The 57,671-nt window shown below is 68.6% G+C and carries 39 protein-coding genes and 5 pseudogenes (1 of these 44 running past the window's edge); 25 read left to right on the top strand and 19 right to left on the bottom strand.

Going from position 1 to position 57,671, the window contains the following annotated elements; translation table 11 throughout:
• Window positions 1–254, bottom strand: partial view of a hypothetical protein gene (locus OG390_RS00220; RefSeq protein ID WP_406164424.1) — the 5' portion only. Its footprint begins 139 nt before the window's first position; the window shows 254 of its 393 coding nt (coding positions 1–254); the start codon lies at window positions 252–254; its stop codon lies beyond the left edge, outside the window.
• A gap of 104 nt (window positions 255–358) precedes the next feature.
• Here OG390_RS00220 and OG390_RS00215 point away from each other — a divergent pair, with 104 nt between their 5' ends.
• From OG390_RS00215 to OG390_RS00205, 3 genes are all read left to right on the top strand, one after another.
• On the top strand, window positions 359–547 hold the full coding sequence (locus OG390_RS00215; protein WP_406164423.1) for a hypothetical protein: 189 nt from the start codon (window positions 359–361) through the stop codon (window positions 545–547).
• A 410-nt stretch (window positions 548–957) separates the two neighbouring features.
• On the top strand, window positions 958–1,194 hold the full coding sequence (locus tag OG390_RS00210) for a transposase (RefSeq protein ID WP_406164422.1): 237 nt from the start codon (window positions 958–960) through the stop codon (window positions 1,192–1,194).
• Window positions 1,175–1,780: an IS5 family transposase gene (locus OG390_RS00205; RefSeq protein WP_406177427.1), complete on the top strand. Its 606-nt coding sequence runs from the start codon at window positions 1,175–1,177 to the stop codon at window positions 1,778–1,780. The genes OG390_RS00210 and OG390_RS00205 overlap by 20 nt, the downstream gene beginning before the upstream one ends.
• Here the strand turns inward: OG390_RS00205 and OG390_RS00200 are convergent.
• The gene (locus OG390_RS00200) at window positions 1,707–2,252 is read right to left on the bottom strand and encodes a hypothetical protein (RefSeq protein ID WP_406177425.1); all 546 of its coding nucleotides are present in this window, start codon (window positions 2,250–2,252) and stop codon (window positions 1,707–1,709) included. The two genes, OG390_RS00205 and OG390_RS00200, sit on opposite strands and share 74 nt — an antisense overlap.
• A 199-nt stretch (window positions 2,253–2,451) precedes the next feature.
• Here OG390_RS00200 and OG390_RS00195 point away from each other — a divergent pair.
• The 4 genes and pseudogenes from OG390_RS00195 to tpg (OG390_RS00180) all read left to right on the top strand — a co-directional run.
• Window positions 2,452–2,568 (top strand): annotated as a pseudogene (locus tag OG390_RS00195) (hypothetical protein); the annotation flags it as partial.
• A 67-nt stretch (window positions 2,569–2,635) separates the two neighbouring features.
• The gene (locus OG390_RS00190) at window positions 2,636–2,773 is read left to right on the top strand and encodes a hypothetical protein (protein ID WP_406177423.1); all 138 of its coding nucleotides are present in this window, start codon (window positions 2,636–2,638) and stop codon (window positions 2,771–2,773) included.
• Between the two features lie 94 nt (window positions 2,774–2,867).
• Window positions 2,868–4,730, top strand: coding sequence for a telomere-associated protein Tap (tap, locus tag OG390_RS00185; protein WP_406164421.1), 1,863 nt, complete (start codon window positions 2,868–2,870; stop codon window positions 4,728–4,730).
• Between the two features lie 10 nt (window positions 4,731–4,740).
• A pseudogene (gene tpg / locus OG390_RS00180) lies at window positions 4,741–5,295 on the top strand (telomere-protecting terminal protein Tpg).
• Between the two features lie 211 nt (window positions 5,296–5,506).
• On the opposite strand, the gene OG390_RS00175 reads toward tpg (OG390_RS00180), so the two are convergent.
• The gene (locus OG390_RS00175) at window positions 5,507–6,241 is read right to left on the bottom strand and encodes a flavodoxin family protein (RefSeq protein WP_406164420.1); all 735 of its coding nucleotides are present in this window, start codon (window positions 6,239–6,241) and stop codon (window positions 5,507–5,509) included.
• A 140-nt stretch (window positions 6,242–6,381) separates the two neighbouring features.
• Here OG390_RS00175 and OG390_RS00170 point away from each other — a divergent pair, with 140 nt between their 5' ends.
• On the top strand, window positions 6,382–7,308 hold the full coding sequence (locus OG390_RS00170) for a LysR family transcriptional regulator (protein ID WP_406164419.1): 927 nt from the start codon (window positions 6,382–6,384) through the stop codon (window positions 7,306–7,308).
• Window positions 7,309–7,428: 120 nt separating this feature from the next.
• Window positions 7,429–7,965, top strand: coding sequence for a hypothetical protein (locus tag OG390_RS00165; protein WP_406164418.1), 537 nt, complete (start codon window positions 7,429–7,431; stop codon window positions 7,963–7,965).
• On the opposite strand, the gene OG390_RS00160 is transcribed toward OG390_RS00165, so the two are convergent.
• Entirely contained in the window at window positions 7,922–8,839 is a 918-nt protein-coding gene (locus OG390_RS00160) for an IS5 family transposase (RefSeq protein WP_406164417.1), read from the bottom strand. The two genes, OG390_RS00165 and OG390_RS00160, sit on opposite strands and share 44 nt — an antisense overlap.
• A 499-nt stretch (window positions 8,840–9,338) precedes the next feature.
• On the opposite strand from OG390_RS00160, the gene OG390_RS00155 reads away from it, so the two are divergent.
• Entirely contained in the window at window positions 9,339–10,457 is a 1,119-nt protein-coding gene (locus OG390_RS00155; protein ID WP_406164416.1) for a hypothetical protein, read from the top strand.
• A 130-nt stretch (window positions 10,458–10,587) separates the two neighbouring features.
• Window positions 10,588–11,013, top strand: a complete 426-nt coding sequence (locus tag OG390_RS00150; protein WP_406164415.1) for a hypothetical protein — start codon at window positions 10,588–10,590, stop codon at window positions 11,011–11,013.
• 55 nt (window positions 11,014–11,068) lie between these two features.
• On the opposite strand, the gene OG390_RS00145 is transcribed toward OG390_RS00150, so the two are convergent.
• The 5 genes from OG390_RS00145 to OG390_RS00125 form a co-directional block, all read right to left on the bottom strand.
• Window positions 11,069–15,328 carry a tetratricopeptide repeat protein gene (locus tag OG390_RS00145; protein WP_406164414.1) on the bottom strand — a complete coding sequence of 1,420 codons (4,260 nt, stop codon included), beginning with the start codon at window positions 15,326–15,328 and terminating at the stop codon, window positions 11,069–11,071.
• Window positions 15,250–16,251: a hypothetical protein gene (locus OG390_RS00140; RefSeq protein WP_406164413.1), complete on the bottom strand. Its 1,002-nt coding sequence runs from the start codon at window positions 16,249–16,251 to the stop codon at window positions 15,250–15,252. Before OG390_RS00140 ends, OG390_RS00145 begins: the two co-directional genes overlap by 79 nt.
• A 3-nt stretch (window positions 16,252–16,254) precedes the next feature.
• Window positions 16,255–17,262, bottom strand: coding sequence for an AAA family ATPase (locus OG390_RS00135; protein WP_406164412.1), 1,008 nt, complete (start codon window positions 17,260–17,262; stop codon window positions 16,255–16,257).
• Window positions 17,263–17,288: 26 nt separating this feature from the next.
• Window positions 17,289–18,593, bottom strand: coding sequence for a toll/interleukin-1 receptor domain-containing protein (locus tag OG390_RS00130; RefSeq protein WP_406177421.1), 1,305 nt, complete (start codon window positions 18,591–18,593; stop codon window positions 17,289–17,291).
• 284 nt (window positions 18,594–18,877) lie between these two features.
• On the bottom strand, window positions 18,878–19,426 hold the full coding sequence (locus tag OG390_RS00125) for a hypothetical protein (RefSeq protein ID WP_406164411.1): 549 nt from the start codon (window positions 19,424–19,426) through the stop codon (window positions 18,878–18,880).
• 102 nt (window positions 19,427–19,528) lie between these two features.
• Here OG390_RS00125 and OG390_RS00120 point away from each other — a divergent pair, with 102 nt between their 5' ends.
• From OG390_RS00120 to OG390_RS00110, 3 genes are all read left to right on the top strand, one after another.
• A complete protein-coding gene (locus tag OG390_RS00120; RefSeq protein ID WP_406164410.1) occupies window positions 19,529–22,270 on the top strand; it encodes a P-loop NTPase fold protein in 2,742 nt (913 codons plus the stop codon).
• 185 nt (window positions 22,271–22,455) lie between these two features.
• The gene (locus tag OG390_RS00115; protein WP_406164409.1) at window positions 22,456–23,130 is read left to right on the top strand and encodes a hypothetical protein; all 675 of its coding nucleotides are present in this window, start codon (window positions 22,456–22,458) and stop codon (window positions 23,128–23,130) included.
• Between the two features lie 152 nt (window positions 23,131–23,282).
• Window positions 23,283–23,903 (top strand): hypothetical protein, encoded by a 621-nt coding sequence (locus OG390_RS00110; protein ID WP_406164408.1) that lies wholly within the window; start codon window positions 23,283–23,285, stop codon window positions 23,901–23,903.
• On the opposite strand, the gene OG390_RS00105 is transcribed toward OG390_RS00110, so the two are convergent.
• Both OG390_RS00105 and OG390_RS00100 read right to left on the bottom strand, forming a co-directional pair.
• Window positions 23,904–25,130 (bottom strand): hypothetical protein, encoded by a 1,227-nt coding sequence (locus tag OG390_RS00105; RefSeq protein ID WP_406164407.1) that lies wholly within the window; start codon window positions 25,128–25,130, stop codon window positions 23,904–23,906. It abuts the gene before it with no gap.
• Window positions 25,127–26,206, bottom strand: a complete 1,080-nt coding sequence (locus OG390_RS00100; protein WP_406164406.1) for an ImmA/IrrE family metallo-endopeptidase — start codon at window positions 26,204–26,206, stop codon at window positions 25,127–25,129. The genes OG390_RS00105 and OG390_RS00100 overlap by 4 nt, the downstream gene beginning before the upstream one ends.
• Before the next feature lie 580 nt (window positions 26,207–26,786).
• Between OG390_RS00100 and OG390_RS00095 the strand changes: the two genes are divergently transcribed.
• The 5 genes from OG390_RS00095 to OG390_RS00075 all read left to right on the top strand — a co-directional run bounded on the left by OG390_RS00095 (window position 26,787) and on the right by OG390_RS00075 (window position 34,769).
• Window positions 26,787–28,613 (top strand): ATP-dependent nuclease, encoded by a 1,827-nt coding sequence (locus OG390_RS00095; RefSeq protein WP_406164405.1) that lies wholly within the window; start codon window positions 26,787–26,789, stop codon window positions 28,611–28,613.
• 378 nt (window positions 28,614–28,991) lie between these two features.
• Window positions 28,992–30,146: an exonuclease SbcCD subunit D gene (locus tag OG390_RS00090; RefSeq protein WP_406164404.1), complete on the top strand. Its 1,155-nt coding sequence runs from the start codon at window positions 28,992–28,994 to the stop codon at window positions 30,144–30,146.
• Window positions 30,146–30,955: an AAA family ATPase gene (locus tag OG390_RS00085; protein WP_406164403.1), complete on the top strand. Its 810-nt coding sequence runs from the start codon at window positions 30,146–30,148 to the stop codon at window positions 30,953–30,955. Before OG390_RS00090 ends, OG390_RS00085 begins: the two co-directional genes overlap by 1 nt.
• Window positions 30,956–31,353: 398 nt before the next feature.
• Window positions 31,354–33,174, top strand: a complete 1,821-nt coding sequence (locus OG390_RS00080) for an SbcC/MukB-like Walker B domain-containing protein (RefSeq protein WP_406177419.1) — start codon at window positions 31,354–31,356, stop codon at window positions 33,172–33,174.
• A 254-nt stretch (window positions 33,175–33,428) separates the two neighbouring features.
• A complete protein-coding gene (locus OG390_RS00075; RefSeq protein ID WP_406164402.1) occupies window positions 33,429–34,769 on the top strand; it encodes a DEAD/DEAH box helicase family protein in 1,341 nt (446 codons plus the stop codon).
• A gap of 190 nt (window positions 34,770–34,959) precedes the next feature.
• On the opposite strand, the gene OG390_RS00070 is transcribed toward OG390_RS00075, so the two are convergent.
• The 6 genes from OG390_RS00070 to OG390_RS00045 all read right to left on the bottom strand — a co-directional run bounded on the left by OG390_RS00070 (window position 34,960) and on the right by OG390_RS00045 (window position 46,214).
• Window positions 34,960–37,110, bottom strand: coding sequence for a P-loop NTPase fold protein (locus OG390_RS00070; RefSeq protein WP_406164401.1), 2,151 nt, complete (start codon window positions 37,108–37,110; stop codon window positions 34,960–34,962).
• Between the two features lie 52 nt (window positions 37,111–37,162).
• A complete protein-coding gene (locus OG390_RS00065; RefSeq protein WP_406164400.1) occupies window positions 37,163–40,390 on the bottom strand; it encodes a Helicase associated domain protein in 3,228 nt (1,075 codons plus the stop codon).
• A gap of 99 nt (window positions 40,391–40,489) precedes the next feature.
• On the bottom strand, window positions 40,490–41,524 hold the full coding sequence (locus OG390_RS00060; RefSeq protein WP_406164399.1) for a TniB family NTP-binding protein: 1,035 nt from the start codon (window positions 41,522–41,524) through the stop codon (window positions 40,490–40,492).
• Window positions 41,518–43,764, bottom strand: coding sequence for a transposase (locus tag OG390_RS00055; protein WP_406164398.1), 2,247 nt, complete (start codon window positions 43,762–43,764; stop codon window positions 41,518–41,520). The genes OG390_RS00060 and OG390_RS00055 overlap by 7 nt, the downstream gene beginning before the upstream one ends.
• Window positions 43,761–44,471 (bottom strand): TnsA-like heteromeric transposase endonuclease subunit, encoded by a 711-nt coding sequence (locus OG390_RS00050; RefSeq protein WP_406164397.1) that lies wholly within the window; start codon window positions 44,469–44,471, stop codon window positions 43,761–43,763. The genes OG390_RS00055 and OG390_RS00050 overlap by 4 nt, the downstream gene beginning before the upstream one ends.
• 366 nt (window positions 44,472–44,837) lie before the next feature.
• Entirely contained in the window at window positions 44,838–46,214 is a 1,377-nt protein-coding gene (locus OG390_RS00045; RefSeq protein WP_406164396.1) for a DNA-binding protein, read from the bottom strand.
• Window positions 46,215–46,613: 399 nt separating this feature from the next.
• Here OG390_RS00045 and tap (OG390_RS00040) point away from each other — a divergent pair, with 399 nt between their 5' ends.
• From tap (OG390_RS00040) to OG390_RS00025, 4 genes and pseudogenes are all read left to right on the top strand, one after another.
• Window positions 46,614–48,821, top strand: a complete 2,208-nt coding sequence (gene tap, locus OG390_RS00040; RefSeq protein ID WP_406164395.1) for a telomere-associated protein Tap — start codon at window positions 46,614–46,616, stop codon at window positions 48,819–48,821.
• Between the two features lie 3 nt (window positions 48,822–48,824).
• Window positions 48,825–49,415, top strand: a complete 591-nt coding sequence (tpg, locus tag OG390_RS00035; protein ID WP_406164394.1) for a telomere-protecting terminal protein Tpg — start codon at window positions 48,825–48,827, stop codon at window positions 49,413–49,415.
• 662 nt (window positions 49,416–50,077) lie between these two features.
• Window positions 50,078–51,055, top strand: coding sequence for a hypothetical protein (locus OG390_RS00030; protein ID WP_406164393.1), 978 nt, complete (start codon window positions 50,078–50,080; stop codon window positions 51,053–51,055).
• A 65-nt stretch (window positions 51,056–51,120) separates the two neighbouring features.
• Window positions 51,121–51,707 (top strand): annotated as a pseudogene (locus OG390_RS00025) (ATP-dependent DNA helicase); the annotation flags it as partial.
• A 138-nt stretch (window positions 51,708–51,845) separates the two neighbouring features.
• Here OG390_RS00025 and OG390_RS00020 read toward each other — a convergent pair.
• A pseudogene (locus tag OG390_RS00020) lies at window positions 51,846–52,282 on the bottom strand (LexA family protein); the annotation flags it as partial.
• Here OG390_RS00020 and OG390_RS00015 point away from each other — a divergent pair.
• Window positions 52,266–52,694: an ATP cone domain-containing protein gene (locus OG390_RS00015; protein ID WP_406164392.1), complete on the top strand. Its 429-nt coding sequence runs from the start codon at window positions 52,266–52,268 to the stop codon at window positions 52,692–52,694. The pseudogene OG390_RS00020 and the gene OG390_RS00015 sit on opposite strands and share 17 nt — an antisense overlap.
• Window positions 52,691–53,236 (top strand): annotated as a pseudogene (locus tag OG390_RS00010) (hypothetical protein); the annotation flags it as partial. The gene OG390_RS00015 and the pseudogene OG390_RS00010, both read left to right, overlap by 4 nt.
• Window positions 53,237–54,707: 1,471 nt before the next feature.
• On the opposite strand, the gene OG390_RS00005 reads toward OG390_RS00010, so the two are convergent.
• Window positions 54,708–57,095 (bottom strand): Helicase associated domain protein, encoded by a 2,388-nt coding sequence (locus OG390_RS00005; RefSeq protein ID WP_406164391.1) that lies wholly within the window; start codon window positions 57,093–57,095, stop codon window positions 54,708–54,710.
• Window positions 57,096–57,671: the final 576 nt, after the last annotated feature.

Here is a 57,671-nt window from a genome sequence, read left to right as displayed (position 1 = left end):
GCCTTCTTCGGCCGCACCGCCGAGGTCCGCCGGTCGACAAGGGCATCCAGGGCGCCGGCCTCGCGGGCCTGGCGCCACTCGATGATGTGCGAGTGGTACAGCCGCTCACGGCGCAGGATCGCGCCCTTCTCCCCGGCCGGGGCGGCGTCGTACTCGGCGACCATGCGCAGTTTGTACTCGGCGGAGAATGTGCGCCGTTTCGGACGCGGCGCCGGATCCGGTCCGGAGCTGCTGGGGGTGGTGGTGCTGGCCATGCCGGGGTGTACTCCTGTCTCGCCCATCCAGGCTAACCCGACAAGACGGGTGCCTCAGCCGAGGCTGTCAGAGAGGGGTGGAGGTGGCGTGCTGGAGGTGTGTGATGGCGTCGGTGCTGGGGCGGCTGGAGGAGCGGGAGCGTGCGGCCCGGAGGCGGGTGGAGGAGTTGCAGGCCGAGCTGGAGGCGGCGCAGTCGGAGTGGGACGAGTGGCTGATCGCCCGCAGGCGGGTCGGCGAGGTGTGTGACAAATCCGTTGCCGATCACTCCATGAGCGAAGCGCTGACCTGGTGATCTGGTGATCATTTCCGGATTTTGGCTGTGGTGTGGCGCGGCTCTGGGCTGGGGGTTTGTGGAGCTGCAGAAGCTGGAGAGGTCCTGAAGTGCGAGTTCAGTGATCGTCTCGGAATGTAGTGATCGGCGTGGGATTTGCTTAGAAGCCGTATTCCTATCGATCACGAGGGCGGTTCTGATCGAACAGGGTCCCTGGTCGGGTGATCTTGACTGGGTGGGTGCATGGGAGCAGGGCCTCTTGGTAGCTCGGGGTTGCGAAGCCACTCGAGTACCAGGAGGCCCTGTTGTTTCAGTCTTGCGTGATCGTGGCTGCCACGTCCAACTCCCGCGTGTCGTCGTGCGATTGCCTCGCGCATCGGTTCGGGAACGCGGCCGACCGTCCGGAGCGGGTACGGCGGTATCCGTCGGACATGACGGATGCGGAGTGGGCGGTGGTGCGTGACGCGCTGCCGGTGCCGGCCTGGCTGGAGGGCCGGGGCGGACAGCCGGAAGGTTACTGCCACCGGCAGATGCTCGATGCGATCTTCTATGTCACCGACAACGGGATCAAGTGGCGTTCGATGCCGGTCGACTTCCCGTCATGGGACCGCGTCTACGCGTTCTTTCGCAGGTGGCGGGACAGGGGGCCTGGCCAGGGAGTTCCATGACCGTCTGCGCGGCCGGGTCCGTACCGCGGAGGGGCGCGAGGTGGAGCCGACCGCGGCGGTCATCGACTCGCAGTCGGTCAAGGGGGCGGCCTCGGTGCCCGCCGCCACCCGGGGTTACGACGGCGGGAAGAAGATCAATGGAAGGCGCCGGCACGTCATCACGGACTGCCTCGGCCTGATTCTGATGGTGCTGGTCACCGCCGGCGATGTCACCGACCGCCGGGCTGCCCGCGCCATGCTGCCCCACCTGCGGGCACGGTTCAGGAAGATCAGCCTGGTGTGGGCGGACGGCGGCTACACCGGCCGCCTTGTCGCCTGGGCGAAGGAGAAACTCCAGCTCACGCTGGAAATCGTCAAGCGCAGTGACGACATGACGGGGTTCGTGGTGCTGCCGAGACGGTGGGTGGTCGAGCGCACGCTGGGATGGCTGTTGCGCTCGCGCCGCCTGGTGCGGGACTTCGAGACGCTGCCCGCGTCCAGCGAGGCGTTCATCTATTTCTCGCAGGCCATGCTCATGAGCCGCCGCCTCGCCCGCCCGATTCACCAGACGCGACCCGAGCGTCACCGGTGGGCTGCCGCGGCGTGAACCGCCCCGAGGACATGGCCGTCAGCCAGCCCCGCTCGGCCAGGCGTTTCGCCTTGGACCGCACCCCCTCGATCTTCGCCGGTACCAGCGGAAGTCCCATCCTGGCCGCCAGGTCTTTCGCCAGCACACCCTCGCCACCGCCCGGCTCCGACTCCAGCAGCTCAACGATTCGCCGGTAGTCGGGCGCGAGCACCTGAAGCGTCATGCCCTCGGCGAACCGCGGCACGATCGACCCGGCCACCGGGACCTTCACCGCCGTGGCCACAGGCATCGCCTCCGGCACCACCTGCACAGCAACGTCCGTCACAACGCCGCCAGCTGACAGCGCCTCGGCGAGCTCCGCACCGGCGATCACCCGACGTTCCAACACGGCCTCGGCCACGGCGAGTTCCGCCAAGATTCGATCCGCCTCCGCCTGGAGTTCCTCCACCCGCACCCGAGCAGCGGCCTCCCGCTCCTCCAGCAACCCCATCACCGATGCCACCGGCCGCCTCCACGTCGTCCCGGACGAACAGAACGGCCCAAGCCTCCCTCGACGACACCGAAACCATGCCTGAACAGCGGAAACTCAGTCACCGCATACGGAAAGACAACGGCTTCTTATGTCTGCGTGGCTGGACTGGGGCGGCGACGGCCGGTGACGGCCTGCCACTCGGTCGGGTGAAGACTCACTGCGGCGGAACACCCGGCGTAGTGCCGTACATGAACGAAGTGCACGTAAGCCGGCTGGCCTGGTCGACGTCGCGGCCGCCGCCGACGCCACCCCGCTCGCCTTCCAGCAGCTGCTCGCCGACCGGTGGGCGACGGCAAGCAGCGGAGCACACGACCCGGGACGCGGGCGAGCCCGGCGTTCGGCTGCGCTGCTACCTGGACCTGCGCCAGCTCCATTTCCTCGACCTCCTCGGCCTGGAACCGACGCATCCCGCTGGCCAGAGACCTGAACGAGCTACCCGTGGCGCGCCATGGGCCCTCCTGGGAGCGTTGACGGCATAGCCCACAACCAGGGGCGCGCCGCCCGTGCAGGTGCGCGTCCTTCCCTCAGCGTCGGTGGGCGTACGGAGGATGACCAAGTGGCCGCCGGAGGCACGTGACCTGTGGCAAGCTCCTCGCCCTGGCGGCCTCTGCGAAGAAGGCGGCCTCTGCGAAGAAGGCGGCCTCTGCGAAGAAGGCGGTCTCTGCGAAGAAGGCGGTCTCGGACACCCCGGCGGCGGGCGTTGACCCGCGGTTCGCGAACGGGCCGCTCGCCGTCATCGACGCTGGCCCGGATCGCGAGGTCGTGGCGTATTGCGTGGGCGGCCTGCTCTTGGACGTGCCCGCCAAGTCCCTTGCCGCGCTGGTGGAGTGGGCGCTGAAGGAGGCGCAGCTCGGGGCTTGGAGGCTGCACGGTTCCGGCAGGGACTCCGACCCGCTGCTGGTGCTCACCGAGTCCGCATGCGAGCGGTACGGGCTGCCGGTACAGCTGTCGGAGTCCGCTCGGCTCGTCGGCCGTCTCCCGGAGGGCCACAAGGTCCTGGGGCAGCTCGACCGGGCGGATTGGCAGCTGACCAAGCGGGGGTTGGGGCCGTGGGCGCGGATCTACCGCCCTGCCCAGGGCCGTCAGCGGCAGTGCGTGCAGCTGTGCATCCCGTCCTGGAACGCGCTCGACACCCGCAGCTGGGGCCATGCCGCGCAGCTTGAGCCGGCGGAACTCGCCCGGCTGCTGGGCACCTACGCGCAGCGGGTGATGACGCCGCGCGGCTCCACCGCGGTGACCGGTCTGGAGCTGATGACTGCCCTCAATCCTGCGACCCGCGCGAGCGAGCCGGACGAGACGGGTAAGCGGCACAGGGAGCACCGTCCCGGCTCACTGGGCGAGCACCCGATCGACTGCGCGCCGTGCGAGGCTCCCGACGGGCACCCGCTGCTCGCCGGCCTGCCCCGCTTCCACCAGCGGGGTCCGGCACAGATGCTGTTGGAGGAGGCGTACGACTGGGCGCGGGAGCTCACCGACGCCGAGTGCATGCAGCGCTACCTGGTTGGCCTCGACGTCAACCTTGCCTTCGGCGCGGCCGCGAACGGCGCGGTCGTCGGCCTCTCACAGCCGCCGATCCACGTGACCAACCCGGTCTTCGACCCGGCACTGCCCGGAGCATGGCTGGTCGACCTCTGTCACGTCGACCTCTCCCGCGTCCTGGTCGCCAAGCAGTGGCGCCGGCTCGAAGGCGGCCTGCTGCCCAGCCCGTTCACCCCGACCGGCGAGCGCCCGACGGGTCCGGCCTGGTACGCGACACCGACCGTGGCCTATGCCGTGGAGCTCGGCTACGACGTCGCCCCGGCCGAGGCCTGGGTGCGCCAGGAGAGCGGCAGGTTCCTGGACGGCTGGTACAAGCGGCTGAGGGACGCCTACGTCGCCACCATGGCGGATCTGGGTGTGGGCGAGAAGCTGCCGCCGCGGGAGTTCCTGCAGGCGATGGACGGCTGCAAACAACGCGACCCTGAGATGGGAATCGTCCTGGACGCGGTCAAGTCCACGGTGAAGGGCGGCATCGGCAAGCTCAGGGAGCGGGCGCGCGGTGGCGGCTGGAAGCCCGGGCAGGCGTGGCCGGCCCTCTCCCGGCCGACATGGCGCCCCGACATCCGCGCCGCCGTCATCTCCCGGGCCCGCATCAACATGCACCGCAAGATGGTCGCGCTCGCCGCGGCCACCGGCCGCTACCCGGTGGCGGTCCTGTCGGACTGCGCCGTGTACGCCGCCGACGGACCCTCCCCGCTGGACGTCCTGCCCTACGACGCCGACGGCAAGACGGTCCCCGGCAGCTTCCGCCTCGGGGTGTCGCCGGGCATGGTCAAGCACGAGGGCACCCAGAGCACTTTGTGGGCCGAGGAAGTGCGCGAGAAGCACGGCCAGGTCCTCAACCTCGCCCGCTACGTCAAGACGGGCGAGGTCACCGCCAAGGACACCGGAGAGTAGGAGAGGCCCGATGGCCACGATCGGGGAAGGACTCGACAAGGCGGTGCAGAGCGCGTTCACACGCCCCATCCCCAAGAGTGCCGGCGCCCAGATGCGCTACCTGGTCAAGTAGTTGAAGGGCACCAAGGCCGTCGCCCAGATGCTGCGGATCTCCCAGCGCACCGTCGAGCGATACGTGAAAGACCAGATCAAAAAGCCCCGCAAGGACCTCGCGGAGCGCCTGCAGCGCGAAGTACGCAAACGGTGGCAGCCACAGATCCGGGCCAAGGCCAAGCAGACCGCGGCCACCACCGGCGGCATCGTCATCGACACCCGCGCACGCTTCGGATTCACCGCCGCACCCGGCACCACCGACGACGCACGGCTGCGCCACCTCACCCTGGCCCTGCCCCCACGGCACGCCGCCCGCCTCTTCGAGGCCCAGGAGACCGGCGCCAGCGAGCAGCAGCTGCGCGACATCGCTGCCGAGGCCCTGGGCGAGGTCTACTTCCGCGACAACGGCCGCCGCGCCCACGGCCTGGAAGTGGAGTTCACCGACCTGGAACACCTCGAGTTCGACCTCTGACCCGGCCGGGACAGCGCGCCCGACCGTCAGCGCTGTGACTGAGCGCTTCAGTTGGCGCATGAGCGTTGTGGTTGGCGGACTGATTGGCGGGTGTCACTCCGGCGTCGACGTCCGCGGGTAGGCCTCGACAGCAGGCGTGCCTTATTCCTGATGCGGCTCTCCCGGCTTCCCTGCCCAGGACGCCGACGCCGACCCGGGTCGAGTTGCGCGGTCAGGCGCAGGTCGGCGCCTTCGGCGCGGCGTCCGTCTCCCTGAGAGATGCTGACAGGGCGCGGGCCTCGTGTTCGGTCATCCGGGAGGTTTCGTACGGGGTGGCGTTGACCCAGCGCTGAGTCAACCGGGCGATCCGTTCGCCGTACCGCTCCGCGGTGAGCAGATCGCCGCGCGATCCGGCCTGCTCCGCCCCCAGATCGGCGTGGCTCTGGCTCATCAGACCCAGCCACGAGCCCAGCCGGTTCACATCGTCGCGGCTGCCACCGCTCCAGTTGTTGCCCGGCATGTCGCCCACACCGATCCACTGCATGCCCAGCTGCGCGCCGAAGATCGCCAGCTGTTCCAGGACCGCCAGCTTGTCGCCGCTCTGCGTGGCGGACATGGTGAACCCGCCGGCCAGCTTGTCCTTCCACCCTTGCGTGACGAACGGCGTGAATGCCGCCTCCATAAATGCCTTGAAGACCGCCGACACGCTGCCCATCAGTGTCGGAGAGCCGAAGACGATTGCATCGGAGCGGTTGAGCAGCTCCATCACGTCCGCGTCGTGCCAGCGGCCCGCGATGACGTCCTCTGGCCGGATCCCGACGAGATGCACTTGGGTGCCTGGCACCTGCCGGGCCCCGTCAGCCAGGTGTTCGGCCAGGACCTGGGTGTGCCCGTGCACCGAGTGATAGACCACGGTCACCGTGACCGTAGGTGCATCGTGCTCGCGGTCGCCGTCGTCGACCGCCATGTTGTGCTCTTTCCTGCCTGCGATCGTGGGGGAGATCCCCCGCTTGCTCAGCCATCCCACCCTGAGTGCGGCACGGCATCAACGCCGAACTTCGGCATGCAGCGATCGGTCACGCCGATTGATCGGGCTAGCCTGGCCTGATGGACAGGATGGAACTCGAAGCCTTCGTCGCGGTCGCGGACGAGCTTCACTTCGGCTGCGCAGCCGCGCGTCTGCACCGGGGACAACCCACCGTCAGCGACGCCGTCAGACGACTGGAGACCACTCTGGGCGGGCGGCTGTTCGACCGCACCAGCCGCCGGGTGTCGCTGACTGTGCTCGGCGAAGAACTGCTGCCCGACGCCCACGCCACCCTGGCCCAGCTGCGCCGCTTCGAACAGCGCGGACGGTCACTGGCCGCCGGCGGCCGGGGCCGCACCACCCTCGTCGTCGGGCACGCCGAGTACACCGACTACCAGTTGCTGCTGCGCTGCCTACCGCGGCTGCGCGAGCGTTTCCCCGACGTGATGATCGTGCCGGAGGCCATGCCGACCACGGCACAGGTCACCGCGTTGCGGGCGGGGACGATCAATCTTGGCATCGGCTGGGCAACCGGCGATGTCACCGGCGCACGCGCGACACCGCTGTCCACCGAGCGGTTCATGGCGCTCGTACCCGCATCTCACCCGCTGGCCGGTCACGACCACCTGAGCGCGTCGGAACTTTCCACCACCGGCCTGCTCACGTGGCCTCACCAAATCAACAGCGGCCTCTGCGACCGCCTCTTGTCGGCTTTCCGGATCGGCGGAGCGGATCTGCGCATCATCAGGACCGCGGACAGCGTGCAGGCTATCGCCGCCCATGTCGCCGCCGGAACGGGTATCGGCATCACCGTCGAATCCGCCATGGACCACGAGCCCCCCGGCCTGCGCATCATCCCCCTGACCGGCCCGTCGACCACCGCCGATCAGGTCGTCCTCACGCCGGCCGAGCCATCGGACGCCGCCACCGCGCTGCGTAACCTGCTGCTCCATTCCTCGGCAGAGCCGCCCCGAGCACTCATCAGCCAAGCCCCTGCCGCCACCTGAAACGCTCAGAAGCTGTTGTCTTTCCGGACGTGATGGACGCGTTTGCGCTGGTCGGGGATAGGAGTGGTGGTTCCGTGGGAGTGGTGGCCTGTCGGGTCGTCGTTCCCCGGGAGGTCGCGGATGCCGTCGGTTGTTGGACTGCTGGAACAGCACGAACTCGCCGCTCGGCGTCGAGTCGACGGGCTGCGGGAGGAGGCCGACCGCATCCAGGCCGAGCTGGCTGCGGCCGAGCTGGAATGGCAGGAGTGGGCGATCGCTCGCAGGCGGGTCGATACGGTGCTGGCTCCGGACGACGGCGCCACCGCCGAGGCGGAGGTCACCCCGGGTCCGCGGGATGCGCAGGTGCAGTCGGCGCCTGGGGATGCGGCGAAGCCGAAGTCGCAGGTGCCGGTGTGGCGCCAGGGGCTGGCCTGGTCGGCGCTGTCGGTGGACTACCAGCGCATCCTCAGGACACTCGCGGACCGGGCCCGGCTCCATCAAGGACCGCTGACCTGCCAGGAGATGGCCGTCTTGTTCGGCATGGACGTGGTGCCGGCGCGGGTGGAGGCTCTGCGGTCGAAGGCGAAACGGCTGGTGGCCCGCGGCTGGCTGGCCGAGCAGCAGCCGGGCCGGTTCACCCTCGCGGCAGGCGTGACCGGACCAGGCGACGGGTCATGAGCAGGGTCATCGACCAGTAGACCATCGCCTCCGCGCTGGTGGTGCGCCGCTCGAAGTCGCGCACCAGGCGGCGGCTTCGCATCAGGTGGGCGAAGAGGCGCTCGACGATCCACCGCTTGGGCAGCACCACGAACCCCTTCTGGTCGTCGCTGCGTTTGACGATCGCCAGGACCAGGGCGAACGTGGCCAGGCAGTACTCGACGAGGCTGCCGGTGTAGCCGCCGTCGGCCCAGACAAGAGCCAGGCGATGGTGTGACTCGGCCACCTGCTCAAGCAGGACCTGGGCAGCGGTGCGGTCGCCGACATCCGCGGCGGTGACCATCACGCCCAGCAGCAGGCCGAGGGTGTCGACCACGACGTGCCGCTTGCGGCCGTTGACGAGCTTGCCGCCGTCGAAGCCGCGGCTGTCCGCGCCGACGACGGCGTCCGCCTTGACGGACTGCGAGTCGATCACACCGGCCGTCGGCTGCGCGTCCCGCCCCAACTCCTCGCGGACCCTCGCGCGCAACCGGTCGTGGAACTCCTTGACCAGGGCGTTGTCACGCCAGCGGCGGAAGAATGCGTAGATGCGGTCCCACGGCGGGAAGTCGACGGGCATCGCCCGCCACTTGATCCCGTTGTCCACGAGATACCGGATCGCATCGAGCATGGCCCGGTGGCAATACGCCTCCGGCCGGCCGCCCCGGCCACGCATCCAGCCCGGCACCGGCAGCAGTGGCAGGACCCGGGCCCACTCCGCGTCCGTCATGTCCGTCGGATACCGCCGCTCACGCATCGGGGTGTCGGCGGCGTTCCCGAACCGGTGAGCCAGACAGTCACACGCGAGAGTGACCGAAGTGGACTCCGTCTCCGCGGTGGCATACAACTGCAACAACAGGGCCTCCTGGCAGGCGAGTTGGCGTAGACACCCTCCGAGCTACCAAGAGGCCCTGTTCCCATGCCCGGCACCGGCCGCAATCACCCGATCGAGACTCCCGTTCGACGGACACCACTCAAGATCGAAAAGACAACAGCTTCTCAGACGGGGGATCGGCGACAGAGCCCAGGGGCTTGAAGGCGACGATCACCGCTGGGTCCAGGCCGCACTCTGGGCAGCGCTCCTTGTCGCAGATCCCTCCATTGGGCCGCAGGCTCTTGTGGATCCGGAGCGCCCCGATGACGTGTCCGCAGTACAAGCGCATCCGCCACCGATGCAGTTCCCACGGCGGAATTGGGGGCCCGAGGAGCTGCAACATCTGCTCCCGGCGCTCTTTTGACCAGGGAGGGTGCTTTTTCGCCGGGTGTGGTCCGCAGGCATCGCCAAATGGTGGGCGTGGGCGGTCAGTTCACGTAAGTGGGCATCGGTGGAGGGATCTTCCTGGCTAGACTGCGCCATGTCCTCGACGCAAGGTTTACGGCCTCTCATTGCGGTCATCGGCAGTGTCGATGCCAGCCGTGAGTTTGCGCCGCCCCTGAAGGCTGTGGATCAGGCCCGCGATGCATGTCGCCTGTTGGGCGCAGGCCTGGCCCGGGGCGGATGTGATCTTGCCGTCTTCTCGAGCAAGGCCACTTACGCCGAGTGGGATGTGGTCCACGGTTACGCCGGGGCCTGCACTGCGGACGCGCCGGGCCGAGTGGCCGCCTTTCCGCCGCGCCACCGCGACGTGGATTTCGCCCTGCCGCAAGGCAGTTGTGTCACGTTGGAAACCGTTCGCGACACGAGCAGCGAATGGGAGGTGGCCTATTACCGGCGGCTGCTGGAGGCGGACGGCGTAGTGCTGATCGGGGGAGGCCAGTCGACGCGCATCGCCGGGATCATTGCCTTGTCCCAGCGCATTCCCGTGTTGCCGGTGGCCGCGTTCGGTGGCGGCGCCGGTGAGGTGTGGGTGAACCTCGACAAGGTCCGCAATGACACGGACGACGACGACATCGCCCTGATGGGGGACAACTGGCAGTCCGATTCTGCGGCCCGGCTGGTGGCCTGCCTGCTTCTGCAGCGAACGCGTCGGCGGCAGGCGGAGCAGGAGGCACGACGGGCGGCCCGTTCGGGCAAGTGGCGGGCCAGTACCGGACTTGCTGCAGCGGTGCTGACTCTGCTCGGTGCCCTGGCCTTGCTGGTCACCGCGGGATCTCCCGGGCCGGCCACGGCGCACCGGATGACGGTATTGGTGGCCGCTCCGCTGCTGGCCTCGGTGGCCGGGGCGCTGATCCGGCATACGTTCGAGACGGAGTCCGGCTGGCTGCGGGCAGCGGTGCGGGGACTGGGTGCCGGGCTCGTGTCCGTGCTGCTGTACTGCGCATCCCAGTTGCTGACGGTGCCGGCACTGCTGGAGGACCTGGATGTGCGCCGACTGCTGTTCTTCACAGTGCCGCTTGGCTTCAGCGCCGGTTTCACTTTCGATCTGGTTTTCGAGCGGCTGCGTACGGGGGGAGGAAGCGTGACACCGGGGGGAGGGGATCCGTTGGCACAGGGGACGCAAGGGCCTTCGGGTGCCCCCGGGCCGCCGCCGTGACCCGTCCTGAACGGGAGGCTTCCCGATGCCGTATTACGGGTATGTAACGACGGCGCGGGCTGGGGGCGAAGTTGGGCATTTTCGCCCATTATTGTCATGGAATGTGGGTCAGTGGTGAAGGGGGAATGCCGTGGACTCATTGTCACCTGCACTGCTGGTCAAGGCTGCGCTCACTGCGGCCGGACACACGATGGATGAGCCGGAGCGCCACGTGTGGAGCCGGCTTGCTGCATTAGTCGCACGGCCGCCGGACGAACTGGCCGGGGCTGTTCCTGCGCCTGGGCAGCTGGAGCTGGAAGCTCTGTTCGCGGCGCCCACCAGCGAAACCAGAGCCGAAGCTCTTGCCGATACGCTGACACGGCGGGCGAGGCGTGATCCCTCGTTCCGGCGGGAGCTGGAGGCGTGGGGGCAGGAAGCCCGTCAGCGGTCGCACCGGGACGAGACGCCACTGGATGCCCGGGCCGCAGCTGTGCAGGGCTCGCTGGTGCAGGCCGGAGCGGTAACCGGCGTCAGGTTCGTCACCTACGGGCCAGGCAGCCGCCACAGCGCTACCTGAAGACTTCTCGAGCCGGCTGCCTAACAGAGCCGGCTCTCCCTCTGGCCCGGCTCGCCTACGGCAATGCGCGTGACTCGGCAGCCGACTCGTCCCTGAAGTGCAGCGCCTCCCGCAAAACCCTGCTGGCTTCACCTTTCTGCCCTGTGGTGGCAAACAAGTCACTCAGAAGCAGTAGCGCTTCCCTCATCCCCTCTGTGGAACGCCCATGGCGGAATGCCTCAGTGGCCAACCGCAGGTACTGCACCGCCTGCGGATCGCCGTTGCTCATCGCGGCACGGCTCAGTCCCAGCAGAGCATGCGCACGCCCGGTGATGTTCCCCAACGACGCGTGCGCCTCGGCGCTGGCGGTGAGCGTTGCCTGCGCCTGGGGTGCATGCCCCTCAGCCAGCTGGGCCAGCCCCAGATTGAGCAGCGCCTCGGCCGCCCCGGCCTCGTCTCCCGCGCCTTGGAGGTCCGCCACCGTCTGGCTGAGCACCTCGACAGCCGTACTGTGCTCGCCGAGGCGACGCAGTGCCTTGCCCAGGTTGTTGCTGCACTGTGCGGCCGACAGGGCGTCGCCGCTGCCGCGGTAGAGATGGAGCGCGTCTTCCAGTTGCCGCACCGCTTCACCCCCCCGGTTGGTGTCCAGCAGGGCCAGCCCGAGGTTATTGCGCGCCTGCGCCTCGTTGCGGGTGTCCGCCAACTCCCCGTAGGCGGACACCGCGTCATCCAAGCAGCGGACAGCCTCGGCGAAGAGGCCAGCTTCCATCATGGCCCGACCGAGTCGTTCCCTCATGTCCGCCTGTCCGCGCCGGCTGCCGCCGTCATCATCCAGCGCGGTGGCCTCCAGCAGCACGGCCACCGCCTCCTCCCGCTGGCCAGTGCGCAACAAAGCCGTGCCCAGGTTGGCCAGGAGCATTGCCCGGTCCTGCGTCGGCGCCTGAACATGAGTCAGCAGTTCGCCGGCCTGCAGCAACGGATCAATCGCCTGAACGGGTTCTCCCGACTCCAGCAACGCGAGACCAAGATGGCTGAGCACCTGGGCGCGCATCGGCTCGCCGGAAGCGTCCGCGTAGTACCCGGCGGCATCACGCAGAACCTGCGCGGCATGCCGGGGGCGGTTGCCGACCAGCAGCGTCGCCCCCAGATTCCGCAGCATCACCGCATAGGCGGCACGGCGGTCCCCCAGACGGCCGTGCAGTTCGGCCGCACGCTTGAGCGCGTCCAGGGCCTCTTCGAAGTTGCCTGTCCTGGCCATGGCCAGGGCGAAATTGTTCAGCGCCGCCGCCCGCGTGTACTGATCGTCCTCGTTGCTTCCGGGGGAGTCGAGGACGGCGCGCATGACATGGAGGAGGTCTTCGAAGTGCTGTCCCCGCGTCAAGAATTCCGCTAAGGCCAGTGCGATCGCAGCAGCGGTGCGGCGACGGCCCTCCTTGAGGCAGCAGTCCACGGCCGCCACCAGGCTGACACGTTCGCTCCTCAGCCAGAGCACAGCCTGGCGCCGGGATGTGAACACTTTTGCATCCGGCGGGGTTTTCCCCCGAAGCCAGCCATCGGCTGCCTCAGCATGCAGCCGGTAATGGTGCATGAGACGCTCGAACGCCTCTTCTTTCTCGTCCTCGAGGGCATGTTCCAGGCCCAGGTCGGCCGCATACTGGCGCACGAGGCTGTGCATGTGCCAGCGGCCGCCTCGCGGTTCGTGATCGAGCAGGTGCAAACGGACCAGTCTGCGCAGCAACCGCTCTGGCGGACGGCCGAGCAGAGCGGCGGCTGCAGGGGAGGTGAATTCGGGGGTGGGGAGCAGAGCCAGCAGACGAAAGACGCGCGCTTGTGTGGGATTGAGCCGGGAGTACGACCTGTCAATGGCAGCGCGGACGGACTGCTCCTCATAGGCCAAGGCGTCCAGGCCGATCGGCGCCTGCTCGATGGCGGCGACCAGAGCGGGCACGGTCAGGGTGCGGTCTGCGGCCAGCAGCGCGGCAGCGACAGACAGTGCCAGCGGCAACCGTCCGCACGCCTCGACCAGTTCCCGCGCAGCCTCTTCCTCGGGGCCGACGCCGCCAGCCTGCTCCCAGGAAGCCAGTCTTGCCTCGAGCAAGCGGTGCGCGTCTGCTGCCTCCAGGGGGCCGAGCACCACGGACTCGGCCCGTTGGGGTCCCTCCCCGTGTGAGGTGACCAGGACGGATAGGCCGGGGGCGAGCGAAGGCAGGTCGTCGAACTCCCAGGACGGGGCATCGTCCAGGACAAGCAGAACGGGCTGATGGCCTGTGCCGGTGAGCTGGTGCAGCAGTGCCGCGCACACCACCCACTGCGCGGCCTCGTCGTCCGGCTGGCCCTTCCGGGAGAGGCCGAGTCTGGTCAGCAGACGCGACGGTGTGAACGGCTGGCCCGCCAGGTTCATCCACAGGATCCCGCCGGGAAACCAGCCCCGCTGGCGTGCTCGGTGCGCGGCCTCCACCGCAAGAGCGGTCTTGCCGGCTCCGGACAGACCTGTGACAACGGCGAATGCGGACCTCGCGGCCCTGGTGCCGAGGAGAAAGAACAGCTGTTCCAACTCTGTGGCCCGCCCGACGAAACCTTCGGTGCGCGTGGGCAATTCGCTGCGAGGCATGATTTTGAGGCGGGGCTGTTCGAACACCGAAGCCTGAGTCCCGCCCGTCCCCGCGAACGGAGCCCGCAGCGCAACATCCGGGCGGCTCTCCGGCATCTGGACGTGTGCGGCCCGGGCCAGCAGGGCCGCGGCCCGTGGGCCCATACCGGCGCGACTGTCAGGAAACGGACGGGCCGTGGCCAGAAGCAGCAGGGGCCGCCGGGCGGGGTCCGTGAGCACCTCCTCCAGCGCCTCCGCCACCTTCTCACCGGCCAGCGCATCGGCCAGAAGAAGATCGATGTCATCCAGCCACACCACGGTCTGTGAGCCCAACTGGTCGTGGGCCACAGCATCGATCAGTACCTGAGCACGGTCCAGCAGCTCCGGGCACCATACCCACCAGTCGCTGAGAACACGGCGCATCGCCTCCCATGCCGTACGGGTGCGGCCGCTGGCCGGCCCCCCGGTGACCACCACCAGCCGACTGCCCGCACGGGCACCGCGCAGGACAACCGCCAGTCGCGTATCAACGGCGTTCGGGAGATAGGGGGCGGGGACGGTGCGCACCTCATAGAGCGGATGGCGGTAGTCACGTGAGCGCTTGCCCTGGTGCGGGCTGATGACCGGAGCAATACCGAAGCGAACAGCCGATGCACTCGTGAGGTCCGTGACAGGGCCACCCAGCAGACCGCGGTCCTGCCGGGCCGTCGTGGCAATGGCCGGATAGCCGATTACTTCTGAACTGCCGGGCGCACCCAGCTGGTAGACCACACCGCGGGCGGTGCGCACGTAGACGGGAACGTCCGAAACCGGCACGCTCATGCGTCCTCCGCGCGGGACCCGCACTTTCTCTGCCTGCTCCCAGGCGGTGAGATCGTGGGCGATTTCAAGAATGCGTGGCTGCGTGTCGGGAACCAGGACGCTCTCCGCCGGCCAGCCCGGATCTCCGACGGTGACGTACCCGCCGTCGTGCCGCACGGAAAGAATGACGTCACTTACGCCCCCAAGGTGGGCAGGCTGGACGGGCGCGGAAACACGGGCGGGGGAGAGGGAGGAAGAGCCCTCCAAGTGCAGCACATCGAAGAGGTCGAGTGCTGCAGGAGCCTGCCGCACCCGCTCGGGGAAACGCTGCCAGGCTCCTGCGAACCAGCGGCGTAACCCATCGCGCCGCTCTGGTGTCTCCACAGCAGCCCGCAACGCACGTTCCAGCAGCCGATCCACCGCGAACTGGGGGTCACCATCCGTCTCCGGAGTTCGCACTCCGGCATCGGCCAGCACCGCCGCCCACGTGACCTGCTCTTCCAACGCCAGCACAGGGGAAAGGCTGCGATGGGTCCGAAAGATGGCCTCGCCCGCCCGCCGCACGGCATCGCCCGGCATGCTTGCCACCAGTTCATCACGCAGTTCGTTCCTCAGCGGCTCCAGCAGCGAGGGGCGCAGCGCCATGTACTGGGCGGCGTTGCGGTGCGCCCACGGCCCGAACCACAGCGCGGATTCCGCGCCCACATCGAGGTCGGGACGGATCCTGATACGAACCGTCCGCATTAATTCGGGTTCGATACGGGTGGCGGTGCTCAGGACGACAGCCAGTCGGCGGGCTGTCCTTGGCATGTCCTCAAGGCGCGGCAGGCCTGACTCGTGGCCGGGGATGCGAACATGTTCCGCACTCATGACAGTCCGATCAGGGCACGTGCCGTGGTCGTCGTCCGGTCCCAGCTCAGTACCGGCATCAGGGAAGTCAGCCATGCGGGGAAGCGATCGGGCGGCATCGGTGCCAAAGCAGCGGGCAGACAGCCGTTGCGCCGCATCAGATCAACCGCGGCCTGCCAGTCCCTGCGCAGCCGGTAGGCAGCGCTGCCTCCGCTGTCCCCATGCTGTCCGAAGTCGCTGAGCACGAGCACCTTGGCGCCGCTCGCCGGCGGCCGGTAGGGCTTCCACGTCCATCCAGCGCCCTCACCGCACCGGTGCAGCGGACAATCCGTGAAATACCTAACTTCGCAGCTGTGACGGCCGGCGATCGCCGCTACCCGCTCCAGAATCTCCATCTCGTCTCGCAGGAACGGTTGCATGCCTTCTCCGAGATCGACCAGAAGCTGCACCCCGAACCGCAGCGTACGCACCGGGCGACGGGGCAGTTCGGGAACAAAGGCGTTCTCGGCCACCAGATCGAGCAGACGCTCGAGGTCGACCGGCCCCTCGAACACGATGCGCGACAGCAGTGCGTGGAGCGTGGCCGCTTCGGAGCTGGGAGGCAGCAATGGCTCGTAGGGCGCGGGGTGTGCGGCAGGCTGTTGATCCTGCAGGGCCAGGGCCGGCTCGGCCCACGCACGGGGCTCACTCTGCCCCGAACTCAAGGGCGTCAGCAAAGGCGTCGGTTCATCCGGGAACGGCTGGGCAGGCGCGGCACTCTCCGTAGCAGGTGCCGAAGGCCGGGCAGGAGGCGGAGGACGCAGAGAGGGGGGCACGGACCCGCTGTGCGGGGCGCCTGTTTGCGACGCTCTGCGCACCGGGGCGGGCATCTGCATCCCCAGCAACTCGGCGATCTTGGTCAACGTGACGTGGTCGGCCAGATCCACGCCCAGCGAAGCGACCACCCGCGCCATGTCAGCGATCCAGATCTCCCCTGAAGGCCAGGGCCCTTCCGCCTGCTGAAGACGCTCGATGTCCACTACTCAGTCCCTCAGATGCTGTGGCTTGAAGAGTGTGAGTCCGCGGATTGCCTGCCAGTTCTCGTCGTCTTTGCGCACCTCGAAGCCCAGCGACCGGCATGCCCACAGCGCATCCAGATACTCGGCGGTGCTGGGTTCCCGGATGCCCTCCTGGCGTGCTCCATCCCTCACATTCTTCAACTCCGTGGCCAAGGCCGAGGCCAGCTCCAGATCCTTTTCGTCAACCTTGCCGAGGCGGGCCCGCAGATGCTCCTCAGCGATACGCACCAGTTCCTCCACCTCGGTGGGAGGCACCAGCTTGGCGATGACACACCGTCGGAGGAATGCCTGCGGCAGTTCCCGCTCCTCGTTCGTCGTAATGACCACCAAATTCCGGTGGAAGGGGCGCTCCTGGAACTCACCTCCCGACGCCTCGAACTCCACCCGTGTCCCGGACTCGGCGACGGTGAAGCCGTGCGACGCCAGCGGCGCCAGCAATCCGTTGGGCACATCGGGATCCGCCTTGTCGATCTCGTCGATCAACACCACGGCATGCTGGGCATCACGTCCCTTGTTCCGCTTCTCCAGCGGATGCTCATACGCCTCCACGATGCCTTCGCGTGCGTGCTGCATGGCCCGGACGTGACGGGCCGCGGATTTCGGCGCAAAAGCCCACCACAGAGGGCCCGGCTCGACGTAGTAGTCGGGACTCAGATGCTTGGACCCTCTCCCCAATAACCCTCTTGTCGGGGTCTGGGCTTCGGCCAGGCGGCGAACCCCGTCATACGTCCACTGCAGATCGCGGGCCCGAGTCTGGGAGGTCACCACGAAGTTGTAGTAGCGCCAGCCACGTTCTTTGGCCACGAAGGGCGCCATCGAACTCTTGCCGGACCCCGGCTTGCCCCGCAGCAGAAGCGGACGCCCCGCAGCCAGCGCAACTTTGACTGAGAGCTCGAGGGAATCGGGCATCACGTAGACCAGACCGTCGTCGCGGTCCGGAACATGAGTTTGAGAACCGCTCGCCACGGTCATAGGTCCTGCCTTTCATCGACTGGCACTCATCCGGCCGGCTGCACCGCAGCATCCAGACGCGTCTTGAGGGAGTACGCACGCTGCTCCGCTCCCACCGGCAAGTCCACCGACACCGCGCGGGTCAGCTCAAGACTGCGCAACTCGTCCTCGCCGGGCCTGCCTCCCGGAGTCAGCAGCACGACAATCAGCCAGGAAAACCATCCGTGCAGCGTGTTGACCACCGTGGCCACATCCTGCAGGCGCCAGTCAGCGGCGTTGATGACCAGATAGTCGCGGATCCGCTCCCGCGCCTGCACCGTGTGCTCATTGAGCGGCATCTGCGGCGGCACCCCGAAGACCTTTCGTAACGCCGCCAGGCACGCATCGAGAAGGTCCTCAGCCGGTACACGCTCGTCTACCGGCATCTCCTGCGGATCGGGCAGCTGCCCCAACTGAAAGCTGTCCGGCTCGTTGTACAGCGCCCGCCGGACATGTTGGCGGGCTGTCCACACGTCGTAGGCGTGCAGCAAAACCACCGGTCGGCGTGCTGTCTCCCCTGCGGAGGAGACCGGAGCGAAGGGGACAGCATCATCCGGATCCACCCAGCCCGGCAGGATTTCCTCGGCGAGATGCTCCAACTGCCGACCGTCCAGCCCGGCCCGCAAGGCAGCCACGGCGCGCGGGAGGGGGCTGTCAGCCGCCCCCTCCCGAACGGTCGACCCGGCTCGCAGCATCAGGTGGGCGAGGAACATCTCGGCGCCGACCTTGGCCCGCACGTGCAGCATCTCATCGTGGCTGCAGCTCAGTTGGGCCGCTGCGTCGGTCACGGTGTCGAAGTTGTTCCGACGCGAAGTCGTCAGGAAAGCGGCCACCCGCTTGACCCACGCATGAAACGGCCGGTCACTCACAGGCCCCACAACCGGGGCGAACTCGGCGACCACCCATTCCACAAACTGCTCAACCTCACCGCCCTCGGGCAGGGGCTTGCGGTTCCCGAGTTCCGCCTGGAGCATCAGCAGCGCGTTGAAACCCCGCCTTCGGGCGGCTTGCGTGTCCTGGGTACCCAGAAAGACAGGCAGGACGGTCCGTAAGCTGCGCACGATGTGCCGCCCCATGAGGACATCAGCCTCACGCCGCACCCACTGAGACTCCGCGATCGTCACAGGCCCGAGCAGTACAATCGCCGCGTCGCACAGATACATCTCCTCGTACAGGACGTCGTGCCAGGAGTCGCCCGCACGGAGCTTTTCGACATCGGTGAAGACGTCATATCCCCGTTCGACCAGCCGTGGCTCGATCAGACGTAACGCCTCATCGACGCAGCCGTCCTTGCCCTTTCCCCCGTGGCTGATAAAGATCTTCAGCGTCGCTCCCCCAGACTAACCGTGAGGGGCACCCCCTCCCCCTACCGGTATGCCGCAGCGGTGCTACCGGCCTCTGCGCAGAGATTGTGCTGTACACGCGGCTGCCACGCACCGTTTTCGTCATAGCCCGCGGGCATTTTTCTCAGCCTCGGGGGGACAAGGGAGGGCATCGCCTGCGCAGGCAAAGGGTCTGAGTCGGCCGGACGCTCAAACGCTGGTGCGCCAGGCGCTTTCCGTGGGCGCCCGGTACGGCGGAGTGCCGGGTCCCGCGGTCATGGCGCCTCCAACAGGTCACCGGCACCGGGTAGCGGCTGGCTCGGATCGTCGTAGAACAGGGCGATGCCGTCGGCCCAGTGGGTCTCTCGCAAGCCCGCGCGCAGCCCCAGCTGCAGCGCGTGGACGACTTCGGGCAGCCGCTCGGCGCTGCCCGCTTCGGCGATGGTGTCGCCCACACGCCGGTGGAAGTCGCCGCAGACGGCGTCCGGTTGGTCCGGCCGGCGCCGCCACAGCGCGACGCTGTAGCCGCCGTGCACGATCCGCAACAGCGCGAGCGGGTCGTCCTCGAAGTGGTGGTCGCCGTAACGGCACAGCACCGGGACCGTGGTGTGGGGCAGTCCGCGTAGCGACTCCGTGGGCGGTACGGGTACCCGTCGCCCGTCCTCGCAGTCCAGGACTTCGCGGCCTTCGCGCCGTACGCGTGGATCCGCCGCCAGCGGGCCTCGCGCTCGTACTGTTCCTCGTCGGCGGACATCTGCCGGTCGACGAAGTCGCCCTCGTCCGGCAGTCCCCGCAATCTGGCCGAGCTCCAACTCGTCCCTCACTCATTCTCTTGGTCTGCGGATCCCGGCGTGATGTTTCTGGGAGTCTGGACACCATCGCTGCGGTTAGGGGGCGGCTTTCGAGAGCCGTGGGGGAGGGGGCACGTGGCCGAGCGTGGTGCCGTCGATTTGGACAGGCTGGTCAAGGCATCGGTGACGCGCGTCCTACGCCCGATGCCGGACGGCGACGATCCTGACGGCCCTGGTCGACTTCTGGGCAGCGGCTTCTTCGTGGCTCCCGGCCTGGCGATCACCTGCAGCCATGTCGTTTCGAATCGCCAGGACGATGGCCCTGATTCAACGCGCACTCGGGTCCAACTGGCGTTCGGTGACGTCCGAGCCGACGGTGTGGTGGAGTGGGCCAGCCCGGGAGCAACCAGTAGGGGTGCACGATGGCCGCTGCCGGATTTGGCGGTCATCCGTCTAACCGAACCGGTTGAACACGCATGTGTGCGGCTCTCCGAGCGCCCTCTCGAGCCCGGTGACACGGCATGGGGATACGGGTTCACCTTCGAGGAGTCAGAGCTGCAGTTGTGGACGGGAACCCTGGCGTATCAGGGCGGGCTCGGTGACGCGCTGCGCGTCGGCGGCGACACGCTACCTGACGGGGTCGCCGGTGGTCCCTTGGTGGATCCTGCCGCCGCCGGTGTGTGTGGCGTCCTGAAGTCCCGTCTGAGCGGCGAGGGTGGGCTAGCCGTCCCTCTGACCGCGCTGCGCGACAGTGAGGACGCTCAGGCCGCCTCGCTCTTCCGTGAGCTGTGGGAGCGGCACGACGCGTATCACCTGAACCGGTCCGTGAGGTCCATGCAGGGGACGGGGCGGGCTGGGTGGTGGAACGGCGGGGGAGGTTCGCATTCGGGTCCGCGGGCACGTGCGCTTGCGGGGCTCGGCAGTGATCGCCCGAGCAAGGTTGATCTGCTGGGCCATGAGGGCGAGGTGGAGATGCTCGCCATGCTCGCGACCGCGCTGACGACCACACCGCCGCTGGCGATCGCGCTTCTGGGGGAGTGGGGCGCCGGCAAATCCAGCACCATGGAGCAAATGCACGCGCATGTGGCGGCCCTGACCGAACGCGTCCGTCGGCAGCAGGAGTTGCAGTCGGCCTTTGTCGCCAACGTACGACAGGTGCGGTTCAACGCCTGGCATTACGCCGAGGAACATCTGTGGACCGGACTGGTCGACCACCTCTTCCGAGAACTCGCGACGGAACAGTCAGACGAGCAGTCGTCAGCGATGCCCGTGGAGGAGGTTCGCCGGCGCCGAGACCGACTGCTGCGCGAGCGGGACCAGGCCAAATCCGACGTCGAGCGTCTTCAGGCAGCTGTGGATGCCGCTGCCGAGACCGCTCCGACCGGCCGTGCGTCGGCTGCGGGCGATCCGCTGCACGGTCCCCGGCTGCTGTGGACCGAAGCAGGTTCGATCACCCGTTCCGTCTGGTCGAACCGCCGTGTTCTGTTGATCTGGATCGCGGTGCTCGGCACTGCGCTCGTCGTGTGGGCGCTGGCGGGTTCGTGGATCGCCGCCGGCTTCCCCCTGGCGCTGGGGGCCGGTGCCGCGGTGCAGCCAGTTCTGCGACGGGCGCGGTCCTTGCACGATTCGATGCGGAAGATCGCTGCGGCGGCCGGTGACCGAGTCGGGCAGGATCTCAAGGAGGCCAATGAGCGGGTGGCGGTGACGGCAGACCGGCTCGCCCGGATCGACGCCGCTATGCGGGTGTCGGAGTTCCTTCGCCGTCGCTCCGAGGAGCCGTCTCCCTACGAGCCGTATCGCAGTCTGCTGAGCCAGGTGCGACGCGACCTGGAACAGCTGGAGAGCGACCTCGCGCTGGCGCATCAGGAATGGATCGAACGCACCGAACCGGGATCCCGGACGCTACCCCCTCTGCAGCGCGTCATCCTCTACATCGACGACCTGGACCGATGCTCCCCGCAGCGTGTGGTGGAAGTACTCGCGGCCGTTCACCTGATGCTTGCGCTGGAGCTCTTCGTCGTGGTCGTGGCGGTGGATCCGCAGTGGCTCATCAAAGCACTGCACCTGTACCACCAGGACTTCTTCGGTCCGGCGCCGACTTCGGGCGAGGTGACGGCTGACGCCCCCAACACGGGTCCGCTGGACTATCTCGACAAGATCTTCCAGGTGCCGTTCACCATAGCCAGATCCGGTGAGGACGCCACCGCCCGTTACCTGCGTTCGCTGCTGGGGGCGACAGGACAAGGCGCTGATGCGGCACAGCCTGCCGGTGAAGCCGGTCCATCAGGCCTGGCGGAAGGGGGAGCGACCGCGGAGTCGGGCGCTGAGGACGACAGCTCGTCGCCGTCCCATGCGGATGCTGCCTCGCTACTGTCCGACGTGCAGCGGCCTCCGGTGACGGTTCCGGAATTGAGGGATCTACGCCCCGATACCCTTCAACTCCACACAGCTGAGAGTGACTTCATGACCTTCCTTGGGGCACTGTTGCCAACTCCTCGCGCTGCCAAAAAGCTGGTCAACCTGTATCGACTGGCCAGGATCAGTATCCCGGCCGGTGATCTCGACACGTTCGTGGCGACAGATCATCAGGCACTTCAAGTGCTTCTGGCCGTGCTCGTCGGGTCACCAGCTGCGTCACAGCAGATATTCACAGCCCTCGCGAAGGCCCCCGAAGACAGGGACGTACGCGACGTGTTGAGCGCCATGGCCGGGAACGACAGCAACAGTGCCACGGCTGCCACTTGCACGAATATCGTTGCCGTACTGGATCGGATCGCGCTCACGACCAGCATGGCGACCACGGCCAAGAGCTTCCAGCGGTGGATCCCTCTTGTGGCGCGGTTCAGCTTCCACTCCAGAGCCTGGGTGAGCAGCTAGGAAAATCTTAGCGCCCCTCCCACCCGGCGCCCTGACCACCACACGAGGGGGATCCGACTTGACGATCTTCTTCGGTTGACGGGGGACGGTTGCGCATCCGCCAGGATGCGGGGTCAAAGATCCGCCTCCGTCACTCAGGTTCCGTGGAGAGTCCCGTGAGAAGCCCGTACGGCTCCGTCTTCAACATGTTCGCCACCACCTTCGGGTCCTGCCCGAGCTGCGGCGACGGCCATCTGCTGTGGCCGGAGCGGAAGTTCCATGTGGATTGGGATGAATCGCAATCAATCGAGCATGGCCCCGATGCAATCCGATGTGCCCTTGAGGTCCTGGCTGCAGCTGCGGACGGATCACCCGGATGCAACGAGCCATCCCTGCGTATTCTGGTCGCCTCAACCTACGAAGCCATGTCCGAGATGCGCATGGGGGCGTGGGCGCAGCGGCAGTATCGCAAGCGGCGCCAAAGCGGGCAGGATCCCATGCTCGCTCAGGAGACGGTGTTGTACGTCTTCCTCTCGATGACACTGATGTGGTCTTCCATGTACGCGACGGCGTCCGGGCAGGGTGTGGACAAGGTCCTTGAGTTCGTCACGGACCAGGCAAACGCTGCTGCGACGTCGATACCCCAAGAGCGACGACAGGCTGCCGAGTCACTGTTGGTGGCCGCCGTGCAACAGGCACCAGAGCACGGCGAAGATCTCGAAGGACTGTTCTCGGCGTTGTCGCTCAGCTGCCGGATGCTTGAGAAGCTGTCCAAGCACCTCCGAGGCAACAAGACCGACAATCAGGTCGGCATCTTGCTGGCTGCTGCGAACTACGCACTCTACGCAGGGACGCTGGTGTCCAGAATGGACTCCGTGTAGGCCCGCGGTTCCACCGTTCGGTCGGCGACATAGCACTGTGGCAAGGATTGGGCGGGTTTTTGGAACGTTTGGACGAGACGGCTGTGCCCCATCGGGTGGGATAGTCGGGGCCGCCGGGTGCGGCCGAAGTCGGATGAGGCAGGGTGAACGGCATGGTGACTTTGGCCAGCCCGTCGGTGGGCACATCGGTACGCGCAGCCTCCGCGGCCCTGCTGGATCCTGCCGCGCTGTCTGTCTCGCTCCAGCTGATGGGCAGCCAGGCGCTGCTGTTCTACCGGCTTGACGGGGAAGAATGCGCACGCCGCACCCGCGTCTCAGCGGCCCGTCTGGACAGTCTTGATGCGCTGCAGACTCTTTTGGAGCTGCCCGTCGACGAGCCCGTCGCACTCGCGTCGCTGCCCGCACGTCTACGTTCGGCGGTACGGCGGCTGCCGACCGGCGCCGCCGAGGTCGACCGCCGTGAGGTCACCCGGCGCGCGGTGCGGGCGGTCACCATTGATCTCGCTGTGGTCCGGGCGAGCGCCGCGGGCTGGCGCGGAGGACTGGAGCAAGCCGGCCGTTTCGCTCCCTTCTGCCGGCGCGCACTGCTGCTGGACAGTGCTTCACCGGCGGCTGAGGAGATGCTGATGGAAGCTGCCTTCTACGGCATCGGCATCCTGGTGGCCGACGGCGAGAGCGTGGACATGCTGCTGGAACCCCGGCCCTACACCCCGTGCCGCCACACCCCCGCAGCGTGGTGCTTCACTGAGGAGTTCCACCACCGCATCGGCTAGTCACGGCTCACTGCGTTCCGCGCCCGCCACCGGGCGTGCCGCGGACGAAGCCTGCGGCGCGACGGGGGCCTGCGCCCACTGCAGCAACTGCTGGGGCACCTTGAAGGCGCTGAACCCGGGATGGTCGAGTTCAGCGTTGAGTACCGGGTAGCGGTCCACTGCGCGACGGCAGCGCTGCTGCCACCACGCGGGCTGCCCGGCTGGCTCGACGGCGTGCATGGTGCGCAGCCACTCCATCAGTACCGCCGCGTTGTGGGCGGCGGCCGGTACCTGCCAGTGATTGCTGACGAAGGTGTCCAGCACGAGCCCGTCACAGGCCGCACACCGGCACACCGGCGACAGGCCCGCGGCGAACCTCTTCGCCAGCGTCTCGCCGAGGAAGAAGTCCATCAGCTCCGGCAGCAGCACGGAGGGCGAGTTCGGTCCGCCCGGGGACCGCTTGGCCGCCTGGCCGGGCGGCACGATGTGCCGCACGCTGCTGGTGGCGCCGAAGGCGGTGAACGCCGCCCCGTGGGCGAGGGCCCCGAACGCCGCGAGGTCGGCACGCAGCAGCGCAGTTCCGGGCACCTCCGCCAGCAGCCGCTTGAGGTTGCCCACTGCCTGGGAGAAGCCGGCCAGCGGGTCCATCTGTCCGCCGAGCATGACTGCTTTGGGGTTCGGCACGAGATTGAGCCAGGCGATCAGCTGCCCGACCGCGTCGTCGCGCAGCCACCCCACGTCCAGGGGAACACTGAAGAAGACGTGGGGGTCCTCCAGTTTGAGGACCTGGTGGACGGCCGCCTTGAGCGCGTCGGAGTCTTCCGCGTGAAGATATCCGGTGGGCGTCATGGCCGCCGTCGCGCCCGCACGGTGGCCCACCTGCTCCTCGATCGACAGCCTCAGCGGGGCGCCGAAGGCCAGCTGGCCTTCCGAGACGTCGGGGAAAGGATCGTCCTCAGCGGCCGCCGCCACGGTGTAGACGGCAGGATCCGCAAGCAGCGGTCCCATGAACCCCTCCTCGCGCAGCTTGCGGACCTTCGCTGCCGCCCCGGGACCGCTGACGACGAGCCCGCTGCGCACCGGATCGAGCTGCGCGCGAATGTACCCGACCCGGCTCACTCCGGCCTGCAGCAGCATCCGGCCCCGCAACTGCCCGGGTACAGAGGGCGGTTGGGTGAGAGGATGGTCGGGAGGCTCAGCGGGATCGGAACCGGCGCCCGGGCGCGGGGAGGGGAACGACTCAGTCATGGCCTCACCTTCGAAGCGGAATCCACCGCCGCGCCTTCGCGCGGGGCATACAGCAGCTGGAAGTCCTCGGGCAGCAGCCGGGCACAGCGGGCCAGTTCCGCCTCGCTCATCCCAGCGGCCAGAGCTGAGCGGATCAGCCCAGGGACGTAACGGGGCCGCTCCCGGTCTATCTCGACCGGTTCGGCCGTCCGGTAGCCCAGCGCGGACATCTCCACCATCACGCTGCGGTACTGCCAGTCCGTGACGATGTTCAGACTCTGCGCCCGGCGCAGCAGCGCGGCCATCGACACCTTCCACTCCCGCTTCAGCCGGGCCAGCAGTTCCAGGTCGACGCGAGGAGTGAAGGCGGAGCGGATGTCACGCGCAGGCATGAGGAACTCGGCAGCGAATTCGTCGGCCTGCCGCTCCTGCGTGCCGCTGTCGCCAGGGGACTGATGCAGCACCAGGTGCCCCAGCTCGTGCGCCAGGCTGAAGCGGTAGCGGTCTGCGGGCGCGTGGTCGTTGGCCACGATGAGCGGCGGCTGTGTTCCGTCCCACTGGCTGACCGCATCGAGCCGGCCGCTGCCCAGATCGCGCGCGACCACCAGCGTTCCGGCCGCCTCCAGGGATGCGGTGATGTCCGGCGCCGGGCCCGGCGGCATGCCCCAGGCCTTGCGAACCTGTCGGGCTGCGTCCTTGGCCGTGGTCAGGGCGTCGAGCGCGACAGTGGGAATGGCCGCAGCCCGCACGCCGAGACCGGGGCGGCACGCGGCGATGCCCTGCAACTGAACGCGTGTCAGGGCGAGATGGGCATGCTGGCGCCGCAGGGCGGAGACGGTCAACGACGCACGCTTGCGGTGATGGACGAGCCCCACGCCGATCCCGTGCACCTGCGGATTCAGACACAGCAGATCCGGCGGATACCCCAGCGCCGCCGCATACAGCTCCAGCCGCTCTCCCGAGACCGCCAGCCGGCCGCTCTCGGCGCGGCTCACGTACCCCTGCGACACCACCGCATCACCGCCGGAGGCTTTCACCATCGCCTCAGCCACGTCGGCTTGCGTCATGCCGCGGAACTCCCGGGCCACCACCAGCATCCCCGGCTGCGCCGGACGTACGTCACTCACGTCGTACCACCTCGGATCAGACCTCAAAAGATTAGCTTCAAATATTCCTCCATGTATCGAAGTTGACAAAACTGACAGAACGTCAAGGAGAGCGGACCGGGTGATGGCTGGGCGACGTGACGCTGCTGGTTCGCACGGATGGCTGCTCTTGGAACCCGAGAGAATGCTCGGTTGGCCGCGACGCCCGTGATGAAAGGCTCCGCCATGACGGACGCGACGTTCCAGATCTCGATCCGGCGTCCCTCGGCTCTCAGCCGCAGGGCGTGGAACCGCGCAGTTCCGGTTCGCGCTGGTACAAGACGTTCACTGAGGCTGTGCCGGTGCAGCACCCGGCTTCTGGGGGACGCGGCGTCTCGCCCTCAGGCGGCAGAAGCCCAGTCTTGTCTCGCCCAGACGCTAACTGGCGCAAAACGGGGCGCTGTTGCTTTGCGTGCCTCTAGGATGACTGCCTGCGCCGAGGCCTCAGGTGCCTCATCCGCACGCGTAACGCCCGCACGCCACACCCCTGTCCGTCGCCCGGCGGAGCGGGGAGATACGGAGCAGCTCGACCGTGCACCTCATCCGCTTCTCCGCGTGCGGGTTCCGCTCACTGACCCATGTGCAGGACATCCCGGTCAGCAGCCCGACGATCCTGGCCGGCCGCAACGACGGCGGCAAGAGCGCGGTCCTGGCCGCGCTGGCCTTCCTGCTGGGTGAGCACCGTCTGACGGACGAGGACCGCACCTACCAGCAGGACGAGGGCGTCAAGGGACAGCGCTGCGCGGAGACATGGGTGGAGGGCATCTTCCACCTGGATGCCGCCGAGCAGGCCGCAGGGGCCCAATTGTCGGCTGAGGTCCGTATCCGCCGCCGCTCCCGCGCCGGCGAGGAAGCCTGCTGGGAGTTCTTCGGGTCGCAGCCCGCTGACAGCCGTCTGCAGGGCCTGGGCCGACTGATGAAGAAGGACCTGACCGAACTGGTCGCCGAGTTCGGTCTCGCCCCGTCGGGCACGCTGAAGGAAGACCTGCTGGCCGCGCTCACCGCGCACGCCGCGACCGTGCCGCAGACCGACGAGTGGCAGCCGCTGCCGAAAGACCTCGAGGCACGTCTGCCGCGGCTGCTGGCGTTCGGCGGCAAGGACGAGAGCCCGGACGACGCGGTGCGCACCGCTTTGAGCAGTTGCTACGAAACCCATCTCGAAGATGAGACCCTCCAGGGGCAGGTCCGGGAGATCGAGAAGGAGATCACTCAGCGGCTGGAGAAAGAGGCGGACTCGCTGTGCCGGCACATCCGCCAGCACTGCCGCGAGTTCGTCGGGGTGGAGGTCCGGCCCGAGGTCTCCTTCAAGGGCGGTTTCAAGCGTGCCCCGCTGGAGGTCTCCAAGGCCGACGGCGAGCCGGTGGACCTGACCCGCTCGGGCCAGGGCAGCACCCGGCGCATCGCGCTCGCCGTATGGGAGTGGACCAGTAACCTCCTGGAGGCCACCGAACTCGCCGCAGTGGGGGAGACGGACCCGGAAAAGCCCACTCAGACCATCGTCGTCTACGACGAGCCCGACACCCACCTCGACTACCGTCACCAGCGCACCGTCATGGACATCATCCGCAAGCAGTGCGCCCTGCCCCACGTCAGCGTCGTGGTTGCCACCCACTCGATGAACCTCATCGACGGCGTCGACATCGCCGACGTCGTGCACCTCAAGCTCAGCGACAACGGCCGAACAGTCATCGAACGCCTCCAGGACGACACGCACAACGGCATCGACGTCCACCTCGGGCAGATCGCCGCTGCCGTGGGCCTGCGCAACTCCGTCCTGCTCCACGAGCGCTGCTTCCTGGCCGTCGAAGGGCCCACCGAGCAGCAAAGCGTGCCCCTGCTCTTCCGTCTCTCCCAGGGGCTGTCCCTGCAGGCCGCCGGCATCGCCCTGTGGGCCTGCGGCAACAACGAAGGAGCTCTCCACCTGGCGGGATACCTCGTCAAGCACCACCGCACCGTGATGCTCATGGTCGATGCGGACAGCCGCAGCAACAAGCACTTCAAGACCGAAAAGCTCATCAAGGCCGGTCTCGATCTGGCGAAGCAGGTCTCCTACGTCGGCGAGGCCGACGGCCTCAACGAGCTCGAGGAACTCTTCACAGATGAGCAGTGGGCTGCTGCCGCCAACGCCCACTGGCCCCGCCAGCCGGGAAAGCCGTGGAGCGCTGGCGACTTTGCAGCCCACCGCGGCGGCAAGTTCAGCAGTCTCATCCTCGACATGATCAAACAGCAGGCCATGGAGAACAGTCCGAACGGGAAGACCGACATGTTCTACGGCCTGGTCACGACCCTGACGATCGCCGAGGACGTGCCGCGCCAGCTGCGGGACATCTTCACCGAGGTCCAGGCCCTGGCTTCCTGACCTGGCCGCTGAGGGCGCGCCGCTGCTGCATGCGCTCCTTGCGCTGCTCGGCGGTCGGCGCCACCCAGGCATGCCAGCCGACCTCCGGAAGCCATTGCCGACCGTGGCCGCGGGCCTCGATTCCGCACCAGCGGCATCCGCCCGGGGCCACAGCGTGTTCAGACCTGGCAGAACGCGATAACGACATCACATCCTCCTTCCCCCACTGCTTATCTTGCCTCCTGCCACTGACAATCACCCTGTGAGCGGCACCGGGCCTGCAGCAGCGTCGGGCAAGTGCAGAAACCTTCCCTCATCTGCCCCTATGCTCGCTCAAAGCAGACTGTTTATCGGGAAAGCCACCCGCATCTGCTACCGCTGTGGTTACGGTCTGTGCTCATGAGGATCCTGCACACCTCGGACTGGCACCTGGGCCGCCAGCTGCACCGAGTCCCCCTGCTGGCCGAGCAACGCGCCTTCCTGGAGCATCTGCTGGACACGGTGCGGCGAGAACAGGTTGAGGCCGTGGCCGTCGCGGGCGATGTCTTCGACCGCGCCATCCCGCCGCTGGATGCGATAGACCTGTTCAAATGGATTCTCGAAGAACTCGCCGCCCTTCAGGTCCCGCTCGTCATGATCAGCGGAAACCATGACTCGCCCCGCCGCCTGGGAGTCAATGCGCGTCTGATCGAGCACGCCGGGATCCATCTGCGCACCGGCGTGGAGGACTGCGCCCGTCCGGTCATCCTGCAGGACCAGCACGGACCCGTGGCCTTCTACGGCCTTCCCTACCTCGAACCCGGGCTGGTACACGCCCACTTCGGCGCAGAACGCGCCAGTCATCATGCGGTACTCAGTGCGGCCATGGACCAGGTCCGGGCCGACCTGGCCGCCCGGCCTTCCGGTACCCGGTCGGTGGTCCTCGCCCACGCGTTCGTCACCGGAGCCGACACCAGCGACAGCGAGCGCGACATCACCGCAGGCGGCGTTCCCTCCGTGGCCGCCTCAGTCTTCACCGGGGCGGACTACGTGGCACTGGGGCACCTGCACCGCTGCCAAAAGATCAGCGAACGCACCCGCTACAGCGGATCCCCGCTGGCCTACTCCTTTTCTGAGGCCGAGCACCCCAAGGCCATGTGGCTGGTCGACCTGGGCGCCGACGCCGCCCTCACGGCACGCAAAGTCCTCTGCCCCGTTCCGCGCCGCCTGCGCCAGATGACCGGCGCCCTGCAGGAGCTGCTGACCAGCCCCGAGTACACCGAGTACGAGACGTGCTGGCTACACATCACGCTCACCGACCCGGACCGTCCGCACATGGCCATGGAGCGCCTGCAGCAACGCTTCCCCCACGCCTTGAAGTTGAGCTTCTCTCAGGAGCGTCAGCCCGGGAGCGAGTCCTACCGGTCCCGCGTCCAAGGCCACACCGACCACGAGATCGCCCTGGGATTCCTCCACCACGTCAGCGGTCTCCCGGCCACCCACGAAGAACAGGACCTGCTGCACGAGGGACTGGAAAGCGTCCGCACCCAAGCCGCCGCGCGAGAGGCCAGTTGATGTATCTCCACCATTTGACTGTCCAGGCATTCGGCCCGTTCGCCCGCACCGAAGACGTCGATTTCGATGCCTTGACCAGCGCGGGCCTGTTCCTGCTGCGCGGCGACACCGGCGCGGGGAAGACCAGCATCCTGGACGCGGTCTGCTTCGCCCTGTACGGCACCGTGCCCGGCATCCGCCCCACCCACCGCCTGCGCAGCGACCATGCCCCCGTAGACACACGCACCTGGGTCGTCCTCGAGTTCAGCGCAGCCGGCCGCCGCCTGAGGATCACACGGACACCCAAGCAGACCTATCCCAGCGCACGTGCCAAAAACGGTACCGCCACCGCCGAAGCTACCGTCCAGTTGCACGAACGAACCGTCACCGAGCAGGACTTTGCCGCTTGGGAGCCGGTCTGCGCCAAACACGAAGACGCCTGCAGAGAGATCGAGGCGGCGCTGGGACTTCCAAGGAACAGTTCTGCCAGGTCGTCCTCCTGCCCCAGGGAGACTTCGCGAAATTCCTGCGGGCCGACGCCAAAGACCGCGCCTCCCTGCTGCGCAGGCTCTTTGACACCGGACGCTTCCAAGAACTGCAGAACTGGCTCACCACGCGCAGCAAGACCACGAAAAAAGACCTCGACGAAGTCACCGCCGCAGTACAGCAGCTCAGCGAACGCATCGACCAGGAAGCCGGCCCCGCCCTCCAGGAGGCCGACACCGCCTCGGACCGGCCCATCCGCCCCGACACTGAACACCCCGCCGACGCTCGCTCCTGGGCCCAGGACCTCCTCGCCCGTGCCCAGGCTGCCCAAACCGCCGCCCTGACAGACGAGGAGCGCAGCGACGAAGCCCACCAAAGAGCCAAGCAGGACCATCAGCGCGCCGTCGACCTCAACACCCACCAGCGCCAGCACAGCCAAGCCCTCGCAAAGCGCGCCGCCCTGGACCACAAGGCCGCCGACCACCCACGATTGCGCGAACTGCTCGAGAAAGGCCAACGCGCCGAACCACTGCGCCCCTTGCTGGACGGCCTTGAACGCAGCGCTCTCGCACTCCAGAAGGCCCAAACCGCAGAGGACACCGCCCGCACGCTGCTGCAAGCCGCCCACACCCACGCCGAGATCCCGCAGCTGCAGCTGGCCCTCGAACAGCACCACGCCGAGCGGGGCCGCCTCCAAGGTCTTCTGCCAGACGAGGAGCGCCATACCCAACTCGGCGCCCAGATGGGCGAGCTGAGCGAGAAGGGAGAGGAGGCGCAAGCCGACCACGACGAGGCCGCACAGTGGCTGGAGGCGTGGCCTGCGCTGCAGGCCGAGCACACCGGCCGCGTGGAGGCCATGGCCAAGGCAGCCGACCAAATCCCCCAACTCGAGCGAGACATTCAGTCCCTGGACACGCAGCTCACAGTGGCCCGCACGCGCGACAGCCTCGCCGCCCGGCTGGCCACGGCCGAGGAGACCGAGACCAAACGCGAAGCGGAGGCCCTGCACGCCAAGAAGGACTGGCTCGACCTGCGTGAACGCCGCCTGGACGGCATGGCTGGTGAACTGGCCGCCGAACTCACGGACGGAGCTGCATGCTCGGTGTGCGGCTCAACCGTCCACCCAGCCCCGGCACACCTGCGGCCCGACCAGCCCACGCGTGAAGACGAGGAGAAGGCCCACACCGTCCACGAACAGGCCGAGGCCGCACACAGCCAGGTCACCCGCACCCGCAGCGACCTCGCCGAACAGCACGCGCAGGCACTCGGAACAGCCGGACCAACTCCGCCCGACCAGCTCGAGCTGCAACTCCAGGCCGCCCGGACAGCCCACCAGACCGCCTGCGACCAGGCCGGCAAACTGCCCCTCGCCCAGGAAGAACTGGCCCGGCTCCGACACGAGTGCGACACCCGCACCCAGCAGAGCCAGGAGGCCAAGGACCGCCTGACCGAATGCCAGACACGCCACAAAGCCCTGGCACAGCAGCAGCACACCATTGCCCTCGCCCTGGATGCCGCACGCGGCAGCGCCGCGACCCTGGGCGACCGTATGACCGAGCTCACCCGTGCCGCGGAACACCTCACAGCCGCCGTCGACGCTGCGCAGACCACGGCCACCGCAGCCGACCGTCACCGTGATGCCTGCACCACAGCCGACGATGCAGCCCAGGACGCCGGGTTCACCACACGCGAGGAATCTGCCGCCGCCATGCAACCCGTCGCACTCCTGCAACAGTGGCGCGAGGAACTCCAGCAGTGGGACAAGGACAACGCCGTCGTCGCCGACACCCTGAACACGCCGGACCTGCTCGAGGCCTGCGCCCAGCCCCCCGCAGAGCCGCAAGCCGCCAGCGATGCGCTCCTGCAGGCCGAAGCACGCATGAAGCACACCGCAGGCGCATCCCAGCAGGCCCGCGACCGCTTCACCGCCCTGACCGCACTCGTCGCCGATCTTGAAACCCGCCTGAGCGAACTCGCACCTCTGCAGGCCCGCTACGCCCTGGCTGACCGCCTGGCAGGCATCGCATCGGCCACCACCGGGGCGAACACACTCAGCATGGAACTGGAGGCCTACGTCCTCGCCGCACGCCTCGAAGAGATCGCCGACGCAGCCAACATCCGGCTGCAGGCGATGACCTCGGACCGCTATCTCCTCGTGCACAGCGACGAGAAAGACGCCGGCCGGCGCGGACGCCTCAAGGCCGGTCTGGGGCTACGGATCCTGGACAACTGGACCGGTACCGAACGCGAAACCTCCACCCTGTCCGGCGGCGAAACCTTCACCGCCTCCCTCGCCCTGGCCCTCGGCCTGGCCGACGTGGTTACCCAGGAAGCCAGCGGCCGCCCCTTGGGAACCCTGTTCATCGACGAAGGCTTCGGCAGCCTCGACGAGCAGAACCTGCAGGACGTGATGGACGTACTCGACCAACTGCGCGCCGGCAACCGGGCGGTCGGGATCGTCAGCCACGTTGCTGAACTCGGCCGCCGCATCCCCAGCCAGCTCAGCGTGATGAAACACCGCAACGGCTCCACGCTGCGGCCGCTGGTCGCCGCCGACCTGTGACCCCCTGCCCAGCTGCGGCCGCTGGTCGCCGCCGACCTGTGACCCCCTGCCCACCCACGCTGCACCGAGTTCGTCTGCGGCAGCAGCGAGCCCCTGTGCGGCAGCAGCGAGCTCGTGCCGGACCTCTTCTCCACCCGCCCACGCAGACCCCAAGCACGATCGACGGCTAGCCTGCGGCATCAGAGCGTGGAGGAAGATGGGCCACAGAAGACCCGACAGACACCTCGTAACCCGCCTCCCCACGGCAGGAGAGCATGCCGCCCGCTGACATCGAGCTCCGGCCCCACCAGAAGGAAGCCGTCACCGCGGCCATCACAACGCTGCGCACGCACCCGCGAGCCAGCGTGGTGGCCGCCTGCGGTACGGGCAAGACGCTCATCGCCGCTCGCACCACCGCCCGCATCGCCCCGCGCGGACGGGTTCTGGTGCTGCTGCCGACACTGGACCTGCTGTCCCAGACGATCCGGTCCTGGCGCCTGGCTGGCCGCAAGGGCACCGCCATCGCCGTGTGCTCCCAACGCCAGGCCCTCGACCACGAACCGCTCGGCGCCGACGTTCCCCTCACCACCGACCCCGCCGAACTAGCCTCCCTGGTCGGGCAGTCCAGTCCCGGCCCGGTCACCGTCTACGCCACCTACGCCTCCCTGCCCGCCGTCATCGCCGCCCACCGCGACCACCGCCTGCCTTCCTGGGACCTGGTGGTCGTCGACGAAGCGCACCGCACCGCTGGCCGCCTGGGCAAGGCCTGGGCCGCCGTCCACCACGACGACCAGGTGCCGGCCGCCCGCCGCCTCTACCTGACCGCCACCCCTCGCATCTGGGATCCCGACGACGCCCCGGACGGCGACGGAGTAGAGACGGTGGCCTCCATGGACGACGAAGACCTCTTCGGTCCCGTCGCCTATCACCTCAACCTTTCCGACGCCATCGATCTCGGGCTGCTCGCCGACTACCAGATCCTCGTCCCCGTGGTCACCGACGCGGACCTGCGCGATTGGCTGGCCACCGGAGCCGGTGCGGGTGTCGACGGACTGCACCTGGCCGGCCGCCAGGTCGCCGCCCTGCGCGCCATCCACGACCACAAGCTGCGCCGCATCCTGACCTTCCATCATCGTGTCGCCGACGCCCGCGCTTTCGCCACCACTCTGGCGGAGACGGCAGCCGCCCTTCCCGAACAGCTGCGCCCACAGGGGCTGTGGGCGGACTGGGTCAGCGGCAGCCACACCCCGCAGATCCGCCGCCGCCTCCTGCTCGAATTCACCTCCCACACCAGCCCCGACACACCGGCCGTCCTATCCAACGCCCGCGTGCTGGGGGAGGGCATCGACGTGCCCGACATCGACGCGGTCGTCTTCGTCGACCCCAAGAACAGCCCCGTCGACACCGTCCAGGCCGTAGGCCGCGCCCTGCGCCAGCAACCCGGCGCCGGCAAGAAGGCCACCCTCGTCGTCCCCGTCTACCTCACCCCCGACGAAAACCCCGACGACCTCCTCGGCGCCGACGCCTACACCCCGCTATGGCGCACCATCCAGGCCCTACGCTCCCACGACGACCGCCTCGAGGCCCGCCTGTCGCGGGTCGTTCTTTCTGCGTAGTGCTGGTGTTCTGGGCTGGTGGTTTCTCAGTTGTAGCGGTTCGTTTCGTGTTGCTGGGGGGCCGGTTGGTGGTCTGGTGGTGGGGGCTGCGGGTTTCTGGCCTGGGGGTCGTGCAGGTTGCCTGGGTGGCGTGCAGGTTGATTGGGCCGCTACTTGAGAAGCGGCGTGCGGGGGCTCGGGCTGGGGGCGGTCACGTGGTGGCGGAGTTTGCGGGCGGGGTCTGGCCGGTGGTGGGGCGGCGCTCGCGGAGGGCTTGCAGGATGTTGGCCTGGTGCTCGTCGGCGGGGCCGTTCCCGGTGGAGGCGTGGATGAAGGGCTCGAGGTGTGTGTAGAGGTCGTCGAGTCCGAACATCGCGTCGAGGCCGGCCAGGGTGGGGTGGTCGATCAGAGGGAATGGGTGGGAGGCCGGCTGGATGAGTTTGCCCAGGAGTGGGAGAAGTTCCCATCCGTTGTCGAGGCGTTGGTGTAGCCAGGGGCGCAGGGTGTCAGGGTTGGTGTGGCGCCACATCCAGATCAGGTCGGTGTCGGAATCGGTGAGTTCCTCGGCGGGCCTGCCCGTGCTGGGGGCGAGGTGCTGGGCGATTCGCTCGGCCACGGCGTCGCGGGCGTGAAGAGACCAGTCTTCGGTGGTCTGTACGTGCTCGGAGTCGTTGTTGTCAGGGTTGGTGGCGCGGTGCAGGGTCCGCGTGGCCAGGATTGCTCCGTCCGGGGTGGCGGCCATGGCGGCCAGTACGGGGGGCCGTTGTTCCGGTGGGAGGTCGGTGAGGAGGTCGCGGGCCAGGAACTGCAGGCTCATGCCGCTGTTGACCAGGCCCATCATTTCCGGTTCGGCGGTCGTCTGCCCGTACGTGTCCGCCATGGCCTTCAGCAGCGCGGCGGCGGGGACGGGGACGGGGCTGCCAGTGTTGCGTCGCTGCTCGATTCGGCGGGTGACGCGGTGGGTGTCTTCACGGAGACGCAGTAGCAGTTCGGCTGCCTCCTCTTCAGGCGCGTCGGCGGCCAGTTGGGCCAGGGCCTGGTCGAAGACGGCTTCGGGGAGGTCGTCGTCGGGGACGCCGAAGACCATGTACCGGTCGAAGTAGTCGGTGCTGCCGATGCCGCGGCGCTGTGCGGCGGCTTTCGCATCGCCGGCCATGCCGAGGTCTTGCTGGACTGTCGGGAACAGCTGGCCAAGCAGGCGGAGCACGCCTTCGACGTGCTCTGCGGCAACGCCTGCTTCGCCCAGGCGGTTCCGCCAACGGTCGGCTCTTTCGCCGAGCTGTTGTGCGTTGCGTCGTTGGGATGGGTCGAGGCTCGTGCCGGTGAGTTCGGCACGGTGGCGCCTCAAGAGTCGGTAGGCGCCGGGTTCATTGGTGCGCAGGAAGGTGACGATGAGGAAGTCGACCAGATCCACGTCTCCGACGAGGGAGCCGAGCGTGGCGTCGGCCTGCCCGAAGTAGCGTTTGACGGCCCGTGGCGTCTGGAGCCGGTCTTGCAGGTGCCGGAAGTGGGCCTCGGAGAAGCGCTGCTCCTCGCCTGGCGTCATGGACAGGTTGTGGGAGTCCAGAATGGCGTTGAGCGCGCGGATGCTCATGGCGGCCGCGTCGCGTTCGCGGAACGCGGGAAGATCGAGGCGTACCTGGATGATCTTTTCCAGGAACTCGCGGGCACGGGGCTCGCTGTTTCCCACGAGATCGCTGCGTTGCAGGACATCCAGCAGGGTCTGCTCGTCGAAGCCGATCAGGTAGTAGACGTTCGGCAGATGGCCCACCAGGCGCACCAGCTTGAAGACCAGGAGCAGTTCGTCTGGGGTGAGGCGGTCTAGGTCGTCCATGACGACCAGGACGGGCTGGCCTGCCTGCCGCAGGGCCTCTTCGGCCTTCCGCTTGGCGGCCGACGCGCTGGTGTCTCCGTTGATGCGGTCGCTGAAGGCCTTGATCAGGCCCTCTGAGTCGAGGCCGGCGAGCGCGGTGAGTTTACCCAACGGGCTGATGGCCTGCCCGAAGCCTCCGAGCCGTTTACGGACTTCCGACCAGCGCCTTCCCTTGGGCAGGGCGGCTCGGATTTCACTGAACAGCGCGGCGGTCAGCGATTCCAGGTCGGAGTACAGCCATGGATTGAGCTCGGCGATCAGCCAGGTCTCGCGGCGATCCTGACCCTGCAGAAGACGCATCACTTTGCCCAGGACGGTCGACTTGCCGGATCCCCAGGAGCCGATCAACGCCAGGACGCCGGTCTCGGTCTGGGCCCGGACGCGCCCGAGCAGTTCTACGGCGTGCCGCGCGTACTGCTCACGCCCCAGCAGATCCGGCCCGTTGTCGTCGAGAAAGGGCTCGTCATTGAAGAAGCGCGCATCACTCACCGGCACATCGTGCCTGACCACGTGCTTTCCCGCCGCGGATTGACGAAGGAGGTCAGATGCGTGGGTGGATGCCGATGGTGGTGAGGAGGTGTTGCTGCTGAGGGTGGAGGGTGTTCCAGCGGGTGCGTTGCGTGTTGGCCCACCGTTGGAGCCCGGAGGGGCAGGGCTGGCCGGTGTGGTGGTTCAACTGGGCTTGCTGGTAGGTGCGTTGCCAGGTGTGGGGCCAGGGTGGGTTCCACCACGGGTCGATGCTTTCCAGGGCGTGGGTGGTGGTGGGGGAGAGGTGTCCTTGTCGGGCGGCGCGGCGTTTTTGTGTCAGCCAGTCGCCCAGCGCGAAGCCGTCGTGGTGGGTGTCTTTGCTGCAGGCGAGGTGGCTGTGGAGGGCGGCGTAGGCGCGGGCGTGGGCGAGGCCTGGGCTTGCGGGGTAGACGCGGCTGGTCCGGCGGCGGCCGACGGGGGTGATGCCCAGGTCGGTCAGGAGTTGTTGCTGTTGGGGGCGTAGGTGGGGCCAGGCGGCGTGTTGTGCTCTGATCCAGGTTCGTACGTCGGCCGGTGGGCCGCCGGGGCGGGTTTGTGTGGTGCGGGCGCGGGTGTAGGAGCGTTGCCAGGCGAGGTCCCAGGCGAGGTCCCAGGCCGGGTTCCACCACGGGTCGATCGTGGTGAGGGCCTGGTGGCGGGCGTTGGGGGTGGTGTCGCGTCGGGCTTGTTGGCGTTGGTAGTTGAGCCAGCGGCCGAGGGGGAAGCCGTCGTGGACGGTGGAGTAGGCCGCGGCCAGGGTGTGGTGGGCGGCGGCGTAGGCGCGGGCATGATCGAGCGCGGCTTCGGCGTAGGGGGTGAGGGGCCGGGTGTGGGCGGTCTCGCGGGTGAGGCCGATGTCGGTCAGGAGGCGCTGCTGGTCGGGGTGGAGGTCGTCGTAGCGGGTGCGCTGGAGGCGTAGCCAGGTGCGCTGGGCGGGGGCGAAGCTGCGGAAGTGGCGGTCGGCGTCGAGCCGGTGACCGGCCTGGACCTGGTCGTGGATGTGCTGCCAGGTGCGCTGCCATGCCAGGGTCCAGGGCGGGCACCACCAGGGATCGACTGTGGTCAGGGCCTTCGTTTGGGCGGACGGTGGTGTGCCGCGGTGGGCGTGGTCGCGGGCGTGCTGGCGTTGCCGGCGCAGCCATCGTCCGAGCTGGAAGCCGTCGTGGACGGTGCTGATCGCGGCGGCGAGGGTGCCGTGTGCTGCGTGGTAGGAGCGCGCGTACGCCAGTGCGGTGGCGAAGTCGGCCTCGTTTTCGGCGGGCCGGGCGGCGGCGCCGCGGGCGGTGTCTGCGGTGATCCCGACCTGGGCGAGCAAGGTGCGCTGGTCAGGCTGGAGGGTGTCGTACTGGGCGCACTGGGTGGTCAGCCAGGTGGCGAGGGCGCTGCCGGTACCGGGGAACCCGGCCGCGGCATCCAGCACGTGGCCGTCTTCGGCGTGGGTGCGCGCTTGGTGCCAGGAGCGCTGCCATTCCAGCGTCCACGGCGGGTTCCACCAGGGATCGATCGCCGACAGTGCGAGCGCCCGGGGTGAGGGGGTGCCGTGGCGGTGCTGGTAGGCGCGGTCTTTGCTGCGCTGGTTGGACAGCCACTGTCCCAGCTTCAGTCCGTCCTGGACGGTGTCGGTGGTCGCGTTCACCAGCGTGCCGTGGGTGCCGGCGAAAGCGTGTGCGCAGGCGAGGGCGCGCTGGAAGTGGGAGGCCATGTGCTTGCGGCGGGGCCGGGCCGCCTGTACGGCCTCGAGGGTGAGGCCGATGTCGGCCAGGAGGCGCTGTTGTGCGGGGTGCAGGCCGGTGTAGCCGGTGCACTGGTTGTACAGCCATTCGCCCAGGCCGAAGCCGGTGGTGGGGAAGCCTTGTTCGGGCCGCAGGGGCCCGCGGGCGCGGACGTGGTCGCGGGCTTGGTAGTAGAAGCGCTGCCACATCACCGTCCACGGCGGCCGCCACCACGGATCCAGTGCCTCGAGTTCCGCGACGTGTTCGGGTGGCATCGCGGCGAATTTCCGGTGGTTCTTCAGCCATGTGCCCAGGGCAAAGCCGTTGAAGCGGCTGTGGATCGGTGCGGCGAGGTGGCCGTGGACGGCGGCGTAGGCGCGGGCGTGCGCCAGACCGGTGGTGAACGCCTGATCCGACCTGTGCCGAAGCCCCAGGTGAAGCCGCGTCCCGCCCTCTGCCTTCTCCAACTTGTGGGCGGCGTAGCGGTAGGCCTGCAGTTCCCGGGCGATGGGCCGGGGCCGGTGTGCCATGTGCAGCGTCCACAGCCGGTCTGCGGCGGCCACGTCCGTAGGGGAGCGCACACAGTGCTGCGCCCAGACCAGCAAAGGACCGGCCGAGGTTGAGGCGATCCGTTCGCGCAGCCACGGCCGCCTCGTGACCCGTGCCAGCTCGGTGACCAGTTCTGGGGCGTACGCGAGGGTGTGCGGCACATGCCCGCTGGTGTCGTCGAGCAGCCACTGCCGGGTACGTTCGCTGGTGAGGACGGAGGTGAGGGCGACCGTCTCCGGGTAGGTGACCGCGTCTCTCACCAGCAGCCGCCACCAGCCCGGATCTGCCCCCGGCGGCGCCATCTGGCGTGCCCGGTTGGGCCACTGCTCTTCTTCGGGCCACTGCTGTGCCCACCAGGAGACGATCACGGCATGCGCGATCTCGAACGCGCGGGCGGCGTCCGGCCGATGGCGCAGCAGATCCAGATGCCGCCGGTGCGCCGTGACCATCTGCGGCAGCTCCGCCAGGTCGACCTGCTCAATGTCGGCTGGCGCGCCGTCGATCCAGTGGGTGCCGAGCATCCAGCGCCGGTGGCGCGGGCAGATACGGGTGTGTGGTTTCAGGTACACCCGTGCGGGCTTGGTACGTCCGGTGCGTGCGGCCGTGCACAGCCGGCAGCCTTCTCCCGCGGCCTGCACTACGCTCCCGAAGCGGAACCGCCCGGCTGCACCCGCCCCGTCCGGCGAGACGGGCTCTTGGGCGGTCCAGGCGGGCAGGGCCCGCTGAAGGATCTCCTCGGGCACGCGGCTGAACGCGGAGACGCGGGCGCGGGCTTCGGCGTTGAGGTAGACCTCGCCGTCCGTGCGGTAGCCCTTGAACAGGCCTCCGCCGATCTGGAGGAGGGCGGGGATGAGGTCTCTGACGCCGAGCCGGTAGCGGTCGGCCAGCCGGTCCAGGTACGACAGGTTCGTCTCGCCCTGCTGCGGCGCGAGCCGTACCGGCCCTGGACGTGCCGAAGCCGTACGCGGCGGCTGCGGCTGTGGTGGAAGAGAGTCGTGCATCAGGGAGCAGAGGTCGTTCCTGGCGGGTTCGGATGTATCGGCATCCGAGCAGTGGCCAAACGGGGGATCGGGACGGACGGTTGACGCAGACGCCGCCGGTCAGGGCTGGCGTTGCGAGGGCATCCGGCGGCGGTGCGGTGCCCGGGCCCGTTGTTCGGCGGCGCTGTCGAGCTCGATCTGTTCGAGCAGCTTCTTGGTGATCTTCTCGGTGCCGTCCAGCAGGGAGACAAGGGCGGCTTCCCGGATGAGGTGAGAGAGGCTGCCCATGCGGCCGCCAGTGCGGGCATGCAGGTAGGCGGCGTGCGTGACCAGGGTGCCGGGCCGGTGGCGGCGCAGCCGCAGGGCGCTGTCCATGCTGCGCACCAGGTCGTGCCAGATCTGCTTGTCCGCGGCGCTGCCGTAGCGCAGCGGCTGGTTGCGCACGATTTTGAAGCGGCCTGCGAGCTGGGAGCCGCGCACGCCGGTCAGCAGGGGCGAGGATTCGACGTCGATGCCGGAGTAGACGAAGGTCGCCGGGATCCGCTCGCCGAGGTACTTCAGCTGGTCGGAGGTCTCGGCGCCGGCCCGGCTGCGGGTGTCCATCAGGTGCACGTCGTCGACCAGGACCAGCTGGGTGCTCATCTCGCACAGCAGCTCGCACACGGCGTTGGTGATCTGGATCTGGTTCATCCGTTCCAGGGCGGGCAGGCCGAGGAAGCGGGCGAACTCGCTGATGAGCATCTTCGGGGTGGAGGACGGCGGCACGGTGATGAACAGCACGGGCAGACGCCCGTCCTGGTTCGGGTGGCGGCGCCGGTCGGCGAGTTCCACGGTGCGCCCGAGCTGCTGCATGGCGGTGGTCTTCCCGGTGGTGGCGGGCCCGGAGATGATCAGGCCGCGCCGGGCTCCGCCCTGCTGGCCGCGGTTGAGCAGCAGCAGGCGGCGTACCGCGGTGGAGATGGTATCCATGGCGGGGGTCTTCAGCACCACGAACCGTGCGTGGTAGTCCTCCCGCTGCTCCAGCGTCCATTCCTGGTCGCCGGCGTCCCGTGCCGGTGCGTGGGGCGTGTCGACGAACTGCTGCCACCCGTCCCACGTGGTCAGGGGATGGAAGGTGCTGTGCTGCGCGGTGGCGGGCTGGGCCGCTGTCACCATGCCTGGGCCTCCTGGTACGGGTCGTAGATGCGCATGCCGCCCGCCCCGGCGGCGTCCAACGTCTGCTCAGCGGCCTGGTCCCGGGCCGTTTCGGCCGTCGGCTCGGATGCTTCTTCCGCGTGGCCTGCCGCGGCGTCCTGGCCGTCGGCGAGGGCGGCGAGAAGGTAGTCCTCGCCGTCCGGGTCGTCCTCGATGTCGTCCAGGCTCTCGTCGGTGTCCCAGCCGTCGGCATCCTCGAGCGGGACGGTGAAGGAACCGGGCAGCCCGAACGAGGCCCCCGGCGCGAGAGGCGCAGGCCACTGCTGCGGGGCGGTGGCGGGGGAGGGCTCGGTCATCTGCGCGGCCGCCTGGGCCCGGGCGGCTACCGTCCGCTCTCGCCTGCTGCCCAGTCCCTGGCTCGCTCGGCGCAGCAGCGCATCCAGCGCCTGGGCGATCGCCGCCTCGTGCTCTTCACGGCCATGCCGGCGTTCCACAGTGCGGCGGACGTGGTCGAAGGTGAACGCGGTGAACGGGCGCCGGACCGCCCCCGCGTGGACCCACGGCACCTCCAGCCATCCCTCGGGCAGGCGCACCCACACCCGGTTCGGATCGTAGGGGTTGTGGTGGACCTCCCACCGTCCGTTCTTGTCCGCCCGCGGTGAGCGGCGGCGCCGGTAGGGGTTCAGGCCGGGATGGTCGTAGGTGCGGTAGCCGAAGCGGATGCCGTAGTCGTTGACGGCCTGCCACCGAAGAGGCAGCAGCTCGACATAGTCGTGGGCGGACAAGGGCACCGGTACATGCCCCGTCACCGCCACCAGGGCCGCCCACATCTCGTTGGGTGAGACGGCGACCCGCGGCATCATCGGGTGCCGCAGCGCCTCGTGCCGGCGCTCCTGCCATCCGGCGATGACCCACTCGTCCAGCAGTTCCTGAAGCTGCGTCAGGCTCCAGCAGGCATCCTGCTCCGCGGCGGCGCCCCGCTGGGAGACGTCCGAGCCGGTGTGGCCCGGCAGGTACTGGCTGAACCCGTCGGCAATCGCGCGGAAGGTCCGCTCCACGTTCCCCTTCGCCGGGCCGTTCGCCGGCGGCACCGGCTGCACCGATACCCCCAGGCTCTCGCACGCCGAGATGAACGACGCCGACACGTACACACGGCCCTGGTCCACGACCACCGTCTCCGGCATGATCACCGGCCGGGCGGCCGCCTGCTCCAGCCGCGCGTCCAACGCGATCAGCCGCTCGTAGGGAATGACCGACCGCCGCATCGACAGCGCCTTGTCCCAGCCCGGCCGCATCGCCGCCGGCACCACCATCTGCGCCAGCAGCATCGCCGCGTCCACCGACCGCGTGCCCACCGGACGCAGCAGAGCGGCGCAGATGCTGCGCGTCGCCACGTCCAGCGCGATGCACAGTTCAAGACGGCCGGTCACACCGTCGTCCAGCACCGCCAGTACATCCAGCGGCGTGGTGTCCAGCATCACCAGCTCACCCGGGCGCAGTGCCACCGTCGGCGTGAACGGAGGTGCCGGCCGCGACGCATGCCACCGCCGCTGCGCCGCAGTCCCCAGCAGCCCCTGTCCGTCGGCCACCGCGTGCACCAGCCGGTTGAACGTCGACGCCGGCGGCAGGGCCACCACCCCGGCGCCGTACTCCTCCTCCAGCAGCCACCCCACCCGGCGGCGCAGCCGCACCAGCGTGCCCGTCGACCGCTCCCGCTGCCCCTCCAGCACCTTCCTGACTGCCGCGACCACCCGTTCATCGGCCCGCCCCACCGCCGACCGCTCCCGCACTGCCCGGCCGTCCACCAGCCCCCACAAGCCCTCGCTGCGGTAGCGCGCCCGCATCCGGCGCACCGTCGCCGCACTCGCCGCCCAGCCCGCCGCCGTCAACTCCTCGGCCTTTGCCCGCTCGCGCTGCGCCAGGCTTCGTATCGCCGGATCGAACTGCTCGCGTGGGGCGCCCTGCCCAACCGCGTCCGGGAAGCCGGTCTCCACCTCCCGCACATGCCGCTGCCACGCCAGAGCCCGCTCCCGCACCTCCACCGGCAGCGCTTCCAGCAGCCCGAACGGCGGCACCCTCCCCGGCGCCGGTCCGCCTTCCACCTCGAAGGACGGATCGGCGAACAGGTAGGGCAGCAGCACCACCGCCGAGGCGCCCTCGTCGGTCACCAGCGTGGCCCGGGGGCCTTCCAGCACGGCGAGCGTCCATACCCGTCCGTCGTAGCGAAGGCGCGCCCCGACCTCGACAACCGCCTGCGTCACGCCGCTTCGGCCTCCTGCCGTGCGACCGAGACGACGGCACGCTCGTGCAGCGGTTCGTCCAGCCGCACCTGCAGCACACCGCTCCACAGCGCGTGAAAGACCGCGGGCCACACGGCGATCGGGTCACCCAGCTCACACACCGCCTCCACCGCCGGCCGCGGACTGCCGAAGGCCTCCACCAGAGCCGGTATCCACGGCCCTGCGGCGTACCGGGGATGCCGGTAACCCGCCAGCCACCGCACATTGGCCACCAGCACCGGATCCGGCGGCCCCGCGAGCCGGTAGGACCAGCCCGCTGCCTCCGCTGCAGCCGCCACAACCCGTGCCCGCTCCGCCAGCCGGGCAGAGGGTCCGCTGGGTCCCGCGCAGTCGAGCAACAGGCCGCTGCCGTCCTGAAGCCTGGCCATCAGCTGCGGCGCATGACCGACAGCCTTGCTTTCCTCACGCCACACCAGCTCCACCGGTCGGCAGGCCAGCGCCACCGCCGTCGGATCCCGGTCCAGCAGCATCAGCTCGGTCCGCATGACACCGGACCCGTACGCCACCAGCCGCCTGGTGGTCGACGACCACCACCAGCCCGGAGCCACACGCCGCCCGTGCCGGACGGGGAAAGGCCGTACCGCAGGACCCTCCTCGAAGAGGACGTCCTGCGCAGCCTCAAGCCACGGGACCTGACGCGAGCACCCCAGAGGGTCTCGAAAGCGCACATCGATCAGGCTGGCATCTACGGCTGTAGCGCCTTCGCGTCGAACAGCACCACCCGTACGGTGCGGCTCGGGGATGCGGCACCCGGCCCCAGGTACCGCGGACGATGCGGCCTCCTGGCTGCTGTCGATGATCACGTACTCCACACAACGCCATGCCTGACCTGCCGCGCAGGAGAACCGGCCGGTAACCGCAACATCGGTGCAACCGCCGGATGTTGGGCTGCGCGGGGCACCCAGGGTGCCGGGCGGGGGCACCGGTGTCAGTGCAGAGTTCTGCACTTTCACCCCGCCGCGCCGCACCCTGTCGGGCAACGGCTCGCCGGATGCCGACCGGCCCGCGCCGCCATTCGGCTGCCGCCGGTCGTGTCACTCCTCGCCCTCACCCAGGGCGAGCACCGCGGCCAGCTCCTGGGCGGGCAGACGGGACCACGCGGCGACCTCCTCCAGCGCCACCCCGGCGGCGACGGCCGCGGCGGCGGTGTGCACGAGGGCCTGGTCGATCAGGGCGGCACTGTGGCTGAGGTGCTCCAGCAGGGTGCGGGCCACCTCGGCGGTGGTGCCGCTGTGCACGCCGCGCAGCTCCACCAGCTGTTCGCGCGCCTCGTCGACCAACTGCGTGATGACGAGCCGTTGTTCGGCGCTCACCGTGGCCCGCCACCGGGTCGCCGAGCCACCCGACTTCTGCTCTGCCGCCATGACGCGCAGCTGGCCGGCCATCGTGGCGGGCTGCTGTTCCCGCTTCAGCCGCCACGGATCCTCCCGCCACCCCGGCGGCCCCGTCTCGTGGCGGCGGGCGCGCACGATCGCGCCCTTCCAATCGTTCAGCGGGTTGCCGTGGTCGGCCGCAAGTTCGGGTCCCAGCCAGGTGCGGCCCACCCGCTCGCCCAGCCGGTGGCAGAACGGGTCGTCGGCGCCCCGCGCCCGAGGCTGCATCCCGCCGCTTGCCTGCCAGGCCACCTCGGCCATGGCCGGCTCCAGCAGCGCCCGCGCCACGGCCACCACCTCCGGGAAGATCGCCGCGTCCCGGCCCACGATCCGCCACCACTCAAGCCGTGACCCCACGCTGCCGCCCGCCAAGTGGTGCAGACGACGCGGCCAGATCTCCTCCTGCTCCCAGTACAGAGCCTGCTCCCACCAGCGGGCCACCACCGCATGCGCCAGTGTGAACGCCTGCTGCGGCTCCACCCCGGCGCGCACCGCACGCCGTGCCACGCCCGGCCACCGCCGCTGCGCGGCCATCACCTCCGGCAGCAGGCGCAGATCGAGGTGTTCCAGCGGCTGGTCGGCGTCCGCGTCCAGCAGCCAGCGCCCGTGCCGCAGGCAGACCCGCTGCCGGCGCGGCAGATACCGCACCGCCCGCAGTGCCTGCCCGGTGCGCCGCGCGGTGCACAGCCGGCAGCTGAACGCTGCTTCCCCCGCCACCGCGGCTGCCGCCCGCCACCGTGCCTGCGCCAGGGCGGCGTCCCGGCCGGTGCTGATCTTGGGATCGTCCACGGTGAAGGACGGCAGAGCGCGCGCCAGCACCGCCGGTTCCACTCCGCACAGCTCGGCGAGCACACCCCGCCCGGCCCCGTTGAGGACGACCTCCGCATCTGCCCTCACACCGCCGCCGTCGTGCCGGGTGGGGGAGTTGCGGCACGTCCACAGCCGCAGCACGCTGCTGGCTGCGAGACTGTAGCGGGCCGCCACCCGGCTGATCAGCGACGCGGTCAGCTCCCCGGCCAGCGGCACGGTTCGCAACACCCCTGCTGCCACACCTCACCCCCGATGCCCTCTTCGGCTCACACAGCGTCCTCATGTTCTACCCCAACCCACCGCTGCACCGGTCGAAGCCAACCGGCGGACCAGCACACCATGAGGCATCAAAAGGCCCCAGTTGCACTGTTGATGGGGCAGTCCTCGCCCCTCGGCGCGTCAACGTCATCGGGACGGCAGCTCCTTGTCATCACGGGGGCGTCCGACCAGCCGAGCCACAGCCGCCCCAGGGCCTGCGGTGTCCGGAATGCCTGCGGATATCGCTGATCCGGACACCTCGTCATCGGTCTGGAGCGGAGACGTGTTGTTGGGATATCGCCCCTTTGAGGTTAAGCACATGGATAAATCCAGGGTTAATTTTTGCTAGGGTGCGGGTTGGAGGTGGCGATGGCGGACCGGCCGAGTCAGGACGAGCTCTTCGCGGCGGTGGACGAACTGCTGGCGGGTGAGCCGGAGTTGCCGCCGCCGGTGGAACGGGCTCGGCTGCGGGAGGCAGCCGGTATCACGCAGGCCCGGCTGGCTCATGTGCTGCGGACCACGACGCAGACGGTGAAGAACTGGGAGAACGGCCGCTCGGAGCCGCGCCCGCCGCGTCGGCAGGCGTACCTGCGGCTGCTGGAAGGCTGGGCGACGAAGCACCCGGAATCGGCCACCGAGCCCGTGCCGGAGACCTTCACCGGACCCACGTCCCAGCGGCCTGCCCCCGCCGACGGGCCCGCTGACGACATGCCGGCTGCTCCCGAGAGTTCTCCGCGCCCCCACCGGCCTGCCTCTACGGGGCCTGCGTCGACATCACGGCGTCCGGCGCGGCCGAAGTCGGCCGCGCCCGCGGCCGATGCCCGCTTTCCCCACGGCCCTCTCGCTGTGCTGGATGGGGACGGCACTGCCTACTGCCTGGGCGGCGTGCTGCTGGACTGCCCGGCGACCACCATCGGCCAGTTGGTGGAGTGGGTGCTGAAGGAATCGGGGATCGGGCAGGCGCGGCTTCACCGGCACGGCAAGGACTTCGACCCGCTGATCGCGCTCACCGCCTCGGCTGCCGCGCGGTTCGGGCTGCCAGAGCGGCTTGAGGACCGCCGCGGGCTGCGCCTGGCGGAGGACCATCCGGTGATCAGGCAGCTGACGAAGGCGAAGTGGAAGTTGACCCAGCGCGGGTTCGGCCCATGGCCGCGGATCTACCGTCCGGCCGAGGCGGGCCGACGGCAGTGCGTACAGCTGGCGGTCCTGCCATGGGACGCCCTCGACACCCGCGCCTGGGGCGGTGCCGCGGAGCTGCATCCCGCCGATCTGGCCCGTGTTCTAGGCGTGTTCGCGTCCCGGGTTCTCACTCCGCGGGGTTCCACTGCGGTGACCGGTCTGGAGTTGATGACGGCCTTGCGGCCGCCGACCCGGCCGGTCAAGGACGAGACGAGCGGTCAGTGGGTCTCCGGCCCGAACTCGGGAGCCCTTGCCCTGCCGGTGGACCCGGCGCCGCCGGAGGCTCCCCAGGAGCATCCGGTCGCGCAGGGTTGGGAGGATGGCTTCCTGGACGAGGAGGCCTACCAGTGGGCGCGCGACCCCCACCTGCTCAATGACGAGGAGTGCCTGCTGCCCTGGGCGGTGGGCATCGACATCAACACCGCCTTCCTCGCCGCCGCCGCCCGCCTCACGGTCGGTCTGTCCGGGCCGGTCCGCGTCACGGCGCCGGTGTTCGACAAGAAGATCCCCGGCACGTGGCTGGTGGACCTGTCCGGCATCGAGCTGGACGCGCGTCTGCCCAACCCCTTCACTCCCAGCGGACAGCGTCCCGAGGGGCCCGGCTGGTACACCACCGCGACCCTTGCCTATGCCGAGGAACTCGGCTGCGAGGTCCGACCGATCGAGGCGTATCTGCGCCAGGAGACCGGCGCTTACCTGGATCCGTGGCACGACCGGCTCAAGGACGCCTACCTCACCACCACCGCGGACATGGGCATCCCCGTCGACAAGGACGCCGACCCGGCCGCGTTCCTGGACGCCGTCGCGCTGCACAAGACGTACGCGGCTGCAGACGACACTCGCCTCGACGCTCTGCGCGCTGCGCTCGCTGAACTGCCCACGGACCGTGCCGACCTCAGCGACGAGGACCTGGCCGCCCTGGTGCGTCGGCACCGGCAGGGCGCGATGGTGCTGTCGGCGATCAAGTCGACGGTCAAGGGCGGCATCGGCAAGCTCCGCGAACGTCCCCAGGGCCGCCACTACCGTGACGGGGAGCGCTGGCCCGCCCTGGAGCGCCCCACCTGGAGGCCCGACATCCGCGCGGCGGTCATCGCCAAGGCGCGGGTGAACATGCACCGCAAGATGGCCAAGCTCGCTGCCCTGACCGGCCAATACCCGCTCGCCGTGCTGTCGGACTGCGTCGTCTACGCCAGCCCAGGTCCCTCCCCGCTGGACTTCCTGCCGTTGGGCGGCGACGGCACGCCGGTGTACGGCACCTTCCGCCTTGGGGCGAACCCCGGCTTCTGCAAGGTCGAGGGTGTCCAGGAGATGGCGTGGGCGGTCGACCTGATGGAGCAGGGCTACAACCCCGCCCGCCACATCAAGGGCGGCGACGCCGTCGCGGACGAAGGGGAGTAGGCCGTGGTGCGACGGATCCGTCCAGGCAATGCCGACGCCGACGACGCCCTGGTCCAGGAAGCCATCGAGCAGGCCGACCAGGAAGTCTTCACCCACGAACCGCCCAAGACTCTCAAGGGGCGTATCAACTTCCTGCTGAAGCAGCTGAAGACGACCAAGGCCATCGCCCAGGAACTCGGCATCACCCAGCGCTCCGTGGAGCGCTACCGCACCGGCGCGCGCAAGCAGCCACCCAAGGCGATCGCCGACCGGATCGACGCGGCCGTACGCGCCCGCTGGCAGCCCCGCGTCCGCGACCGGCGCCGCAAGCAGGCCGCGACCCGTACCGGGATCACCGTTGAGGCCCGCGCCCGGTTCGGCTACAGCGCGCCGATCGGCACGACCGACGACGGCCGCACACGGCGCATCACCGTCCACCTCCCGGCCGACTACGCCCGGCGCCTCTTCGACGCCCAGGAGGGCATCGGCGACCAGTCTCCCAACGAAGTTATCGCCGAGGGAATCCAAGAAACGTATTTTAAAGACCACGGTCGTCGTGCCGACCACCTCGAAGTCGAATTCACAGACATCGACTACATCGACATCTCGCTCTGAAAAGGAGCGCAGTTGGGCCGTACGGCACGGTACGGCTGTCGGCAACGGACGCCGACCAAGTCATCGCACAGATCTGCGCCACCACCGGGAACGCCCTGACCACTCACCAGTGGAATCAGTACGTCGGTACGCTCCCTTACCGATCGCCCTGCCCGTAACCCGCGCTCAGTGGCAGCCAGCACGCACGCGATCGGCGAGCTGCTGCTGGAAGTCGCCCCGGCCTACCTCTCCGACACCGACGCCACGGGCATCCTCACCCGGTTCTGCAACGACATCGGGATCGAGGGCCTGCCACTGCATGGTGCTGCTCGTAGTGGTGTGCAGCGGGGTGCTGCTGCTGATCGTCGGGATGGTGCTGCTCGTGGGACTCTCCGGGAAATGCGGGGAAAGCGGGTCACCCTCGCGGGGTGCCGGTCGGACGACGTACGCCAGGGTGGTCGGCGAAAGCGATTCGCTGGACGTGTTCGCCGCCCTGGACGCGGAGTTGTCGGCGGCGGAGGCCGACTGGGACCGGCTGATTCCTGACAGGGTGTGCGGGGCCGGGCCGCGTGATCCTGCCCTGCCGCAACCTGCCGGAGCTGCCGGTCTTTGCGGCAAAACAGCATGCGCTCAGATCGTCACAGCCTGCACACTGAGGGCCTCTCGTACCGGAGGAAGCTGCCGTGACGTCCTTGACCCCGCTCGAAGTGCAGCGACTTGCCTACATCAGGTTCCTGTTCGAAGAGGGAATCGACTACAGCCGGCGCCCGGCTCCGTTGTCGGCTACTGCGGTTCTGGTGCTTCACGATGCCGTGGAGCTCTTCCTCGGTCTGGCTGCGGATCATCATGCAACCGACCCGGACCCGAAGATCCAGTTCATGGCGTACTGGGCTGAGTTGAAGAAGTCCGAGGCGGCCATTCATCTCCCTGGCCAGGGCTCCATGCGCACCTTGAACGATGTCCGTGTCGCTATGAAGCACCACGGCACCCCTCCGGCAGAGCAGACCATCGAACGTTCAGCTGCGGATGTGCTGCGCTTCTTCACCACGGCCACACCCGTCGTCTTTGACGTCGACTTCGACCGCATCGACATGGTCGACCTCGTCGCGCAGGAAGCGGTCGCGCAGCTGCTGCGTGACGCCCAGCCATGGGCGGACAGAGGCGACCACACCCACGCCATGGCAGGGCTTTCACTGGCGATGGATGCGCTGCTGGACTACTACGCCCGGCCCGACACTCCTTTCGGATGGCGGGAAACGCCGTTCTCATTCGGTCCGGCAGTCACTTGGCGCCACGTAGCGCACACGGACTCACGCACGATTGAGGGGCAGGTCAGCATGCTGTCGGCCATCGCCAAGGAAACTCGGACCGCACTGCAGATCATCTGCCTGGGTATCGACTTTCCGAGTTTCGCCAGATTCCAGACGCTCGCTCCTCGCGTCCACGGTTACTACGATCACAGCTACCGGTACAGCTACCTGCCCTCAGACCCCGCTACTCCCCAGCAGTACTCGTGGGCGAGACACTTTGTCATCGAGTCAGCACTCCGTGCATCGCGGGCTGACGAAGCGCTCGATTTCATGCACGGGCAAGAAGCACACACAGAGCGGATGCAGGCGAAGTCCCAGGAGCGTGCCTGGACGGGTCCGCCAACGGACTGACGGGCGTTCCATCCGCCCGACGGCCGGACGAAGAGAACATTCCAGGCCGAGCATCGCGCGGACGCGGTGACTTCACCGGGGTTGGTGCCTCGCTCGGCCTCGCCCCGGAAGGCACGGAAGGCGAGGACGTTCCGCAGTGGAAGGGTGTCGATGTCGGCTCGCCCTTCGACTATCCCAAGGGCATCCTGTACGTCGCCAAGCACCTGGCCTGCCCCGCCCGGGACGGCGACCGCGCGGACATGCTCGACGAGCTCACCGAGCTGATCCAGGCGGTCGGCGGCAGGACCCTGGGTCTGTTCTCGTCGATGCGGGCCGCCCAGCTGGCCGCGCAGGAGCTGCGCAGGCGTATCCCCGAGTTCCCGATCCTTCTCCAGGGCGAGGAGACCCTCGGCGAACTGATCAAGAACTTCGCGGCCGACCCGAAGACTTGTCTCTTCGGCACGCTGTCGCTCTGGCAGGGGGTCGACGTTCCGGGGCCCAGCTGCCAGCTGGTCGTCATGGACAAGATCCCGTTCCCGCGCCCGGACGACCCGCTGATGAGCGCCCGCCAGAAGGCGGTCGAGAACGCCGGAGGGAACGGCTTCATGGCGGTCGCCGCCACCCACGCCGCGTGCTCATGGCGCAGGGCGCAGGCCGTCTCGTACGGGCGTCTCGCGGGTCGGCCGGTCGCGACGCCGCGACCGGCCGACCCGCGATCGAAAACCCATCCGGCACCGGGCCGGACAGTGCAGGGTCCCGGGGCCCGGTCTGAGGGCGGGAGCCTGGGAGGCTTGGCCCGCCGCAGCCGCCATACGCGCCGCAGTACCGCCACCACCTTGCCGAGGATGGTCGCCTCGTCGCCGGGGATCGGCTCGTAGGGCCGAGTTGTGCGGGAGGAGCCAGACGTGGCCGTCCTCGCGCTTGAAGCGCTTGACGGTGGCTTCGCCGTCGAGCATCGCGGCGACGATGTCGCCGTTCTCGGCGACGGGCTGGCGGCGGACGGTGGCCCAGTCGCCGTCACAGATGGCGGCCTCGATCATGGAGTCGCCGACGACCTTGACGTCCTCGACGGATTCCTCGGCGAGGATCGGGCCGCCGGCGGCGATGCGACCGACCAGCGGGACGTACGACGCGGCGGGTCGGCGGTGTCTGTGGGCTGTGCCGACGAGCCTGGTCCGAGCCGCGCACCTCGTACGCGCGCGGGCGGTGCGGATCGCGGCGCAGGAAGCCCTTGCGCTCCAGCGCCATCCGCAGGCGCCGCCAGTGCCCCGACTGCTCCCGTCGTTTCACGACCGTGGAGACGTGCTCGCTGATGGTGGTCAAGCGCTCCGGCGTGACCGAGCCCTTCAGCCGTACCAAGGTCATCAACGGCGTGCGCAAGGCATGCCAGGGGCGGCCTGTCACCGAGGACGCGCTCGCCCAGCTCGGCCAGCGGGTCGAGGAGGCGGTGCGGGCCACCGGAAGCGCCGAACTGACCACCCACGACGTGGGGCTGGCCATACTCGGCCCGTTGCAGGAACTCGACCTCGTTGCCTATCTGCGGTTCGCGTCCGTCTATCGGGCGTTCGACTCGCTCGAGGACTTCGAGGCCGCCATCGCGGCGCAGACAAGTGGCAAGGCACTTCAGGGCGTTTTAGCCCGATACAGGGAGGCGGCATGACAGAGACGGCGAGCGGTCCGGCACGAGGTTCCCGCGCCAAGGGCACCAAGGCCAGCAAGGGGCTGCGCATCGAGCGCATCCACACCACCCCCGGCGTGCACCCGTACGACGAGGTGGAGTGGGAGCGCCGTGACGTCGTCATGACCAACTGGCGCGACGGCTCGGTCAACTTCGAGCAGCGTGGCGTCGAGTTCCCCGGCTTCTGGTCGGTGAACGCGGTCAACATCGTCACCAGCAAGTACTTCCGCGGTGCCGTCGGCACCCCGCAGCGCGAGGTGAGCCTCAAGCAGCTCAGAGTCGGGTGGCGCCACGCGCGGCCAAGATGGTCATCCTCGACGTCGACCACCCCGACATCGAGGACTCCATCGAGACCAAGGTCAAGGAGGAGGAGGAGGAGAAGAAGCCGCGCTCTGCGTGACGCGGGCTTCGACATGGACCTGGGCGGCGACGACATCACGTCCGTCCAGTACCAGAACGCCAACAACTCGGTCCGTGTGAACGAAGAGTTCATGAAGGCGGTCCCGGACGGTGCCGCGATGGGGCATCGCCATCGCGGGCTTCCTGGCCTCAGGAGGTCTGCGACAAAACTCCCGTCTTCCGCCAAGCCGCCTCGGGTGCGCAGGGCAGGGCGCTGTTCATCGCATGCACCGGCTCGAGTCGGCCCTAACGGCGGTCCTGGGCAGTGATGGTGGCACTGTCTGCGGTGGTGGTCACGTCGGCCCCTCTCGATGGTCTCCCTGCTGGACAACGGTAGTTGCTTTCGAAAGATCGCGCCAAGCGCACGTTCGAGTGAAAAGGCGCGGATTGCCTGACGTGATCATGTGTCTGGGTGTATGGCTACGCTGCACCTGGCGGACAAAAGGGCCCATTGCTGTACTCTTCACCGCCGGGACAACGGCCGTGCCAGCAGATGTGGGGCCGTAGCCCAGTCGGCCGTCTGAGTACCCCGTCAACCGGGTGCCAGCCCTCTCAACTGCACGGCCACCACGGTATTTCCGCGTGTCCGGGATCGGTACGGCCGTGCGGCACATGCCAATGCGTGTGCGACACGCGCGGCGTGGGTCAATTTTCGTATCGATCCCCACATCTAGTGGTTGGATTGCAGCAGCAGCCCAAGTGTTGTGGTCCCCCCGGTCTCCGGGTCTGGTCAACACGCTTATGCTTGGGCCCAGTTCCTTCCAGTGGTCCCACCCAGTTGTTCGCCTCCGTGCGAGGCGAAGTCCTGAGCAGTACTCAGGACCCCTACTGGGGCCGAAGGGAGGGATACAGATGGCCGAGGAGACTTCTCCTACTGGTCACTGCGCGCGGTGTGAGCGTCGTCTGTCGAAACGGCAGGCGGTGGTCGACTGGGCGCCGGTGATCATAAAGGTCGTTTGGGAAGTGGTGCAGTCCTTCTGGTTCTGACCAGAAGCAGGAACCGGCCGGTGACGGTGAGCTCACACAGCAGTGAGCCCGACCGCTGATTGGACGGCCGGGCTTTGACTGCGGCACCCTTGAGGGGCCTGATTGCTGGTAGCCGCCAGCTTCAGGCCCTTTGAGGCCTTCCGGGCCTGTCGGTCCTCAGTGAGTCCCGGCCAGTCCCGATGAGTCCCCTGGTGTCCACTGCATCGTATGACATCAACATGGCCCCGCAATGCATTGGGAGACATCGAAATTCCGGCGTCATTGCTAGCTCCGAAGGCTGAACTGCCATACGAAGCCAACACTGCTTCCATGCCGAGCCACAGGTCAGCGGACACGCGAGCGGTCGGCGCACTGAGGCCTGGTAGCGGCGGTCAGGTGAACAGGATACCGGGACCGCTGCATGACCCGAGGGGTCGACGACACGTTTCTGGTACAGGTCGGCGTGAACGGGGTGACCGTCTCCGTGCCGTCATCATGCACGGCGACACGGTCGACCAGCTGCGCGAGCACCTGCTCCGGGGCGAGGCAGACACACGCGGTGATTGCGCGCAGGCGGCGGCTCATGGCGACGGACAGCCACACCCGTCCACATAGCGATCTTCTGTCCCCTTACGCCCAGTCGTATCCGAGTTCGGCGAGCGCCTGGAGTTTGTCGGGGGTGAGCTTGGCACGGCGGGTTTTGGTGTTGGACAGCCAGACTCCGAGTCGGACGGTCGTTCCGTCCTCCAGCTCCTCTACGTGGCCCCTGGGGATCGTCACGGAGCCCGTACGCGCCTTGTACTGTGCCAGGGCCGCAACCCCCCGCTCGAACGCCCCAGAACCGCCCTTGGAGGGCTTCGCGGGCGCTTTCTGCTCCGGGGGCAGCGGGGCGATGCCGAGGGCCTCGAGGCGTTCGCGCTGTCCGTCCATCAGGGCCTGCCAGACCGCCGGTTGACGCTGCCTCTGGAGCCATCGTCCGATGTCCATGCCGTGCACCGTCACGCCGGGCGTCACGTCGGTCTGTTCGGTTTCTTCGCGGAGGAGTTCGTGTACGGCGGTGTAGTGGCGTTGCCAGTTCACCGGCCAGGCGGGGTTCCAGTCCGGATCGATGGCCGCGAGTGCGGCCGCGCGTTCCGGGTGCCCGTCCAGGGCTCCGGGGCGGCGGAGGTTGGACAGCCATTGTCCGATCGGTTTGTCGAGTGCGGTGGCGGTGCGTGGTGCGCAGAGTGTCCAGTGCTGTTCGTGGTAGGCGCGTGCGGCGGCGAGGTTTTCCTGGAAGGCGGCGTCGGTGGCGTCCCAGGCCATGCCGAGCTGTTCCAGCCGCTCGGCCCGCTTCCCGTTCAACTGCCCAGCCCCGTAGGCGCGGCGTTGTTCTGAGACCCACTGTCCGAGGGGATACGGACCGGGAGCTTCCCTGTGGTCGTAGGGCACGCGGGCGTGATGCTCGCGTTCGACGTACCGGCGCAGCGCGGCGTAGCCGCGGGCCCAGTCTTGGCGTTCGGTGTCGATGACGTTGAAGCTGACCCACTCGGCGACCATGACCGGATCCCTGGGGGCAGCGAATCGCAGCAGCAGGCGTGCCTCTTCTTCGCCTTCCTGGGGCGCATCACCGATGTAGGTGAAGGGCTTTGTACGGGCCGGGCTGTCCTGGGGCACGGCCAGCAGTTCCACGGCCTCTTCGTCATGCGCGCGCAGCCCGGCCAGTACCTTGACGAGCGGACGGTAGGAGCTGGAGGTCAGCATGTCCTCCGGCCTCTCCCCGGCCTGCAGGAACACTGGCACGATCAACGTGGCGAGCTTCCCCTCACCGGGTTTCTGCCGCAGGGCCCGGCCGATGGCCTGGACGATGTCGTGGGGTGCGCCTTTGGGGTCGAGGAGCGCAACGGAGTCGACGGCCCGGATGTCGACGCCTTCGCCCAGGACGCGGCAGTTGGACAGGACGGCCCGCCGTGCGGTGGTGGCGAAGCTGCCCAGGATCTCCCGCCGGTGTTCGGGGGCGTGTTCGCCGCACAGCCAGTCGGCCCACATCCTCGTCGGGTACTTCTCCGGCTGGTCAGCGTGGAGCTTTGCCGCCACCCGCTGGAGCCCCTCCGCGAACGCCTGCGCCTCGATCGTGCGGTGGTGGAAAGTGATGGTGGTCTGCAGCCTGTGATCGGCCATCGCGCGCAGCAGCGCTGCCTGCAGGGCTCCGAGCCGCTGCCCGCGCACTTCTTCCTCATGCCGGCCGGGCCCGTACAGCCGCTCCGGGGTGACGACCGGGTCCTGGATCTCCACCACGCAAATCTCGTAGCGCGCCAGCAGGCCCCGTGAGATCGCCGAAGCGAGAGTGAGCTTGTACAGGACGGGGCCGAAGATGGTCTCGTCGTCCATGGAGGCGGCCATCTCCTGCGGCAGCGCCTCCCGTACCCTCTCCGCCACTTCCCAAGAAGGCGGCCGTTCCTGCCAGATCCGCGGTGTCGCCGTCAGGTACAGCCGGCGCGCGGCCGGGACGGTCGCCTGCTCGTGGATGTCCGCCCACGCCTTTCCCAGTGATCCGGAGGTGCGGTGCGCCTCGTCGACGACGGCCAGGTCCACGGGCGCGAGCTGCTGTCCGTAGGCGCCTTTGAAGGCCTCTGCGAGCACTCCGAGGGAGGCGTAGGTGGCGTAGATGGTGACTGGCCCGGTGCCGTGCCACAGCGCGAGCTGGATCGGGTTGGTGGTGCAGCGCACCCGTAGGTTCCACAGCTCCGGGTCCTCCTGGAGCGAGCACACCGCGACCGCCGGCCCTCTGTGCCCGGCCGCGTACCAGGCCTTCAGGGTCTGGGTCAGAAGCTCCAGGGTCGGCACGAGCACCAGTACCCGTCCGTGCGGCACGAGCCGCCGCGCCGCGGCCGCCGCCATGACGGTCTTCCCGGTCCCGCACGCGGCGTGGACCTGCCCGCGCAGCCCCTGCGCGGGAATACCGCCGGGCGGGATGTCGAGGCCGCGCACAATGGCGTCAACGGCCTCGATCTGGTGATCGCGGAGTTTCACGGCCATTTCCGGTGATCTCCTTTTCGCGGAATGCGGCACGCAGCCGGACAGGGATACCCTCGGAGTCGGAAGACTCTCGGATGGTGGTGCGCTGTAGCTCCAAAGTCTACACAGTGCATCACAATGAAGCATCCCCCCTCCGAACGGTTCGTCGAACGAGGCGATGATGGTCAGCCCTCACCCTCCAGCAAGAGAATGATGGTCCGTCATGTTGTCTTGAGGACCGAAGGAAGTTGAAGGGCAGGGAGCCGGGGGAACGGGGTTCAGGCGGAGCGCAGCGGAGCCTGTTCCCTATGGTTCTTCGACGTGCGCGGCTGGCATCCGGCAGAATGTGATGCTCCGTCAACTCTATTGCAGGGGGTGGTATAGCTGGGATTCACAGGGTTCACACGGCGGCGCACGTGATGCACCCTCTTCTTGCTGCCAGCCCTGGAGGCCCCGCTTGCGGGGACTCCCTCAATTCGCGCTTGCGCGAATTGACACTCTTTCAGAATTCCGCTTGCGGAATTCAATTCCCGTGCTCGCGCGGGAATTTGGCGGAGCGTCAGCGGAGCCGTTCACTCTGCGGCGGCTTGCCGCCGC

Source organism: Streptomyces sp. NBC_00996, assembly GCF_045162675.1.
Lineage (GTDB): Bacteria > Actinomycetota > Actinomycetes > Streptomycetales > Streptomycetaceae > Streptomyces.
Note: the sequence above shows the minus strand (reverse complement) of the source record. Positions and strands in the feature narration are given on the sequence as shown.

Excerpts from the sequence above, each read along its gene's own strand:
- OG390_RS00215 (WP_406164423.1), top strand. The coding sequence starts at position 359 with ATGGCGTCGGTGCTGGGGCGGCTGGAGGAGCGGGAGCGTGCGGCCCGG.
- OG390_RS00210 (WP_406164422.1), top strand. The coding sequence starts at position 958 with ATGACGGATGCGGAGTGGGCGGTGGTGCGTGACGCGCTGCCGGTGCCG.
- OG390_RS00200 (WP_406177425.1), bottom strand. The coding sequence starts at position 2,252 with ATGGGGTTGCTGGAGGAGCGGGAGGCCGCTGCTCGGGTGCGGGTGGAG.
- OG390_RS00175 (WP_406164420.1), bottom strand. The coding sequence starts at position 6,241 with ATGGCGGTCGACGACGGCGACCGCGAGCACGATGCACCTACGGTCACG.
- OG390_RS00170 (WP_406164419.1), top strand. The coding sequence starts at position 6,382 with ATGGACAGGATGGAACTCGAAGCCTTCGTCGCGGTCGCGGACGAGCTT.
- OG390_RS00165 (WP_406164418.1), top strand. The coding sequence starts at position 7,429 with ATGCCGTCGGTTGTTGGACTGCTGGAACAGCACGAACTCGCCGCTCGG.
- OG390_RS00155 (WP_406164416.1), top strand. The coding sequence starts at position 9,339 with ATGTCCTCGACGCAAGGTTTACGGCCTCTCATTGCGGTCATCGGCAGT.
- OG390_RS00145 (WP_406164414.1), bottom strand. The coding sequence starts at position 15,328 with ATGGCTGACTTCCCTGATGCCGGTACTGAGCTGGGACCGGACGACGAC.
- OG390_RS00135 (WP_406164412.1), bottom strand. The coding sequence starts at position 17,262 with ATGACCGTGGCGAGCGGTTCTCAAACTCATGTTCCGGACCGCGACGAC.
- OG390_RS00115 (WP_406164409.1), top strand. The coding sequence starts at position 22,456 with ATGTTCGCCACCACCTTCGGGTCCTGCCCGAGCTGCGGCGACGGCCAT.
- OG390_RS00110 (WP_406164408.1), top strand. The coding sequence starts at position 23,283 with ATGGTGACTTTGGCCAGCCCGTCGGTGGGCACATCGGTACGCGCAGCC.
- OG390_RS00105 (WP_406164407.1), bottom strand. The coding sequence starts at position 25,130 with ATGACTGAGTCGTTCCCCTCCCCGCGCCCGGGCGCCGGTTCCGATCCC.
- OG390_RS00100 (WP_406164406.1), bottom strand. The coding sequence starts at position 26,206 with ATGCTGGTGGTGGCCCGGGAGTTCCGCGGCATGACGCAAGCCGACGTG.
- OG390_RS00090 (WP_406164404.1), top strand. The coding sequence starts at position 28,992 with ATGAGGATCCTGCACACCTCGGACTGGCACCTGGGCCGCCAGCTGCAC.
- OG390_RS00085 (WP_406164403.1), top strand. The coding sequence starts at position 30,146 with ATGTATCTCCACCATTTGACTGTCCAGGCATTCGGCCCGTTCGCCCGC.
- OG390_RS00080 (WP_406177419.1), top strand. The coding sequence starts at position 31,354 with ATGGGCGAGCTGAGCGAGAAGGGAGAGGAGGCGCAAGCCGACCACGAC.
- OG390_RS00075 (WP_406164402.1), top strand. The coding sequence starts at position 33,429 with ATGCCGCCCGCTGACATCGAGCTCCGGCCCCACCAGAAGGAAGCCGTC.
- OG390_RS00065 (WP_406164400.1), bottom strand. The coding sequence starts at position 40,390 with ATGCACGACTCTCTTCCACCACAGCCGCAGCCGCCGCGTACGGCTTCG.
- OG390_RS00060 (WP_406164399.1), bottom strand. The coding sequence starts at position 41,524 with ATGGTGACAGCGGCCCAGCCCGCCACCGCGCAGCACAGCACCTTCCAT.
- tap (WP_406164395.1), top strand. The coding sequence starts at position 46,614 with ATGGCGGACCGGCCGAGTCAGGACGAGCTCTTCGCGGCGGTGGACGAA.
- OG390_RS00005 (WP_406164391.1), bottom strand. The coding sequence starts at position 57,095 with ATGGCCGTGAAACTCCGCGATCACCAGATCGAGGCCGTTGACGCCATT.